This is a genomic window from Noviherbaspirillum sp., from assembly GCF_035627455.1.
GTDB lineage: Bacteria > Pseudomonadota > Gammaproteobacteria > Burkholderiales > Burkholderiaceae_D > Noviherbaspirillum.
Window position 1 is genome coordinate 1 of the sequence record NZ_DASPLS010000060.1, and the last position, 57,671, is coordinate 57,671.

Annotated in this window: 40 protein-coding genes (1 of these 40 running past the window's edge); 14 read left to right on the forward strand and 26 right to left on the reverse strand. The window is 63.7% G+C overall.

From position 1 onward, the window contains the following. The 3 genes from VEC01_RS11065 to VEC01_RS11075 form a co-directional block, all read left to right on the forward strand. The coding region (locus VEC01_RS11065; protein WP_324900877.1) for a YkvA family protein at window positions 1-349 on the forward strand (349 nt) is incomplete at its 5' end. 341 nt (window positions 350-690) lie between these two features. Then, window positions 691-972 carry a DUF427 domain-containing protein gene (locus VEC01_RS11070; RefSeq protein WP_324900878.1) on the forward strand — a complete coding sequence of 94 codons (282 nt, stop codon included), beginning with the start codon at window positions 691-693 and terminating at the stop codon, window positions 970-972. 397 nt (window positions 973-1,369) lie between these two features. Beyond that, window positions 1,370-1,822 carry a GNAT family N-acetyltransferase gene (locus tag VEC01_RS11075; protein ID WP_324900879.1) on the forward strand — a complete coding sequence of 151 codons (453 nt, stop codon included), beginning with the start codon at window positions 1,370-1,372 and terminating at the stop codon, window positions 1,820-1,822. 45 nt (window positions 1,823-1,867) lie between these two features. Here the strand turns inward: VEC01_RS11075 and VEC01_RS11080 are convergent, their stop codons facing one another. Beyond that, window positions 1,868-3,397 carry a CHAD domain-containing protein gene (locus VEC01_RS11080; RefSeq protein WP_324900880.1) on the reverse strand — a complete coding sequence of 510 codons (1,530 nt, stop codon included), beginning with the start codon at window positions 3,395-3,397 and terminating at the stop codon, window positions 1,868-1,870. Window positions 3,398-3,828: 431 nt separating this feature from the next. Between VEC01_RS11080 and VEC01_RS11085 the strand changes: the two genes are divergently transcribed. Then, on the forward strand, window positions 3,829-4,038 hold the full coding sequence (locus VEC01_RS11085) for a cold-shock protein (RefSeq protein WP_324900881.1): 210 nt from the start codon (window positions 3,829-3,831) through the stop codon (window positions 4,036-4,038). Window positions 4,039-4,623: 585 nt separating this feature from the next. Here the strand turns inward: VEC01_RS11085 and VEC01_RS11090 are convergent. From VEC01_RS11090 to VEC01_RS11105, 4 genes are all read right to left on the reverse strand, one after another. Further along, entirely contained in the window at window positions 4,624-5,595 is a 972-nt protein-coding gene (locus VEC01_RS11090; protein ID WP_324900882.1) for a sensor domain-containing diguanylate cyclase, read from the reverse strand. Between the two features lie 64 nt (window positions 5,596-5,659). Continuing rightward, window positions 5,660-6,808: an ABC transporter substrate-binding protein gene (locus tag VEC01_RS11095; RefSeq protein WP_324900883.1), complete on the reverse strand. Its 1,149-nt coding sequence runs from the start codon at window positions 6,806-6,808 to the stop codon at window positions 5,660-5,662. A 50-nt stretch (window positions 6,809-6,858) separates the two neighbouring features. Further along, the gene (locus VEC01_RS11100) at window positions 6,859-8,337 is read right to left on the reverse strand and encodes a methyl-accepting chemotaxis protein (protein WP_324900884.1); all 1,479 of its coding nucleotides are present in this window, start codon (window positions 8,335-8,337) and stop codon (window positions 6,859-6,861) included. Window positions 8,338-9,115: 778 nt separating this feature from the next. Then, a complete protein-coding gene (locus tag VEC01_RS11105; protein WP_324900885.1) occupies window positions 9,116-11,314 on the reverse strand; it encodes an OsmC domain/YcaO domain-containing protein in 2,199 nt (732 codons plus the stop codon). A gap of 431 nt (window positions 11,315-11,745) precedes the next feature. Here VEC01_RS11105 and VEC01_RS11110 point away from each other — a divergent pair, with 431 nt between their 5' ends. Together VEC01_RS11110 and VEC01_RS11115 are read left to right on the forward strand one after the other, a co-directional pair. Continuing rightward, a complete protein-coding gene (locus VEC01_RS11110; protein ID WP_324900886.1) occupies window positions 11,746-13,611 on the forward strand; it encodes a DUF4214 domain-containing protein in 1,866 nt (621 codons plus the stop codon). A gap of 279 nt (window positions 13,612-13,890) precedes the next feature. Beyond that, the gene (locus tag VEC01_RS11115) at window positions 13,891-14,142 is read left to right on the forward strand and encodes a GlsB/YeaQ/YmgE family stress response membrane protein (RefSeq protein ID WP_324900887.1); all 252 of its coding nucleotides are present in this window, start codon (window positions 13,891-13,893) and stop codon (window positions 14,140-14,142) included. Between the two features lie 245 nt (window positions 14,143-14,387). Here VEC01_RS11115 and VEC01_RS11120 read toward each other — a convergent pair whose 3' ends face one another. Next, a complete protein-coding gene (locus VEC01_RS11120) occupies window positions 14,388-14,633 on the reverse strand; it encodes a hypothetical protein (RefSeq protein ID WP_324900888.1) in 246 nt (81 codons plus the stop codon). Window positions 14,634-15,099: 466 nt separating this feature from the next. After that, window positions 15,100-16,227, reverse strand: coding sequence for a hypothetical protein (locus VEC01_RS11125; RefSeq protein ID WP_324900889.1), 1,128 nt, complete (start codon window positions 16,225-16,227; stop codon window positions 15,100-15,102). A 295-nt stretch (window positions 16,228-16,522) separates the two neighbouring features. Here VEC01_RS11125 and VEC01_RS11130 point away from each other — a divergent pair, with 295 nt between their 5' ends. The 5 genes from VEC01_RS11130 (at window position 16,523) to VEC01_RS11150 (ending at window position 23,892) form a co-directional block, all read left to right on the forward strand. Next, window positions 16,523-17,821, forward strand: coding sequence for a dicarboxylate/amino acid:cation symporter (locus tag VEC01_RS11130; RefSeq protein ID WP_324900890.1), 1,299 nt, complete (start codon window positions 16,523-16,525; stop codon window positions 17,819-17,821). A 294-nt stretch (window positions 17,822-18,115) separates the two neighbouring features. Beyond that, window positions 18,116-19,969, forward strand: coding sequence for a sensor histidine kinase (locus VEC01_RS11135; RefSeq protein WP_414691442.1), 1,854 nt, complete (start codon window positions 18,116-18,118; stop codon window positions 19,967-19,969). Next, window positions 19,962-21,296: a sigma-54 dependent transcriptional regulator gene (locus VEC01_RS11140; protein ID WP_324900892.1), complete on the forward strand. Its 1,335-nt coding sequence runs from the start codon at window positions 19,962-19,964 to the stop codon at window positions 21,294-21,296. Before VEC01_RS11135 ends, VEC01_RS11140 begins: the two co-directional genes overlap by 8 nt. 315 nt (window positions 21,297-21,611) lie before the next feature. Further along, window positions 21,612-23,681, forward strand: a complete 2,070-nt coding sequence (locus VEC01_RS11145) for a carbon starvation CstA family protein (RefSeq protein WP_324900893.1) — start codon at window positions 21,612-21,614, stop codon at window positions 23,679-23,681. Window positions 23,682-23,691: 10 nt separating this feature from the next. Beyond that, complete coding sequence (locus tag VEC01_RS11150; protein ID WP_324900894.1) at window positions 23,692-23,892, forward strand: YbdD/YjiX family protein; 201 nt, start codon at window positions 23,692-23,694, stop codon at window positions 23,890-23,892. A 68-nt stretch (window positions 23,893-23,960) separates the two neighbouring features. Here the strand turns inward: VEC01_RS11150 and VEC01_RS11155 are convergent, their stop codons facing one another. Together VEC01_RS11155 and VEC01_RS11160 are read right to left on the reverse strand one after the other, a co-directional pair. Further along, the gene (locus VEC01_RS11155; protein ID WP_324900895.1) at window positions 23,961-24,752 is read right to left on the reverse strand and encodes an SDR family oxidoreductase; all 792 of its coding nucleotides are present in this window, start codon (window positions 24,750-24,752) and stop codon (window positions 23,961-23,963) included. Further along, window positions 24,749-27,226, reverse strand: coding sequence for an alpha/beta hydrolase fold domain-containing protein (locus VEC01_RS11160; RefSeq protein WP_324900896.1), 2,478 nt, complete (start codon window positions 27,224-27,226; stop codon window positions 24,749-24,751). Before VEC01_RS11160 ends, VEC01_RS11155 begins: the two co-directional genes overlap by 4 nt. Before the next feature lie 211 nt (window positions 27,227-27,437). Between VEC01_RS11160 and VEC01_RS11165 the strand changes: the two genes are divergently transcribed. The 3 genes from VEC01_RS11165 to VEC01_RS11175 all read left to right on the forward strand — a co-directional run bounded on the left by VEC01_RS11165 (window position 27,438) and on the right by VEC01_RS11175 (window position 30,565). Further along, complete coding sequence (locus VEC01_RS11165; protein WP_324900897.1) at window positions 27,438-28,499, forward strand: AraC family transcriptional regulator; 1,062 nt, start codon at window positions 27,438-27,440, stop codon at window positions 28,497-28,499. Between the two features lie 96 nt (window positions 28,500-28,595). Further along, on the forward strand, window positions 28,596-29,435 hold the full coding sequence (locus VEC01_RS11170; protein WP_324900898.1) for an SDR family oxidoreductase: 840 nt from the start codon (window positions 28,596-28,598) through the stop codon (window positions 29,433-29,435). Between the two features lie 77 nt (window positions 29,436-29,512). Next, the gene (locus VEC01_RS11175) at window positions 29,513-30,565 is read left to right on the forward strand and encodes a saccharopine dehydrogenase family protein (RefSeq protein WP_324900899.1); all 1,053 of its coding nucleotides are present in this window, start codon (window positions 29,513-29,515) and stop codon (window positions 30,563-30,565) included. 50 nt (window positions 30,566-30,615) lie between these two features. Here the strand turns inward: VEC01_RS11175 and tatA are convergent, their stop codons facing one another. The 17 genes from tatA to VEC01_RS11260 form a co-directional block, all read right to left on the reverse strand. Then, the gene (tatA, locus tag VEC01_RS11180) at window positions 30,616-30,780 is read right to left on the reverse strand and encodes a Sec-independent protein translocase subunit TatA (protein WP_324900967.1); all 165 of its coding nucleotides are present in this window, start codon (window positions 30,778-30,780) and stop codon (window positions 30,616-30,618) included. 60 nt (window positions 30,781-30,840) lie between these two features. After that, the gene (locus tag VEC01_RS11185; protein WP_324900900.1) at window positions 30,841-31,866 is read right to left on the reverse strand and encodes an FAD:protein FMN transferase; all 1,026 of its coding nucleotides are present in this window, start codon (window positions 31,864-31,866) and stop codon (window positions 30,841-30,843) included. 14 nt (window positions 31,867-31,880) lie between these two features. Further along, on the reverse strand, window positions 31,881-32,534 hold the full coding sequence (locus VEC01_RS11190; protein ID WP_324900901.1) for a hypothetical protein: 654 nt from the start codon (window positions 32,532-32,534) through the stop codon (window positions 31,881-31,883). Window positions 32,535-32,536: 2 nt separating this feature from the next. Beyond that, a complete protein-coding gene (locus VEC01_RS11195) occupies window positions 32,537-33,037 on the reverse strand; it encodes a nitrous oxide reductase accessory protein NosL (protein WP_324900902.1) in 501 nt (166 codons plus the stop codon). Beyond that, window positions 33,034-33,858 carry an ABC transporter permease gene (locus VEC01_RS11200; RefSeq protein ID WP_324900903.1) on the reverse strand — a complete coding sequence of 275 codons (825 nt, stop codon included), beginning with the start codon at window positions 33,856-33,858 and terminating at the stop codon, window positions 33,034-33,036. The genes VEC01_RS11195 and VEC01_RS11200 overlap by 4 nt, the downstream gene beginning before the upstream one ends. Continuing rightward, window positions 33,851-34,768 (reverse strand): ABC transporter ATP-binding protein, encoded by a 918-nt coding sequence (locus VEC01_RS11205; protein WP_324900904.1) that lies wholly within the window; start codon window positions 34,766-34,768, stop codon window positions 33,851-33,853. Before VEC01_RS11205 ends, VEC01_RS11200 begins: the two co-directional genes overlap by 8 nt. Continuing rightward, on the reverse strand, window positions 34,740-36,005 hold the full coding sequence (locus VEC01_RS11210; protein WP_324900905.1) for a nitrous oxide reductase family maturation protein NosD: 1,266 nt from the start codon (window positions 36,003-36,005) through the stop codon (window positions 34,740-34,742). Before VEC01_RS11210 ends, VEC01_RS11205 begins: the two co-directional genes overlap by 29 nt. Before the next feature lie 32 nt (window positions 36,006-36,037). Then, window positions 36,038-38,263, reverse strand: coding sequence for a 4Fe-4S binding protein (locus VEC01_RS11215; protein WP_324900906.1), 2,226 nt, complete (start codon window positions 38,261-38,263; stop codon window positions 36,038-36,040). A 190-nt stretch (window positions 38,264-38,453) separates the two neighbouring features. Continuing rightward, window positions 38,454-40,391 (reverse strand): TAT-dependent nitrous-oxide reductase, encoded by a 1,938-nt coding sequence (gene nosZ / locus VEC01_RS11220; RefSeq protein WP_324900907.1) that lies wholly within the window; start codon window positions 40,389-40,391, stop codon window positions 38,454-38,456. Window positions 40,392-41,025: 634 nt separating this feature from the next. Beyond that, window positions 41,026-41,256: a hypothetical protein gene (locus VEC01_RS11225; RefSeq protein ID WP_324900908.1), complete on the reverse strand. Its 231-nt coding sequence runs from the start codon at window positions 41,254-41,256 to the stop codon at window positions 41,026-41,028. 552 nt (window positions 41,257-41,808) lie between these two features. Next, the gene (gene treY, locus VEC01_RS11230) at window positions 41,809-44,622 is read right to left on the reverse strand and encodes a malto-oligosyltrehalose synthase (RefSeq protein WP_324900909.1); all 2,814 of its coding nucleotides are present in this window, start codon (window positions 44,620-44,622) and stop codon (window positions 41,809-41,811) included. Then, window positions 44,622-46,733, reverse strand: coding sequence for a 4-alpha-glucanotransferase (gene malQ, locus VEC01_RS11235; RefSeq protein ID WP_324900910.1), 2,112 nt, complete (start codon window positions 46,731-46,733; stop codon window positions 44,622-44,624). Before malQ ends, treY begins: the two co-directional genes overlap by 1 nt. After that, on the reverse strand, window positions 46,730-48,514 hold the full coding sequence (treZ, locus tag VEC01_RS11240) for a malto-oligosyltrehalose trehalohydrolase (protein ID WP_324900911.1): 1,785 nt from the start codon (window positions 48,512-48,514) through the stop codon (window positions 46,730-46,732). Before treZ ends, malQ begins: the two co-directional genes overlap by 4 nt. After that, window positions 48,501-50,612: a glycogen debranching protein GlgX gene (gene glgX / locus VEC01_RS11245; RefSeq protein WP_414691443.1), complete on the reverse strand. Its 2,112-nt coding sequence runs from the start codon at window positions 50,610-50,612 to the stop codon at window positions 48,501-48,503. Before glgX ends, treZ begins: the two co-directional genes overlap by 14 nt. A gap of 347 nt (window positions 50,613-50,959) precedes the next feature. Further along, entirely contained in the window at window positions 50,960-53,209 is a 2,250-nt protein-coding gene (glgB, locus tag VEC01_RS11250) for a 1,4-alpha-glucan branching protein GlgB (RefSeq protein ID WP_324900913.1), read from the reverse strand. Continuing rightward, window positions 53,202-56,597, reverse strand: a complete 3,396-nt coding sequence (treS, locus tag VEC01_RS11255; RefSeq protein WP_324900914.1) for a maltose alpha-D-glucosyltransferase — start codon at window positions 56,595-56,597, stop codon at window positions 53,202-53,204. Before treS ends, glgB begins: the two co-directional genes overlap by 8 nt. Before the next feature lie 9 nt (window positions 56,598-56,606). Beyond that, window positions 56,607-57,671, reverse strand: the 3' portion of a protein-coding gene (locus VEC01_RS11260) for a maltotransferase domain-containing protein (protein ID WP_324900915.1). Its footprint extends 2,169 nt past the window's final position; the window shows 1,065 of its 3,234 coding nt (coding positions 2,170-3,234); its start codon lies off the right edge, out of view — the gene reads right to left on this strand; its stop codon occupies window positions 56,607-56,609.

A 57,671-nucleotide genomic window follows, 5' to 3' on the forward strand; every position in this document is an offset into this window, starting at 1 on the left:
CGACGGCGTCACCCTCTGGTTCGCGTACAAGCACCCCAGAACCCCCTTGGCCGCCAAACTGCTTTGTGTGCTCGTCGTTGCATACGCGCTTAGCCCCATCGACCTTATTCCGGACTTCATTCCCGTCCTTGGCTATCTGGACGACGTGATCTTGCTGCCAGGTCTGATCTGGATTGCAGTAAGGCTGATTCCCGGCAGCGTACTTGCCGAATGCAGGACCGCGGCTACCGAGTGGATGGCGAAGGAAGGCCGTAAGCCGCGCAGCAATTGGGGCATCCTTTTTGTCGTAATCGTCTGGTTGCTTGTGACCTGGGCACTCTGGAAATACCTGGCGTCAGCCTATTTTTGACCCTCGCCTGTTGCCCGCATCCCCATCGGCGACTGGCGGCGGCCACAGCGCGACGCCTGCGCGTTCCCGGCCATGCGGCCATGCGTTACGCCGAGCAGCCCGCCGAGCATCGCCGCCACGGCCAGCCGAACCAAGAACCCGCTTGCAGGTTCGGAGGCGGGAACACCCGATACCGCGTCCAACGGCACTCCTTGTCTGTCGCAAGTCGATACACGTGCATGCCCGCTGTTACTGTGCAATGACACCCGGGTCCGGGTGGGTTTCGTGCGCGTGTCATCATTCCGTCACACCGGCAGGCCACAATGCGTGTTGCAATCCTTGTCATGCCGGTGGAGGTTCACATGAAAGCGATCTGGAATGGAATGGTTATCGCCGAGTCGGACGATATCGTGCTTGTTGAAACGGACTATTTTTTCCCGCTCGCCTCCGTGAAGCCCGAATACCTGCGCCTCAGCCGGACCACGGCTGCCGCCGCTGCAAGCCATTCTGTCATTACCTTCAACCTGCAGGCCGGCAGGCTGAAGTGTTCCGACGCCGTCTGGTACTACGACCATCCCCGGTACGCGCCTGCCGGCGTCTTCGGTCGCGTTGCCTTTCGGAAGGAAGTCCGCTTCGAGGGTTGAACCGTGCTCGACCTCCCGCCACGACGACCGTCTCGCCGAGTCTTCCTCGTCACGGATGTCAGGAGGCCGCATCATCCCGCCTCGACGCTGTCCCGGACCTCTGCCGGCCTGACGCCATGAGGGCCCCGGCTGCCGTTTAGCCGCCGCGCCGGACGGCGGCCACGTCAATTTGCTTGCCTTCAGCGGCTTCCACGGACATCTCGAACCGCCCGCGGCGGAACCTGATTGTCCAGGGCGAGTCCCATGTCACGGTCGATGCTGAGGAAGTGGACGCCGATGCCCTCGCCGCCCATCTCCAGTCCGACGCGGCGCAGACCCCAGTCGCTTGGGCGCATCGCGCGCCTCAAGTGAACCGATGTGAGGAGGTGCGCAGACCGTGCAGAACCGGCAACATCCCGTGAATCTCGCTATCCGCCGCGCGCAGCCCGATGAGCTGGACGCGGTACTGGCGCTTTACCGGGACTGCGGCTATGGCGGCGGCGTTGATCCTGCAGACATCACCCTCCTGGCAAAGGCCGGCGCAGGCATCGTAGGCGCGGCGCGCGTCTGCCTCGAACAAGGCACGCTCGTCCTGCGCGGCGTGCAGGTGCGGGCCGAATACCACCGGCAGGGCATCGGGAAGCGCTTGCTTGCGGCCGCCATCCCGCACCTCGATCGCGCCGTCTGTTACTGCCTGCCATACTCCCACCTGGTCGACTTCTATGCATCCAAGGGATTCCGGGTGGTCGACGCCGGATCCTTGCCGGAATTCCTGCGGGACCGGCTGGACGGCTATATCGCCCAGGGGCAGGACCTGCTTGGTATGCGACGTGATCCGCCGGGAGACGCTGGGCAGGGAAGCACGATTTGACACCAGCACGGATTGCGATACGTATGGACCGTTGCCGCCTGCGGCTCATCGCAGCTGCGGCAGGTCGGCCTCGCGGAAGCGCTTCCAGGTCTTGCGCAGCTTGCGCTCGTTGCCGGACACATGCGCCGCAAGAAAACCGCGCGCATAGGCAGCGCTCGCCGCGGCCTCCGGCTTTTCCGTTTCCAGATGTCGCAGCAGGCGGCCGCCCACCGCAACGTCGTTGCGCCAGCCAAGTTCATCCTGCATGGCCGACAGCGCACCAAGATACTTGCGCAGGCGCTTCGACCGGTACAGGGGCGCGAAAAATTCAACGGCGTAACGGTTTCTCTTTCCCGCAATGCGCAGCCTGTGCAGTTCCTCGGGCGGCGCGTGGCGGATGTTCCTGCCGCGCTTGAGGATGCGCTTGTGTCCCTGCTTGACCGCTTTCCCCGCAAACGCCTTCAGCGGCGCCTCCAGTTGCTTGACATGGTCCGGCGCCGCTGTGCCGCGCCACTGCTTCCCCAGCGTCCAGGCAAACATTCCTATCATGAGCCGTGTGTAACGCGGCGAGCGAAGCGCGGCGCCGGCCTGGTTCCGCTTGCCGCGCATGACCTCGTCCATGGCGGTATGCAGCGCGGGGAACGATGCGTCGCCCACGCCGCCCACGCGGGCCAGCGTCGACGATGACAGCACGTCCCAGTCCCTCGCCTCGCCCAGCGCTTCGCCCAGCCAGCGCAGTTCTTCCTGCAGATCGGCCGGGCACGGCGCGGCTGCCTCGAATAGCTTGAGCGCCGAACGCAAGCGGCGCAGGCCGACCCGCATCTGGTGCAGACTCTCGGAATTGCCGCTTTCCATTACAGCCGCCTCGTTGGCCTGCATCTGCGCCAGGCAGTTCAGCGCGGTCGCCTGCAGGCCGTCTTCGAGGGTCGGCGAAGGCGGCAACACAACGGGCGCGGCTTTCACGGGCGCACGCTCTTCCTGCCTGCAAAGGGCGTAGCCGCGCTGCGCCTTGCTGACATTGCTGAGACGGAGGGGAACGCCATCGAGCAGCCTGAGCGCGATGGCGTACAGCCGGCCCGGCTCTCCCTCCTTCAACTCGAGTTCGATCTCGCTGACCGGCAACTTCCGCTCTTCGCGCTGGACGCTTCCTTCGTCGAGCACGAGCTCGACCAAGCTGTCGCCGTCGCGCAGGTGCCATGTCGTCCGTCGCACCTTCACCCGGAAGACCGGTTGCAGCGTGTCGGCGAGTGATGCCTGCTTGAGAAGCGCCGACAGCGGTGAACCGGCGTCAACCATCGATGCAAGCTGATCCAACGCCGGTACTGCGCCGTCGACCGGCGTTTCCCACTCATCGCGCTGGTGGAGGCCGCCCTTGACGCTGCCGCCAGCCTTCAAGGTCTGGATCCAGCGGCCCCGCGTCTTGCGCACGCGCAGCCCCGCGCCGTGCTCGCGCAGAATGAATTCCGGCGTGTCGAAGTAAATCGCGGTCAGCTCGTCCTCTTCAGGATTTCCATCACCCAGCTCCTCGATGACCGGATGACGGCGCAGCTTGCCGCGGGATGCGGCGTCGATTTCCAGTTTCAGTTCAATCTCCACAATTGCTCCTTGCAGGAAACGGTATAAATCATTCAGATCATGTTTCCTCGACCCGGTTGCAAAATTGCGCAGTCACACCATTTTTCGCACGCAACAGCGCCGCCCCCCTTACGACAAGCCGGGCCTCACGACTCCTTTCACGACGACAGCCAGATGCCATTTTCGAGATGGTTATTGGTTTGCAAGCGCCGTGTTCAAGGGCCGGCATGCAACCCTAAGAAGCCTCGCATACCCGACAAAAATACTTGGCTTTTCCCCTGGTTCTCAGGTATAGTCCGTTCTGCACTTGCATCAAGTCGTAGTTATTGTTGGTCTCTTCCTGTCCTGCTCTGGTTTTCAGAGTCATGTCTGTTTGAATCCCTACGGTTACATTTTCTTGGTCATAGGTGCGCCCTGGGCGTCAAGCCTTATATTTTTCACAAGGAAGTAACATGCAGACTCAAACCGGCACGGTCAAATGGTTCAACGATTCGAAAGGCTTCGGCTTTATTACGCCGGACAACGGCGGTAGCGACTTGTTTGCCCATTTCAGCGACATCCAATCCAATGGCTTCAAGAGCCTTGCGGAGAACCAGCGCGTTTCGTTTGAGCGCGCCGCGGGTCCGAAAGGCGACAAGGCCAGCAATATTCGCCCCCTGTAATCAGGACGGCGGCCGGCGTAGCCGGCCCGCAAACCAATTCACCTCGCCGCGTATCCACGTCCGTGGATATTCGCTGGCAAACAGTGCTACGGGTCGCTTCAGGACGCACCATGCAGATAGCATGGGCTGTTCTTAGCGCCCGGCCATGACCACACCGACCTTCCCACGTCGGCCGACAGGATCTGGGCACCGTGCAAATAGCACGGGTTCGCGTTCCTTGTACAGCGCAGGTATTTCCCTATGCGTTGCGTACGGCCAGCCAACGTGTTCTGGCGGCGGTACCCTGCAGATAGCAGGGGTCGCCGCAAGGTCGGGGAATTTGGTCAAGGACCAACACGGATGGAAGCGACTTCTGCCGTACGCCGACCTGCAGATAGCAGGGCCAGGACTTTCTGCCTGGCGAAGGCTGGCCAGGAAAGTCGCTTTCCTGACCTGTTCCGTCCTTGCATTGTTTGGTGAATGAAAGCTCGCTTTGGCGAGCTTTTTTCGTTTTGAACACAGAAGAACGTTCCTGTTGCGTCACCTGGCCCTTAAGCCGGCGCGCCGCTTTTCTCCTGTTCGGCTGGTGCAAAATGCCACGGCCGTCTAGCCATCCACGATAACCTGATTCCGTCCCTGGAGCTTGGCTTTGTAAAGGGCCCGGTCAGCACGGCGGAAGGTGGCGTCAGCCGTCTCCTCGGTACGGAATTCTGCAACACCTGCCGATGTAGTCAGGCTCATGCCTGGCAGGTACTGCGCCCAGGGATAGGCAGACACGGCCTGCCTGATACGTGAAACCAGTGTGACCGCCGCCTCTGCCGTCGTGTTCGCCAGCAGGAGTACGAACTCGTCGCCGCCGTACCGTGCCACATAGTCCACGTCGCGTATTTCGTGTCGGATGATATTTGCGAAGCGCCGGATGACGTCATCCCCCGCAGCATGTCCGTGCCGGTCGTTGATGGTCTTGAAGTGATCGATGTCGAATACCACTACGCTAACCGGGGTTCCGAAACGTTTGAAGGAGCGGTATTCCTGCTCAAAGCGCCAGTTCAAATCGCGCCGGTTCCCTACCCCTGTCAATTCGTCGTGCGAAGCCAGTTCGCTCAACTTCTGCATGGCCTGCTCCAGCTGTACCGTGCGTTGTGCAACCTGCTCCTCTAGCTTTGTCCGGTATTGCTCTAGCTCTTGTTCCTGCCGCTTTCGGGCAGTGATGTCACGGACAACTGCAACCAACAGCTCTTCCCCTCCCATTCTGAAGACTGCAAGCGAGCAATCGACATCGAGGATATCGCCATGACGGGTACGGAACTGGGTTTCCATGGAAAACGCATCAACAGTCTGTAGTTTCTCCACCACCAGTGCTCGATGCTCGGGATGCACCCACAGGCCAATGCTCGCCGAACTTCTTCCGACGACCTCTTCTTGTCGGTACCCCGTCATTTTCTCGAACCCGGGATTCACGTCGTGAAATACCCCGGTACGCAGGTTAGAGAAGGTCGAGTAGTCCGGCATCGCATGGAAAACGCGGCGGTATTTTTCAAGCTCAACGCTGTTTTTTTCTTCCTGCACCTTGCTCACTTTCCATCTCGCTTTCTGGCGTGTCTACCTAATCGAGAAGCTCCTACCTTCGGTAGATCATTTCTCAACGCACCAACTGCCCATAGCGGTTGATTATTGTCAGCTCCACGAACTTGCCGCCTACTCGATTGCTGGCCGAGTATCGCAACGGCAAGCCGCCCGGATTGTAGTAATCCATTGAGGCGAGCGCTGCGAGCACCTTCTGCGGCGTCGGGTTCTTCCCTGCGCGCCGAATGCCCTCGACAAGCACTTTGGCCGCGATGAATTCTTCAAGGGAGGTGTAGGTGAATTCCGCCTCGGGCGGCGCGTATTTTTTCATCGCCGCCTGGTACTCCTTGACGACTGGAACGCCTATGGAGTGAGGGCTCGGCATGACTTGAGCGATGCCGATACCTCTTGCATACTCCGGGCCGATCAACCTGACGATTTCCCGCGGGTTTACGACTGAGATGCTGAATAGCTGCGCGACATTGGAAATCTGGCGCACTTCCTTGCTGAAGCTGGCGACTGCCTTGTTCACTCCGATCATGATGACCGCTTCCGGATTGACGGCGCCAATCTTTCTGGCAGCATCGGACGTATCGGCGGAGTTCTTCTCATAGGTTGCCATCACTACCGGTTCGAGCTTGTGCCTTTTCAGGGCCGTAATGACACCGTCACGCGCGGATTCACCGAACGGATCGTTCTGGTACATGATCCCGATCCGCTTTATTGACAGCGTGACCAACTGATCGACCATGGCTTCGGCCTCATCCCAGTAACTGGCCCGAATATGGAAGATGTTGCGGTTATCGGACCCGCGCAGACCTGGCGCGCCCGTATACGGCCCGATCAGGGCGATGCCGGCTTCTTCGAGCACCTTTTGCTTCATCAGCTCGCCGATATTGCCGGTACCGGCAAAGCCGATCAGCGCAACAGGTCGGTCGTTCTCGATCATTTCCCGGGTTTGCCTGACAGTCTCGGCAACCGTGTACCCATCGTCCCTGACTACATGGCGGATCTTCGCTCCGTTGATACCGCCTTCTGCATTCACGGAGGCGAAGTAAACTTTCGCCCCAAGCACCATTTCGTTGCCGGTACTGGCCAGGACTCCAGACAGCGGCGCCACCTGGCCAATGACAATTTCTTGCGCATGGGACCGACCGCCGACGTTGAGGCCAATGAACACGACGAGGAAGGCAACACATCGGCACCACAAGCTAATGCAGTTCATTTTGTCTCCTCCAGTTCTTTTTCGTGGAATAACTGTCTGCTCTGCCGTCGTTACTTGTAAAAGCCGCAAGCCAACACCAGGTCCCCGGCCTTCTCGAAGTAGGCGGACTTGAGCAGCATTTCTTTCGTAACCGGGTGTGCCCACTTGTAGTCAACCCAGCCAGAACCTTTTGCGTTGGCCTGGTCGACGATTTGTTTCACGAACAGTTTGCCGTCCGCATCCTTGAAATTGGCGCCGTCCACGCCGACCAGCCTTGGATTTGCGCCATGCGCGAGCACCTTGGCGTTATCCGCATAAACGCTGAGGTACAAGTCCCGATCAATGAAGCAGCTTCGGCCTAGCTTGTTTACCTCTGCAACGAGGTTGTTACGGCCGTGCGACTTCACGTAATCGACCGCGCGCCGCACCATTCCGACCGCTTCGTCCGCGTTGCCGAATTCCCTGGCCCCGAGGTTGAAACCGGCAACCGCGTGCGTCAATGCGACGGCCTGTTCGTGCAGATGTGCCGTGGCCCGCGCTGCGTCTTCCACGAGCGCGGCGTTCTGCTGGGTCGTCGCGTCGACCTGCGTAATCGAACGATTGATCTCCTCGATGCCTGTGCTTTGTTCCTGGCTTGCCAACGCAATGTCATTCATGATCGCGGTAGCCCGTTCAACGGCGCTGATGATCTCGGCCATCGTTGCGCCGGCGTGGTCCACCAGGCCGCTGCCCGTCTCGACGCGTTCAACCGAATCGCTTATGAGTTGTTTGATTTCCTTCGCCGCGGCTGCGGACCGCTGCGCAAGGGTGCGCACCTCGGACGCGACGACGGCAAAGCCGCGCCCCTGCTCGCCTGCGCGAGCCGCTTCCACAGCTGCATTCAGAGCGAGAATGTTAGTCTGGAACGCTATGCCGTCGATCACGCCAATGATGTCGACGATCTTGCGGGAGCTTTCGCGTATCGCCCCCATCGTGCGCACCACGTCTTTCACCACCTGCCCACCTCTAATGGCGGTTTGCGACGCTGACGCTACCAGCCTGTTCGCTTCTTCGGCATTGGACGCGTTTTGCTTGACTGTCGACGTCAGCTCTTCCATCGTCGATGCGGTCTCTTCGAGCGAGCTGGCCTGGCTTTCGGTACGGGACGACAGCGCCGCATTGTCGTTGGTGAGCGTCGCCGACATGGTTGCTACGACTGTCGTGCCCGTGCGTACACCGGTAACGACAGAAAACATGCGCTCGCCGATCAGGTGCAAGGCGTCGTGAAGCAAGCCGAACTCGCCTGCGACTTCAACAGCTACCGGCTGCGCCAGGTCTCCGCCGGCAAGACGTCGTGCAAGCGCGACTGCTTGATTCATCCTTTGTGAGATGTGGCGAACAGTCCAGATGCTGGCAGAAAAGCCGAGAACCAGGCCGGCGAGTCCGATCGTTGTGACCCAGCTCGGCGGTGCCGCCGCCCAGTCAAGTATGAGAACTGATGCCAGTGCCAGCAGCAAGATACCAAAAGAAATGTAAAGCCTGGCTCGAACTGTAATGTGATGGATGTGCATATGACCTTCTTCATGTAAGGTTCTTTTAAATGCGCACACTTGTTCTTGTTTTGAGGCGCCTCCTCGTCACTCTCCGGATCTACCTGCCGTAATTTGCAGGCAGGCGGATCAATAATTTATTGCACGTGAGAAATTTTTGCCAGTAGTGGTCTTGAGGGGGAGCCGGATGCTGGCCCCCTAAACAGGCTGCGCTAGAGCGGCAAGAGGTACCGCAAATCCTTATGGAATGGGGCTCGCGGCCTACGGAAGGAGTAGAAGTTGGAACTGCCTGTCAAAAACTGAATACAACCTCTAATAACGAGATATCCCATGGATATGGGATAAGCGTTCATCGGTTAAACGGCGCAAATGTATGCTGGCGAACGAGGCCGGCCGCCTTGCACCTGACTCCTGCCCCCCGTTTCGAACAGTGAATCAACGAGAACGACCCGAAGCCGTCAAATCGGATTTTCTGAAGCGGACGTTCTCAGCGCACCAGATGACCCGTGTGTGGCCCGCCAGCGCCGGTCGCAATGTTAAAAATTATGCTTTTCATTATCCGGCTCCCGGCAGCACTAAACACGCAGCCCTTCATGTGCAGGGATGAAGGCATAGGCCGAACACCCCCGGACGGCCTGCCTCACGCACACTTGCCTGAAACGGATATAGCGATCAAGCCTTAGGAGCAGAAGCTGCTTACGGCCGTTCTAACGCTTACTCCATGCATCGTGAAGCGTCGCGGCTGACCCGCATTCTGGCATTCCAGAAAGGCGGGGTATCGTCCGAGGGGTCACACCGGTCAGGCGGCCGCTGCTTTAGCCCGCGCCATATGCACTTTTTCGTAGCTGTCGATCAGGCGGCGGTGCCTGTCGAGCCCCTCCAGTTTCATGCTGGTTGGCGTCAGGCCAAAGAAGCGTACGCTGCCGTCCACCGAGCCCAGCACCGCGTCCATCCTTGGATTTCCAAACATGCGGCGGAAATTGACCACGTAATCGTCCAGTTCAAGGTCGTCGTCGAGCAGCACCTCCAGCACCACGTTCAAGGCCTGATAAAACAGTCCGCGCTCGACGGTGTTGTCGTTGTACTGCAAGAAGACGCCCACCAGCTCGTGCGCCTCCTCCAATTGCTGCAAGGCGAGATGGATGAGCAGCTTCAACTCGAGAACCGTCAGCTGGCCCCAGACGGTATTCTCGTCAAATTCGATCCCGATCAAGGTGGCGATGTCGGAGTATTCATCGAGCTCATTGTTGTTCAAGCGCTCAAGCAGCGCTTCCAGGCTCGCGTCGTCCAGGCGATGCAAGTTCAGGATATCTGCGCGGAACAACAGCGCCTTGTTGGTGTTATCCCAGATCAGATCTTCTACAGGATAAACTTCCGAATAGCCGGGCACCAAAATCCGGCAAGCAACGGCGCCGAGCTGGTCATACACCGCCATGTACACCTCTTTGCCCATGTCTTCAAGAATGCCGAGCAAGGTCGCGGCTTCCTCGGCATTGGACTTCTCGCCGTGGCCGGAAAAATCCCACTCGACAAAATCGAAATTCGCTTTCGCGCTGAAAAAGCGCCACGACACCACGCCGCTGGAATCAATGAAGTGTTCAACAAAGTTGTTCGGCTCGGTGACGGCATTACTGACAAAGGTGGGCTGAGGTAGATCGTTCAGGCCTTCGAAACTGCGACCCTGCAGCAATTCTGTCAGACTCCGTTCCAGCGCCACCTCAAAGCTTGGGTGCGCGCCGAACGAAGCAAAGACACCGCCGGTCCGCGGGTTCATCAAGGTGACGCACATCACCGGGTAGACGCCGCCAAGGGACGCATCTTTCACCAGCACCGGAAAGCCTTGCTCTTCCAACCCCTGAATGCCAGCCAGAATGCGCGGGTATTTCGCCAGCACGTCGTGCGGCACATCAGGCAGTGCCATTTCGCCTTCCAGGATTTCGCGCTTTACCGCGCGCTCGAAAATTTCGGACAGGCATTGCACTTGCGCTTCGGCCAGCGTATTACCGGCACTCATGCCATTGCTGACGTAGAGGTTTTCAACCAGGTTGGACGGGAAATACACCACCTTACCGTCCGACTGCCGCACAAACGGCAGCGAACAGATTCCGCGCTGCACATTTCCCGAGTTGGTGTCGTACAAGTGCGAGCCACGCAACTCACCATCGGGATCGTATATGCTCAAGCAGTATTCATCGAGAATTTCAGCCGGCAGCGTATCTTTCGGGCCAGGCTTGAACCAGCGTTCGTTCGGGTAATGTACAAACGCGGCATTGGCGATGTCTTCGCCCCAGAAAGTGCCGCCATAGAAATGGTTGCAATTCAGGCGCTCGATAAACTCTCCCAATGCCGACGCCAATGCGCTTTCCTTGGTCGCTCCCTTGCCATTGGTAAAACACATCGGCGAGTGCGCGTCGCGGATATGCAGGGACCACACATTGGGAACGATATTGCGCCACGAAGCGATTTCAATCTTCATGCCCAGGCCCGCCAAAACGCCCGACATATTGGCGATGGTCTGCTCCAATGGCAGATCCTTGCCCGGAATATAGGTACTGCCGTCAGGAGCCGGTTTCAGCGTCAGCAACGACTGGGCATCGGCATCCAGGTTCTCTACCTCTTCAATCACGAACTCCGGGCCGGTTTGCACCACTTTTTTCACGGTACAACGCTCGATGGAGCGCAAGATACCTTGACGGTCGTGCGCAGAGATATCCGTCGGCAGCTCGACCTGAATCTTGAAAATCTGCTTGTAACGGTTTTCCGGATCAACAATATTATTCTGCGACAGGCGGATATTCTCGGTCGGAATGTTGCGAGTTACGCAGTACAACTTAACAAAGTAAGCCGCGCACAAGGCCGACGAGGCCAGAAAGTAATCGAAGGGACCGGGCGCCGAGCCGTCGCCCTTGTAGCGGATAGGCTGGTCGGCCACGACCGTGAAATCATCAAACTTGGCTTCAAGACGAAGCTTATCGAGAAAATTGACCTTAATTTCCATGGGAGATTTCCGAATATGGTGCGCAAAATGATGTAGCCGTTATTATCCGCGAAGTGGGCGTTCCGAAGAGAAAAGGCGAGCAAATCATCGACTTTTTACTGTAGGCGCATGGCCGCTGCTGGCCGTTCCGGGCCAACGCATTCACTGTCGCCTTCGGCGGCTTTCGCCGCGTTCGAGCCGTTGGCGGGCAGACCTCACATAGTCTGCCCGACTATTGCTGACGGCCAGTTTTTCCCGAAGCGGGCCGGGATACCAGAAGCCTCCCCATCCCCTCTGCCTTCCTCCTGCTCTTGGTCTCTTCCGCTGCGCACGATTGGAACGCGCAGTCCCACTAACCTCCCCTTCGTTGGCATTCGAGAAAAGTCAATCTCACGCCGTTCTTTTAATATTTAAATAACACTTACCCCTGTGTTCTCTCAAAGAGGAACCGAATGGAAACATGGTTAAGAAATGCGTTGTTTGTTCTTGTCTGTTTCCTGCTGAATGCATGTGGCGGGAGTGATTCGGCGTCGAATTCGTCTGCGGCAACCAGGGTCGCGCCTGTGGCTGTGCTAGGCGACCGCGTCGAGTTCTCCGGCGTTCGTTCCAACTACACTGTCGCCACAAGTGCAACCGGGCATACCGTTGTCGACAGTACGGGAGCAGATGGCACTACCAGCATCCCAACCAATATCCGTTACCTGCAATTTAAAGACGTGACGGTCAACCTTTTCATTGCACCGACGGCACAAGCCGTCCCGGCAAACTCACTGAAACGTCTCATCGAGCTTTACATCGCTTTCTTTAATCGAGTGCCTGAAGCCGATGGACTCGCGTACTGGATAGAGCGGTATCGCGCGGGGGACAGCGTGGAACAGATCGCCGAATCATTCTACAGCGCTGCCATTCTTTACCCGGGCATAACAGGCTATGTTGATGGCATGTCTGCCAATGACTTTGTCAAAGTCATTTATCGCAATGTTCTCGGCAGAACAGGGAGCACGGCGCCGCCGGAGGAAGACGTCCGGTACTGGGCTGAGCAGATCACATCAGGCGCAACGACGCGCGGCAAGCTCGTTCAAACAATGCTGAACTCTGCCCATACCTTTACGGGTCATTCCGTCTGGGGATGGGTGCCCGCCCTGTTAAATAACAAGTACACGGTCGGCCATTACTTTGCAGTTCAGCATGGCTTAAGTTTCAACAGTAATGAGAGCTCGATCCGCCGCACAATGGATATTGCATCAGCCGTAACACCTCAGGGCATAGATGCTGCCATTGCACAAATTCCGATTTCCCCAGGCACGCCTCCCGTCGATCCTGGAACACCCCCGCCGCAGCCGCCCGCGGACCCGCCTCCGCCCTCTCAAGGGACAGACAATCCGCCCAATCCTCCGACGTCGCCATCCGTCTTTTCAGCACGCCTGGTCGCGGCGCCGACTGAGGGGGCGCAGATCACGGCGACGACACACGTTGAAGTCGAGGGCACCGGACTCGAGAACGTCGAACTTGTTCCTGCCAATGGTTACACCCCGATTTACGGCGTGTTTCGCATCAATGAGTCGAAAACCCGGGCATCGCTTGAGCTCGACCCGAATGCCTTGCCCGCAGGCGCACTTACCGTGCGCATCGTTGCGTGGAATGTCAAGGCTCGCAGTAGCGGCGGAACGGAAATCGTTGTCATGCCCAGCAGGGCCTGGATTATCCAACGCAGCCAGCCCGCACCTTCCTTCATTGCAGAGGTGACGCAAGCGCCAGCATCGGGAACGACGCTTTCCGGCATTGTTACGCTTGAGGTGCGGGGAAGCGGCATGCAAAACGTGGAGCTGCTTCCACCAAACAGCTACAGCCCGCGTCTTGGCGTCTTTAGCGTCTTCAGCAACGGAACGATTGCTCGTTTGGACTTCGACACCCGTCTGGTGCCAAACGGCTTGCTCCGCGCGCGTATCAGCGCATTCGATGCACAACCAGGCACTGCGGGAGCACGGGAGGCCGTGGCGATGGCATCTCGTGACTGGATCTTGAGAAATCTCCCCGCTCCTACCGGCAGCGCCGAGGGGCGAGCGTCACGCTGCCTGTCATCCGGTCTGCCCCATACCCGGCTTAGCGATACATGGCCGGTAGTCTGCATCCAAAACTTATCCATGCCATACGAGCAATGCAAGGACGACACAGGAAGAGCAGGTTTTGGAATGTTGTATGGAAACCCCGAAGACGGGCTGCCTGTCCTTCGCAGTGGAAGTGTCGTGTCAAAGCTTTACTGTTCACCCGGTGCACTCGACGGTCGAGTGAATCCGGGTTGTGCCTGCTTTCCATGATTCGCCTATCGCGCAAAACTAAGAAAGCGCCTGCGAAATCGTTTGGTAATGGCTGATTTCTCCCGAAGCGAAAGTCGGCAGTGAGAACCAGCGAGACCGCGCGAAAACGCGTCAGCGGTTCTTATGGGCACGCGTTCTCCCGGAACGTGTGCTGCCGACCAATTGCCGAATATTCATGGCAATTGCTGTTGCTGCATTCTTTGCTTCTGGTCCGGCTTTTGCTTTTTCCACATCCAGCGATTGGGCGCTTTCTTTCAAAATGTTCTGGAGGCGAAATTCATGGGACTCATCTGGACTATTATCATCGGGTTCATTGTCGGTTTGATTGCTCGTGCCCTCACTCCCGGCAAGGATCCGGGCGGGTTCATCGTCACTACTCTGATAGGCATCGCCGGGTCACTGCTCGCGACCTTTCTTGGACGCTCGCTCGGCTGGTATCAGGTTGGGCAGTCCGCCGGTTTCTTTGCAGCGCTTGTCGGCGCCATCATCCTGCTCGTCCTGTTCAGGATAGTCCGGCGAAAAACGTACTGATCATTTGCCCGGGTTTCTTCTTCACCGAAAACCGGCTGCGAGTGCGGTTCGTCCATAGGGCTTAGCGCCCCGGCGACTGCGCCGCGCACTACAACATGAGTGCGAGCGGTGCTTGTCTGCGAGAGGCTCGGAGGCGCCTGAAGCGGCGGCGACTCATGTCGGGCCAAGACCCGGAGCAACCGTCAATGCCCTGGCTGGAACGAAGCGGCACCCGGTTCAGGGATCCGCTTTGCTCTGTCCAGACATCAGGATACGTGGAAGTGGGTTGGATCGAGTTCCAGCAGCACGGCGGTAACGGCGATGTCGCTAACAACGCAGAACGGTAGCGGAGACAGGGACGCCGGCGTTGCCTGGCTTGCTTTCTCGCGCCTGATTCCGGCGGGGTGAGCAGTAGCGTGCGTCGGGTCAAGCTCGTACAGGTAGGAAAAGTGGCCCTCGACAGCGGGCCAGGCAAACAGCATGTCGGAAAAGTCTTCTTCGTAGTACGACATTTCATTCTTTCAGAAAGGTTCACGCATCCACTTGGATGTCATCACGGGTGTCATGCGGCCCTATAACCCAGTCGCACCACCCCTACTCCTTTGAACCTTCTTTCGAGCAACAGTTCCGTTGGGAAAAACCATTGGTAACACTGAGTCGCAGTGTGCAGAAAAACGTTTCGAGGAAATTGGCCGGTAGCAGCCGCTGACCGAACCCCTCTGCGATGCCGGCCAGCAGGCCGAATGGCGGTGATGCAAGGCCGTGTCGACTGGCGAGCCTATTTGCCGATGCCGCGCGTTGAGGCAGCTAAAGCGTCCGTTTTGGTACAGGATGCAAAAACGCCAAGAGCAATGGGTTTTCCGAAGGCGCGGTGTACCGCTGCCAATCAGCGATGAACGCCGCCGGCGTTGACGCCTTATTACTTCATTCATACGAAAAAACCGTCTTTGGCCGAGCTCTTGATTTGCCCTCTCCGATTCAGGCTTTTACCCGCAGCGAGCCATTCAGAAAACTGGCGAGCAATTCATTGGTCTGCTTCACCAGCGACGGCAGCATGTCGAACATCTCATTCAGACCGCGTTGCACTGGCTCGGCTGCATTCCTGTAAGCCGGGTGGTTGGCGGCCAGACCTCGGAAGAGATCGCTGATGGATCCGGCATCGGCCAGTCCAGCCGCTCGGGCGTCGGCATCTTCGGTCAACGCCGCCAGGCGATCAACATTGCCAGCCAATGCCTGGAGCGCCCCCTGATAATAAGCTGGCAGCGCGGTGGGGGCGCTTTGATACAGCCCCGGGCGGCCAAGCTCCCGGACGTCCAGGGCGTTCATAAACATTTTGCTGCCGGAAGATATGCTGCTGGTGAGGTCATAGGCATACCGGTGCACGCCGGCCCCATCCTTCTGCTGATAGCCCTGCTGGAGCTCGGAGCTCAGGCGCTGCGTTTTGGCCGCCAGATCGGTTTCATAACTGAAGGACAGGCTGCTAAACGCATGCTGCGCATCGCCGCCATGAAAATCGCGGTCCTGGCTGACGTTCAAGGCGAAGCTTGCCAGCTCGCCGGCATCGAAAAAGCCCAGATCATCCATGACTACCAGCCGTCCGAAACCGACCGTGTCCTCAAAGAAGGAATCGGCGATATCAATCATCTTGGTAACCAGCTTGTCCAGCGCGGCCCGCTCGGCGTCGGACAGATTGCCCTCCACTTGATAAGCGGCTGTGACGGACTGGCTTTCTTGCGGACCATGGCTGCGGGCCTCGTCGAAATGCAGCGTAACGGTATCGCCGTCACGCGTTCTCACCGCCAATGAAAATGTGCCGGAATAGTCAGGGCGCCCGTTTGCCTGCACGCCATTGCTTTGTTCGGTAGCAAATTTCGCATTTCCGGCGCCGGAGAGGCCGCGCACCCAGCCGCTCAGGCCTTGCATGAGTGGCTGAAACAGGCTCGCCACAGGTGAAGAGGTCTCTTCCACTGCAACCGGCACAAGTGTCTGCACAGGTGCGTGCTGCGCGGGCAATTGCTGTGCTGTCTCTGTGTCGGCGCGCCGCGCAGACGCTGGCCTTGGCTGCCATCCCTGTCCGGCAATTGTCGGCTCGATTTTGATATTCATGCGGTTTTCCCCTGACCTTCCGTCCATATCGGTGAAGATCCGGAAAACTTGACGCCGTCGCAACTGCGTTGGCAGTATTCCAAGCCGTTCCCCGTTCGGTTTTCCGAACACCCATTCGGCGCGATATCCGGATGGACGAACAGCTTGCATTTGCAGCGAATATTTTCTTTCGAGAAAACAAGGAATTAGGAACAAAGTCTATCTGGCATGCCACGTGCGATGTATTGCGCTAGCGATAGCTAATTAGCGCGCCCGGTCCGGGCGCTCCTCCACCCCGCATTCCAAGGAAACGTGCATGAAAATGAATCGCCTGACTAGCTGGATTGGCATCGCCATGGTCCTCGGCATCATCGTCGGCTATGCGTGCAACACAATGGCTCCCAGCCCGGCCGCCGCGAAGGAAATTGCCGGCTATTTCGGCATCTTGACCGACATCTTCCTGCGGATGATCAAAATGATCATTGCCCCGCTTATCTTCGCTACGCTGGTTGCCGGACTGGCGAACATGGGCGACTCGAAGGCGGTCGGCCGCATCGGTGCGAAGGCCATGGGCTGGTTCGTTGCCGCGTCGTTCACCTCACTGCTCATCGGCCTGCTTCTCGCCAATCTGCTGCAACCCGGTACCGCACTCAACGTGCCGCTGCCCGAGTCCGCCGCCGGCCTCAATCTGAAGACCGGTGCATTGAACCTCAAGGACTTCATTACCCACGTCTTCCCCAAGAGCATCGTCGAAGCCATGGCGGCCAACGAGGTTCTGCAGATTCTGGTCTTCGCCGTGTTCTTCGGCCTCGCGCTGGGCCACCTGCATAACCAGGCTGCCCGATCGCTGGTGAACACCATGGACGAGATCGTGCATGTCATGCTCAAGGTGACTGATTATGTGATGCGCTTTGCGCCGGTCGGCGTCTTCGGCGCCGTCGCCGGCGCGATCACGACGCAGGGCCTGGGCATGCTGCTCGTGTTCGGCAAGTTCATGCTCAGCTTCTACATCGCGTTGGCCGTGCTGTGGACCGTGCTGATCGCCGCCGGCTACGCCGTGCTCGGCAAGGACGTTTTCCGCCTGCTCAAGCTGGTGCGTGGCCCGATGCTGGTCGGTTTCTCGACGGCGAGCAGCGAGTCGGTGTATCCCAAGCTGATGGAACAGCTGGAGAAGTTCGGCATCAAGAACCGCGTCACCGGCTTCGTACTGCCGCTCGGCTACTCCTTCAACCTCGACGGGTCGATGATGTACACCACCTTCCTCGCCCTGTTCATCGCACAGGCCTACGACATTCCGATGAGCCTGACCGCCCAGATCACCATGCTGCTGGTGCTGATGGTTTCGTCAAAGGGTATCGCCGGCGTGCCGCGCGCTTCGCTGGTCGTTGTCGCGGCCGTGCTGCCGATGTTTAACCTGCCGGAAGCGGGCCTGCTGCTCATCCTCGGCATCGACCACTTCCTTGACATGGGGCGCACCGTCACCAACGTGCTCGGCAACGCGATTGCCACCGCCGTCGTCGCCAAATGGGAGAATGCCATCGAGCCGGCCGACGCGGCCGCCCCGGGGGAAGCCCTGCCGGCGACCAAGGAAAATCTGCTCGCGCAAGCGGCTTGAGCAGCACCCTCTTTGACGCATCTCCGGGCGACCAACGCGTTGCCTGGCCCTGCCCGGCGCACTGCGCCGGGCATTTTTCCTTCCTGCCATGATCAAGCGCGCCATTCCCGCTCCGCCAGACACGGCCCTGCGCCGTAGCGGACCGGTCCGGTCATGGTGCTAAGCGACCTGATGCTCAGGTCCGGCGCTGTTTTTTTCACAAGACCTTATTCGGCCTGGTGATCGTCCTGATCGCCAAGCAACTTGCCGAGCCGGGCGCAATAATATAGGGTATCCCGGTTTTACCGCCATCCAATGCCGCGACTTCGTTCCCTACAACTGCTCCTCTTCTGCCTGCTGCTGGTCGCACTGAGCGGTCTTTTTGCGTACCGGGTCGCGCAGAGCGTGAGCATAGCCAACTTGCAGACAACCGGCCTGCACCGGCTTGAACTCTACGCTAACAGCCTGGAACGCGAGATCGGCAAGTACGCCTTCCTGCCCGGCACACTGAGCCTGGAGCCGGCAGTCCTCGACCTGCTTGCCGGCACGGGGGGCGACGGCGCCACTGCCCGTGTCAACAACTATCTCGAAAAGCTCAACGAACGGGCGGGCACGCTGGCGATCTACGTCATGGACATCCGCGGCCGGGTGCTTGCCACCAGCAACTGGCGGCGGCCGGACAGCTTCCTCGGCGAAGACCTGTCCTTCCGCCCCTACTTCCGCGACGCGCTGGCAAGCGGCAACGGCCGTTTCTTTGGCATTGGCACCACGCGCAGCGAGCCCGGCTACTATCTCGCCTCGGTGCTGACCGGCGACGAGGGCACGCTCGGCGTCGCCGTCACCAAGGTGAGCCTCGAACAGCTGGAAAAATCGTGGGCGACGGTGGAGGCCCCCGTACTGGTCGCCGACGAGAACGGCGTCGTCATCCTGTCCTCGGTCGCCAGCTGGAAATTCACTACCCTGAGACCGCTCGACCAAAGCACCCACGCCGCCTTCGACTTCACTCAGCAGTACAACCGGCGCGCACTGCAGCCGCTGGGGATCGGTCCGATGGCCGAGATCGACCAGGGCGTGCGCCTGGTGCGCATCGCCGCCGGCGCACCGGAAACCGTGGCGGTGTATCCGGTCGCCGGGCGTTTCCTTGAACAGTCACGCAGCCTGCCTGGAACGGCGTGGACCCTGACCGTACTGTCCCACCTCGAACAGGTCGACGATTTCGCCCAGAGCCGTGCCGCGCTGGCCGCCATCGGCGCCGCTTGCCTGTGCCTGCTCGGCATCACTCTCAACGAGCGGCGCCGCCATCTGCGCGACCGGCTGGCCGCGCGTGAAGCCCTGCAGCGGGCGTACGACGAGCTCGAGCGAAAGGTCGTGGAACGCACCGCCGACCTTTCGGCCGCGAACCGGCAATTGCAGGACGAGATCGGCGAGCGCATCCGCGCCGAACGCACCCTGCATGCTGCCCAGGACGAGCTGGTGCAAGCCGGCAAGCTGGCCGTCATCGGACAGTTGTCGACGGGTATCGCGCATGAACTGAACCAGCCGCTGGCCGCCCTGCGCACTCTCTCGGCCAACGCCGACCGCTTCCTGGAGCGCGGCGATGTCGACACCACGCGCACCAATCTCGCCCGCATCGCCAGCCTGGTCGACCGCATGGGCAGCATCACCGGACAGTTGCGCAACTTCGCCCGAAAATCCAGCGGTCCGTCGGCACCGGTCGCCCTCTGTCATGCCCTCGACAATGCGCTGGCCCTGCTTGAAGCCCGCATCCGCCGTGCCGGTGCGGTCGTGGAACGCAGCTGTCCGGCCGACGAACCGGTCGCCCTGTGCGATGCCAACCGGCTGGAGCAGGTGCTGATCAACCTGATCGGCAATGCCCTCGATGCGATGGCCGGGCAGTCCCGGCCTCAGCTCGAGCTGGCCTGGGAGCGTGACGGCGACGTGGTTCGCCTGCATGTCCGCGATCATGGCCCCGGCCTGAGCGAAGAGGCGCAATCCCGCCTCTTCGAACCTTTCTACACCACCAAGCCTGCCGGCGAAGGATTGGGCCTCGGGCTGGCCATTTCCGCCGGCATCGTCCGTGACTTCGGCGGCAGCCTGCACGGCGCCAATCATCCAGGCGGCGGCGCCGTCTTCACCCTCGAACTCCCGCTCGCTCCACGCCATGAATGAGAACCTGAAGATACTGATCATCGAAGACGACCCCGATGTGGCGCTCGGATGCGAACAGGCATTGCAGCTTGACGGCCTCGCCGCTGAATGCGCGACCAGCGCCGAACAGGGGCGGCGCCGCCTGAGCGCCGACTTTCCCGGCATCGTGATCAGCGACATCCGCCTGCCCGGGCAGGATGGCCTGAGCCTGCAGCGCTCCCTGCATGCGCTTGACCCGGAACTGCCGGTCGTGCTGATCACCGGGCACGGGGATGTGTCGATGGCCGTGCAGGCGATGAAGGACGGCGCCTATGATTTCCTGCAGAAGCCTTTTGCGCCGGAGCAACTGGTCGAGGTCGCCCGCCGGGCGCTGGAGAAGCGGCGGCTGGTCCTCGAAGTGCGCGCCTTGCGCCGTCAGCTCGACCGGCGCGACCTGCTCGAAGCCCGCCTGATCGGCAATTCACTCGGCATGGTGCGCGTGCGCAGCCTGATCGAAGCGCTGGCGAGCAGCGCTGCCGACGTTCTGGTGCAGGGCGAGACCGGCACCGGCAAGGAACTCGTCGCCCGCTGCCTGCACGACGCGAGCCCGCGCCGCAAGGGCAACTTCGTCGCCATCAACTGCGGGGGCCTGCCGGAAAACCTGTTCGACAGCGAAATCTTCGGCCATGAGGCCGGCGCTTACACCGGCGCCGCCAAGAGGCGCATCGGCAAGATAGAGCATGCCAACGGCGGCACGCTCTTCCTCGATGAAATCGAAACCATGCCGGTGTCGATGCAAATCAAGCTGCTGCGCGTGCTGCAGGAAAGAACGCTGGAACGGCTCGGTTCGAATACATCGATTCCTGTCGACTGTCGCGTGATTGCCGCGACCAAGGAGGACTTGCCGGCGCTGTCCGGACAAGGCCGCTTCCGCGCCGACCTCTATTACCGCCTGTCGGTCGCCACCCTGCCGCTGCCGCCGCTGCGCGAGCGGCGCGAGGACATTCCGCTGCTGTTCGAACACTTCCTGCTGCAGGCGGCCGCCCGGCACGCCCGCCCGGTGCCGCCCACCACGCCCGGCCGCATCCAGCAGCTGGTCGGCCATGGGTGGCCGGGCAACGTGCGCGAGCTGCGCAACGTCGCCGACCGTTGCGTGCTTGGCATCGAGGCCGGCTCGCCGCCTTTCGGACAGGTGAATGCCGATACCCCTCGCCCGCTGAATGAGACGGTAGAAGCCTTCGAGCGTGCCCTGATCGCCGACGCTTTGCGCCGGCACGGCTCCCTTGCCCGCACCGCCGAGGCGCTGTCCATTGCCAAGACGACACTGCACGACAAGATCCGCAAGTACGGCCTTGGGGATGGCGTGTAGAACATCTCCTGGCGCTCCGGCCGGATGGCACACTCCCCTTGCATACGCTTATGGCCTGGATCCATGAATGCGGATTGCTGACTCACTCCAGCTTCCAATCCAGTTCTTCGGCGCGGACGTCCCGGCTCCAGCCGTGACACGCTTCCTGATTTCCGGGGAATGTTTCGAATCGTGATGCCTTCGCGTTCCCCCGAGGATTGCCGGGCCGCGGCCCGGCTCTGGCCGCGGCATTTTCCCGCCAAATCTGCAGAAAAGACGGAACGCCGCCTACCTTAAAGAATCAATAATCTTCCCTGCCTGTAGGAGGAAAGCGTCATGAACCGCTTTGCCGGCCATCTGGGATGGCTCGCCGTGTCCATTCTCGGCGCCTTTGCCCTCGGACTTGTCGCATTAAGCCGGGGCGAGCCGATCAGTGCAATCTGGGTCGTCATCGCGGCCGTGTGCGTATACCTGATTGCCTATCGTTACTACAGCCTGTTCATCGCGAAGAACGTCGCGCAGCTGGATCCGACGCGCATGACGCCCGCCTACAAGCACAATGACGGGCTGGATTACGTTCCCACCAACAGATACGTCCTGTTCGGCCATCATTTCGCGGCCATTGCCGGCGCCGGGCCGCTGGTTGGTCCGGTGCTCGCCGCGCAGATGGGATACCTGCCCGGGGTGCTCTGGATTCTTGCCGGCGTGGTATTCGCCGGCGCGGTACAGGATTTCATGATCCTGTTCATCTCGACGCGCCGCGACGGACGCTCCCTGGGCGATCTGATCAAGTCGGAGCTCGGTCAGGTGCCCGGCATCATCGCGCTGTTCGGCGCGTTCCTGATCATGGTGATTATCCTCGCGGTGCTCGCCCTGATCGTGGTGAAGGCGCTGGCCGAATCGCCCTGGGGCACGTTCACCGTTGCGGCAACGATTCCGATTGCGCTGCTGATGGGGGTCTACCTGCGCTACATCCGCCCCGGCCGCATCGGGGAAATCTCCGTGATCGGCTTCGTGCTGCTGATGCTCGCCATCATCCTCGGGCAATACGTGCAGGAGAGCCCGGTGCTGGGGCCGATGTTCACGTTCACCGGCCCGCAGCTGACCTGGATGCTGATCGGCTACGGCTTCGTCGCGTCGGTATTGCCGGTATGGCTGCTGCTTGCGCCGCGGGATTATCTGTCGACCTTCCTGAAAATCGGCACCATCGTCGGCCTGGCGATCGGCATCGTTTTCGTCGCGCCATACCTGAAGATGCCGGCACTGACCCGGTTTGCCGACGGATCCGGTCCGGTCTGGTCCGGCAGCCTGTTCCCCTTCCTTTTCATTACGATCGCCTGCGGCGCGGTTTCCGGTTTTCACTCGCTGATCTCATCCGGCACCACGCCCAAGCTGCTCGAAAACGAAGGCCATGCGCGCTTTATCGGCTACGGCGCGATGCTGATGGAATCTTTTGTCGCCATCATGGCGCTGGTTGCCGCCTCCTGCATCGAACCCGGCGTCTATTTCGCGATGAACAGCCCGGCCGCCCTGATCGGCACCAGCGCGCAGTCGGCCGCCGCCGCCATCTCGCAATGGGGTTTCTATGTGACGCCTGAAATGCTGACGCAAACCGCAAAGGATGTCGGCGAAAACACGATCATCTCGCGCGCCGGCGGTGCGCCCACGCTGGCGGTGGGCATGGCGCAGATTCTGTCCACCGCGCTCGGCGGCCAGGCGATGATGGCGTTCTGGTACCACTTCGCGATCCTGTTCGAAGCGCTGTTCATCCTGACCGCGGTGGATGCCGGCACCCGCGCCGGCCGTTTCATGCTGCAGGATCTGCTCGGCGCGTTCATGCCGTCGATGAAGCGGATCGAATCGGTTCCGGCGAGCCTGATCGCGACCGCCTTGTGCGTGGCGGGCTGGGGATATTTCCTGTACCAGGGGGTGGTCGATCCGCTGGGCGGCATCAATACGCTCTGGCCATTGTTCGGCATCGCGAACCAGATGCTCGCCGGTATCGCGCTGATCCTGGCCACCTGCGTGCTGTTCAAGATGAAACGCGACCGCTACGCGTGGGTCACGATCGTCCCGACCATCTGGCTGCTCATTTGCACCCTGACCGCAGGCTGGCAGAAAGTGTTTCATGACGATCCGAAAATCGGCTTCCTCGCGCACGCCGAGCGGTATAGCGCCGCTCTCGACAAGGGCGAGTTGCTGGCGCCGGCGAAAACGACGGCGCAGATGCAGCAGATCGTGTTCAACGACTACGTGGATGCCGGGCTGGCTGCGATGTTCATGCTGGTCGTGATCAGCGTGCTCGTGTTCGGCATCAGGACGATCCTCGCCGCGCGCGCCGCACCGCGGCCGAGCGCAAACGAAACGCCGTTCCAGGCGCTGCCCGCCAGCGCGTTGCAGACTTAGGAGAATCACCATGCTTGAAGACATTGCCAAAGCAGGCCGCTACCTGGGGCAGACGATGCGCTTGATGGTGGGTTTGCCGGAGTACAGCACTTACCTGGATCACATGGAAAAAACGCACCCGGACAAACCTGCGATGAGCTATGAAGAGTTTTTCCGGGAGCGCATGGAAGCGCGTTATGGCGGGAATGGAAAAATGAACCGCTGTTGCTAAGCGCGCTGGCGCGCGCCGGCCGCCGCTTCTGCCCGGCGCCTGCTCGATCCCTGGCCGCCGCGGCGGTTTCAGCTTGCAATGCGCCACGCGATGTAGCGGCTGAGGCGGTCGGGTCCGAGGCCGCTCAGCCCGTGCAGCAGCTTCGATCGCAATCCGACCGGCCAGTGCACCTTGCCGAATCCGCCTTCATGGATCGCGGCTTTCCAGATCGTCGCGGCGACGTCCTCCGCCGTCAGGCGCACGCCGAGGCGCTTTATGCTCTTCGCATTCATGTCCCTGACCATGTCGGTCCGAACGAACAAGGGCATCACATCCATCACCCGGATGCCGTGCTTCTGCCATTCGACGTTCAGGGCCTCGGTCAGGCCGCGGACCGCGAACTTGGTGGCCGAATACGTCGCCAGCGACGCCTGGCCGTAGATCGCCGACGCCGAGGACAGGTTGATGATGCGCGAGCCGGGCGTGCCCGCGAGGTAAGGCTGCGCGACGTAACAGCCGTTCAGCATGCCCTTGATGTTGACATCCAACAGCGCATGGTGGCCGCTGAGCGGACTGGATTCGAACGGACCGGAAATCAGGATCCCGGCATTGTTGACCAGCACATCCAGCCTGCCTGTCTTACCAAAGAAGGAAGCCAGGGCGGCATCCCATTCCTGCGCATCGGCCACATCCAGGCGGCATGCGAACGCGTTGTCCGGCCCCAGTTCCGCCGCCAGCCGCGCCAGTGCGGGGGCATCGACGTCGCTGATGCCGACCATCCAGCCGCGTTTGACGAACAGGCGCGCAGCCGCCCGGCCGATACCGGTGGCTGCGCCGGTGATGAACGCGCAGCGCCGTCCCGCTTCCGGTGCGCGCCTCATTGCTGCTTCCCGTCCATGAACCGGGTGCCCGGCGCCGCCGCCGTGAACGCCACCCGCGCACGGGCGAATTCCGCCAGGCTGCGCAGCGCCGCCGCCGCCGACTGCAGGTAGAACGACGACAGATGGAACACATGCCAGCGCGCCGAATGCACTTCGATGCGGCAGGAAACGCCGCAGCGCGCCGCATGTTCCGCCAGCCGCGTGGAATCGGCGAGCAGCACTTCCTCGTCACCCACCTGGATCAGGATCGGCGGCAAGCCATGCAGGTCGATTTCCAGCGGCCGGTGCGCATCGACGGAACGGGGGCAGTTGTACCAGCGCAGCCCCTGCTCCAGCCAGCCCTGCCGGATCATCGGGTCCTTGCCGCGCAGGGATTGCATGGTGGCGCCGCTCAGCGTGCCGTCGGTGACGGGCGATATCAGAAGCAGGCCGGCCGGCATGGCGGCGCCCCGCCCGCGCAGCCGCAGCGCCAAGGCCAGCGCCAGCGCGCCGCCGGCTGAATCGCCCGCGACCACGATCTCGTCGGCCCGGTAGCCGGCGGCGGTCATCGCGTCGTAAGCTGCCAGCGCATCGTCCAGCGCGGCCGGATACGGATGTTCCGGCGCCAGCCGGTAGTCCGGAACCCAGACCGGCATGCCTGATTCCACCGCCAGCCTGGTGGTGATGCTGCGGTGGGATGTCGTGCCGCCGAGACAGAAGGCGCCGCCATGCAGATAAAGCATGGCGCCGCGCACGGCGCTGCCGTTTTTCGCGGTCACGACCTCGGCCGGTACGCCGTTCGCATTGCGGGGATGACGGTTGGCGTTGCGCACGCCGGGCATCAAAGGCGACAGGATCGCGGTGATGCCCCGCTGCATCCCGATGCCCCAGGGCGGGCCGATGAAGGGGCGGAAGCTGGTCCTCAGCATGCCGCGCAGCATGCCTGCCTTGAATGCCTCCAGCCCGCCGGGCGGCGCCGCCACCACCACCCCGTCGCTTGCACCCGGCAGGCCGCGTGTGAAGCGGTAGGCGTGCAATCCGGAAAACCGCGTGAGCCAGCGGTAGGTCAGGGTGAATCCCGGCCAGTTGGTGCTGTTGTGCCCGGCCGCATCCACATACCAGCTCTTGCAGCCGTTCCAGACCGACTCCGCCAGACGGCGCTGGATGTTCACATTGAAGCGGCGGTGACGGGCGGCATCGACTTCGAGCGCGGACGCGCCCGCCTCTTTCATCGCGCGCCAGCAGCGCATCACATGCGCGATCTGGCTCTCCAGCATGTACACGATGGAGTTATGGCCGAGATTCGTGTTCGGCCCGTAGAGCATGAAGAAATTCGGGAAGCCGGGCACGGTGATGCCGAGGTAAGCCTGCGCGCCGCCCTGCCACGCGTCGTTCAGGTCCTGCCCGGAACGGCCGCTGATGCGCATCGGCGACAGGAACTCGGTGGCGGCGAAGCCGGTCCCGTACACGATCGCATCCGCCTGGTGGTGCCTGCCGTCCGCGGTCTCGATGCCATCCGGCGTGATGCGGCGGATCCGCTCGGTGACCAGACAGACATGCGGCTTGCTGAAGGTCGCCAGGTAATCGCTCGACAGCAGGATGCGCTTGCAGCCGATCTGGTAGTCGGGAAGCAGTTTCGCGCGCAGGGCGGCATCGGGCACCTGCGTAGACAGCAGGCGCCGGAACGGCATGCCCGCGGCCAGCTTCATCAATCCCTTGAAGCGGGTGAAGGCGATCGCGCGCGATTCGTACACCGCGTAGATCGCCGCCCGGTACAGCTTCATCGTCCATGGCAACCGGCGGAACATCGCCTTTTCCAGCCTGGTGTAACCGCGGTCCGGGCGCGGCAGTATATAAGCCGGCGAGCGCTGGAATACCGTGAGCGCACCGACCGCGTCGGCAATCGCCGGCACGAACTGGGTGGCGGACGCGCCGGTGCCGATCACCGCGACCCTTTTGCCCGCCAGCGGATAGGAATGATCCCAGTTCGCGGAATGGAAAGCGCGGCCCTTGAAGCTTTCCACGCCCTCGATGTTCGGCAGCGCCGGGCGGCTGAGCTGGCCGGTCGCGGTAATGAGCATGCGGGCGGCAAGCGTCGATCCATCCCTCAGGTGCACCCGCCACAGCGCGCGCTGCTCGTCGAACTCGGCATGCGCCACCTCGGCGCCGAAGCGGATGTGCGGGCGCACCCGGTACTTCTCCGCGCAATGGCGCAGGTAGCCGTGGATTTCCGGCTGCGTCGCAAAGACGCGCGACCAGCCGGGATTGGGCTCGAAGGAAAACGAGTACAGATGCGAGGGAACGTCGCAGGCGGCGCCGGGATAGCTGTTGTCCCGCCACACCCCGCCGACCTCCCCCGACTTCTCGAGGATGATGAAATCGTCGACCCCGGCTTTCTTGAAGCTCACGGCCATGCCGATGCCGCCAAAGCCGGCGCCGATGATGATCGCCTCCAGCAGCGTGCCGTCCCCGGCGGCAGAGTCAACCGGGCGCATTGTCGCCCTCCGTTTCGGCCGGGTTGTCGGCGGCGCAGCGCGACCGGCCGGGCATGCAGCTAGCTATCATGGTTTTGTCTCCTGCCATGCGGCAACGCCGCGTTTATTGGAAGTTTTGCAGGAATATTAAGTTGCGTCGAGAGCAACATCAATATGGGCAGGGGACAAAGACTTTATGATTCGGGCCACATCCACGCACTTGGAGACGGATATGACATTTGCGGACTTCACCCGGGGCACGGCAAGTGTCCGCGTGCTGGTTGCCTTCGGCCAGGAACATGGCCTTGCGCCGGCGGCGCTGCTCGCCGGCAGCAGGCTGTCGCTGGCGCAGCTGGTCGACCCGAATGTCGAATTGTCCGCCGCGCAGGAACTCGCGGTGATCGGCAACCTGGTACGCCTGCTGAAGCGGCCGGCGGGGCTCGGCTTCCTGGCCGGCGCGCGCTACCACTTTTCGACCTATGGCATCTGGGGCTATGGCGTGGTCAGCAGCCCGACCGCGGCGGATGCGCTGGCGCTGGCATTGCGTTTCCTGCCCCTTACCTATGCATTTGCCAGGATTGGCTACCATGAGGCCGGCGAGTCCGGCGTCATCCGCTTCGGCGAGCCGGAGGTGGCGCCCGAACTCAGGCGCTTCCTGGTGGAGCGTGACATGGCCGCCGCGGCGGTGCTTCTGCGCGAGGTTGCCGGGACCGGGTTTTCGCTGTCCCGTTTCACGCTCGCCTGCGCGCCCGGGGAACTGCTGAAGCTCGCCCCGGAACTGGAGCGCATCTTCGGCCTGCGCCCGGAGTTCGGCGCCGCGGCGAACAGCCTGGCATTCGAGCGAGCCTTCCTCGGCCGGCCCTTGCCGCAGGCGGATCCGGCCACCTTTTCGATGTGCCGCCAGATGTGCAGCCAGCTGCTCGAGCGCCGCAGGTCGCGCCTGGGCACCGCGGCGCTGGTCGGACAGTACCTCGGCGCCGGAGCGGACGCCGCACCTACGCTGGCCCAGCTGGCGCGGCGCATGAATACCAGCGAGCGCACGCTGAAGCGGCGCTTGAAGGACGAGGGCACGACGTTCCGGGCGATACGCGCAGAATCCCGCCGCGCGCTCGCGACGGAGCTGCTGAGCGACGACAGTCGCAGCCTGACCGACATTGCCGAGACCCTCGGTTTCAGCGACCTCTCCAGCTTTTCGCAGGCCTTCAAGCGCTGGTATGGAATGGCCCCGAGCAAGTTCCGCTCAGCCGGCGGGTATCGCGCCCTGCCCGGCCACGGCGGTCCCTGTCCGGCATAATGCAGGTTACGCTCCGGTCCCGGCCGCATGTTTTCGCCGCGCCCCGGGAACCGCAGCCACTGCAAACCCGTTCCGTTTCACTCGAAGGTGACCATCTTGAAGAAAACCGCCCTTATCACCGGATGCTCCTCGGGAATCGGCCGCGCGCTGGCCGAGGAATTGCACCGGCGCGGCTACCTCGTCTATGCGACCGCGCGACGGGTCGACGCGCTTGCGGAACTGGCCGCGCGTGGAATGCGCGCGGTGCCGCTCGACGTGACCGACATGGACAGCGTGGCCGCGCTGGCCGAACGCCTGCGGCGGGACGACGTGAAGCTCGACATGCTGGTGAACAATGCGGGCTACGGCACGATGGGCGCGCTGCTCGACGTGCCGCTGCCGGAGCTGCGGCGCCAGTTCGAAACCAACGTGTTTTCGGTCATCTCCCTCGTGCAGGCGCTTCTGCCCAATCTGCTCGCAACCGGCAATGCCCTCATCGTCAATATCAGCAGCATTTCCGGGGTGACGGCCACGCCCTTCGCCGGCGCCTACTGCGCGTCGAAAGCCGCGCTCAACCTGCTGTCGGATGCCCTGCGCATGGAGCTCGTGCCGTTCGGGATCAGGGTCATCACGGTCCAGCCGGGCGGGATTGCATCGCAGTTCGGGCACGCCGCCGAAAAACACGCGGCGGAACCTTCCCCCGGCTCCCTGTACCGCCCGCTTCGACGGCAGATTCACGAACGGGCGATGATGTCCCAGATCAACGCGATGCCGGCCGAGGAATTCGCGCGCCGGCTCGCGGACCGGCTGATCACGGCGGACCCGCCGCCGGTGATCCGGATCGGTCCGAAAAGCACCTTGTTGCCCATGCTCAAGCGATGGCTGCCGACCCACATGCTGGACCGCTTCCTGTCCCGCAAATTCGGACTGGATGTCGACGTCCTGCGCCGCCAGTAGAGCGCGCGGATGAATCCAAAGGATCGCAGGGTCGATGGGCGCCTTCCCCATCCATATTACCCAAGGCGTAAAAGACCATGAACGAATGGCTGATCTACGGCGCCAACGGATACACGGGCGAACTGATCGCGCGCGAGGCGGTACGCCGCCAGTGGAAACCGGTGCTGGCGGGCAGGAACCGGGCAGCAATCGGAAAACTGGCTGCGGAACTGGGTCTCGGGTACCGCATTGTCGGCCTCGACGACCATGCGGAACTGGTGCGCGCGCTGGAAGGCGCATCCCTGGTGCTGCACTGTGCGGGGCCTTTCTCGGCCACCAGCGCGCCGATGATCCGGGCCTGCCTCGACGCGAAGGCGCACTATCTCGACATTACCGGCGAGATCGACGTGTTCGAGCATGCGCATGCGCTCGATGGCGAGGCAAGGCGTGCCGGCGTCGTTCTGTGCCCGGGCGCCGGCTTCGATGTCATCCCGACCGACTGTGTCGCCGCGGCGCTGAAAGCGGCGCTGCCCGATGCCGTCACGCTGTCGCTCGGCTTCGATTCCAGTTCGGGCTTTTCCCCCGGCACCGCCAGAACCTCGGTGGAGGGGCTGGCGCTCGGCGGCCGCGTGCGCCGGGACGGCAGGATCGTCACCGTGCCGCTGGCTTACGAGACCCGGCAGATCGATTTCGGCAGGGGAACCAGGACGGCGATGACCATCCCTTGGGGCGATGTGTCGACCGCATTCCACACCACCGGCATCCCGAACATCAAGGTGTTTACCCCGGCATCGCCGCGCTCGGTGAAGGCATTGCGCCGGCTGAATTTCGTGCTGCCGCTGCTGAAGTTGAGGCCGCTGCAAAAGCTGATCCAGCACCGCGTCGGCCGCAGCGTCCAGGGGCCGGACCAGGCGGCGCGCGAACGCACGCTCACCTACGTATGGGGCGAGGCAGAAAACGCCAGAGGGGAACGCAGGACGGCGCGCATCCGCACCGCCAACGGCTATTCGCTGACGGTCACCGGCTCGCTCGCGCTGGCGCAGCACCTGCTGTCGCAGCCGGTGCCGGGCGGCGCTTATACGCCGGCGAAACTGCTGGGACCGGATCTTGTCGAGCGGCTGCCCGGCTCCGGCAAGCTGGAGCTGGATTGACAGCTGGATGGGTGGGGCCGCCGAGGTGGGGCCGCCGAGGTGGAGCCGCCCTATTTCTGCCCGTCCGCCTCTTTGCTTTCGCCCTTCACGCCGTCGTTGAAGCCCTTGATCGCCTTGCCGAGATCCGAACCGATCGTGCTGATCTTTTTCGTGCCGAATACCAGCATCACGATCATCAGCACGATAACCCAGTGCATTACGCTGAACGAACCCATCATTACTCTCCTGTTAAAGCCGGCCGCATGGATAAGCGGCCATATCAAAACCGATCATGCTCACGGCGTCACGAGGCGCCGGCGCATCTCTTCCGTCATGTCGACCCGTCCTTCCGTGTCGACCACCATCACTTCGTGCAATCCCAGGCGTTCTGCCATCGCCCGCCACTGGCCGGGACCGGCCAGGAACAGCGGCTTGGACTTGCCGTCCGAGCGCGTGCCGGGGTCGCTGCCGCCGCTGGTGATGATCGTGACCGAGGCCATCACGTCCACGCTTTCCCCGGAACGGGGATCGATGATATGCGGACGCCTTTTGCCGTCCTGCATGTAATACCGCTGGTAGTCGCCGCTGGTGCCGATCGCTTCATTGTCATGCAGCTCGACCGCCGCCATCGCGCCGTCGCCGCGCGGATCCTTGATCCCGACCCGCCACGGCCGCTCGCCCGGCCGGCCGAGCGCGAGCATGTTGCCGCCGACGTTGATCAAGGCCGCCTTGACGCCGGCGCCGCGCAGGATCTGCGCGGCACGGTCGAGCGCATAGCCTTTCGCGTAGCCGCCGAGGTCCAGCATCACCGCCTTGTTGACGCTCCGGATGCGCGTGCCGTCAAACCGCAGGTCGGACATGCGCGGGTTGGCATCCACCCATTTCCTGATCTCCGCCGGCGCCGGCCGCTGCGCGGTGATGTCGCTCGACTGGAATCCCCAGAGCCGGATCAGGCGCCCGATCGCCGGGTTGAACAGGTTGTCGGAACTCTCCGCAAGCCCGGCCGCCGCCTGCAGGATATCGACCATTTCCTGGTCCGCGGCGTATTCCTCCCCGCGCGCAATGCGCTCGTTCAGTGCGGTCAGGTCGCTCGGCTGCCAGGCGTGGAACTTGTGGTGCAGGCGGTCGAACTCGCGCAGGACCTGCGCCGCCAGCGCCGCCGCCCGTTGCTCCGGCTCGCCGTAGATGCTGACCTCGACCCGGGTGCCGAAGACCTTTCCTTCCGTCCGGTGGATCACCGCCCGCGGCTGGCAGCCGCCCAGCAGTGCAAGCACCAGCATCGCGTACAGCAGCGCGAGCAAAGGAAGAGGCTTGCGTGCCATCGCGCGTTATCGTCTCAGGCGCTGCTGTCGCGTCCCGCCTGCGCTTCGAGCAGCGGGTCCGCCAGCAGGATGTCGAGCAAGGCGGAAAAGCTGGTCCAGCAATCCGGGCCGGCCGGCATCGTCCATTCGACCGTAGTCCCGTCGTCGCGGTGCAGATGCACCGGCGCGCCAGGCAGCCCGGGATGCACGGGCGCGGTATCGATGCAGAAATCCGCCTCGCCCCATGCCCAGCGTATGCAGTATTCGTCGGCGCTGAAGTAACGCACCTCCATCATCACGCCGTTATCGAAAGACAGCAGCAACGCATCCTGCGCCATGCGCACCGGCTCGCTCAGGCGCTCGCCGTACTGTTCCTCCAGTTTGGCCTGAAACGCCAGGTGCACCGACAGCTCGGGCACTTCCGGCTCGGCCGCGCCCCTGCTCTGCGCGAGCAGTTCTTCGCGCAGCTGCATGCGCGCCTGCTCGATGATCTTCGCGCCGAGGTAGTGCTCGTAGGTCGGATGCTCGGCCGCCTCCGCCCGCCGGATCTTGTCGAGCAGTTCTTCTTCGGCGGCGACGCCGTGCTGGCGCAGCAGCGCCTTGCGCGTTTCGCGCAGCGTGTACAGTGTTCTCGCCGCCAGCGCCTCCATCGCGCTCGGATCCATGCTGTTTTCCAGGTCGTTCATCATGGTTAGTGCATCTTGCTGTCGTGCGCCGAACCCGGCTGGTTGTGCATCTCGCGGGTAATTTGTTCGAAGCGCAGCACCTTGCCGCCTTCCTTCTGCGCGAACGCCTCGGCATCCTGCGCGCTCGCGAACGAGCCGTAGGTCGGCCCCATGGAGCCGGGCTTTTTGCTGCCGACCACGTACAGCGCCGCTTTCGCGTCGATCCACTGCCCTTCCGGCTTTTCCCAGCTGGTCTTGCCCATATCCTGCACGAACAGGCCGGCAACCGGTCGCTTTTGCTCGGGATCGAGCAGGGTCGTGAACAGTTCCATCAGGTCGCAGAAGAATTCCGGCGCGCCTTCCTTGTAATGGATCTGCGCCTTCGGGCCGGGATAATCCTTGAGCACCATGCCGTCGAGCGCGCAGGCGGTACCCGCCCCCGGTTCGATCGCGGCAACCTGCGCGATTTCCTTGCCGCAGCCGGCAAGCACGAACAGCAGCACCGCGGCGCCATGTCTTAATTTCATCTGAATCTCCAGCGTGCAATCAAAAAGGGAACGACAATCCAGGCGGCCATCACCGCGCCGAGAACCGCCGGGCTGGTCAGCCGGTCCGGCATCACGGTCGCGAGGCCGTACATGTTCTGTACCTGCTCGGAACTGAAGATGTTCAGCAGCCGGAACACGTCGGCCGGATTGAGCATCAGCAGCGCGCCGAACACGCCGCTGCCCAGGCTGCCGTCGCTGAGCACCAGCGCGCCGGTGAGCAGCAGGTCGAAAATCAGTACGAAAAAGAACCACAGCCCGATCGCCACGCCGGAGGCCCGGATGCGATCGGTCGAAACCACCGACACCAGCATCGACAGGCTGAGGAATGCCATGCCCATCAGCGTGGCCGACAGCACGAAGCCGGCGTAATGGTACAGGTCCTTCGATTCGACGCCGCCAGAGATCGGCAGCAGCCCGGCGCCGAAGCCGAGCGCGGTGGATACCGCGAGCGCCGCCGCCAGCCCGAGGAACTTGCCGAGCAGGATTTCGAAGCGCGTGATCGGCATCGACAGCAGCAGGTCCATCGACCCGCGTTCGCGTTCGCCGACGATGGCGTCGTAGCCGAGGATCAGCGCGATCAGCGGCACCAGGTAAATGACCAGGCTGACCAGGCTCGCGATCGTGACATCGACGCCCTTGAATCCGACCGAACCCTGCTGCGCCGAGCCGAAATAGGCGATGGCCAGCGCGAACAGCGAAAAGATGATCGCCACCGCCAGCACCCAGCGGTTGCGGATGCGGTCGCTGAACTCCTTGCCGGCGATCACGCGCACCTGGCCGAGATCGAGGTAATTACGCATGCGATTCTCCGTATCCAAGAAAGACGTCCTCCAGCGAGGGCTCGCGGATGGCGATGTCCCGCACGCCCTGCTGCATCGACAGCACCTGCAGCACCGGCACTTTCTGCGCCGACGGCACCGCGATCTGGGCGCATGCGCCCTCCATCCTGAAACGCAGGTCATGCATGGACGACAACACGGCCTGCAGCTGCTGCTCCCAGCCGGCCTCCACCTTCACCTCGATGGTGGAAGGCAGGTTCATCTGCGCGCGCAGTTCGGCCAGCGTGCCCTGCGCCGCGACGCGGCCGCCGCTCAGGATCACCAGCCGGTCCACCCGCTCCTGGATCTCGGCAAGGATGTGCGAGGTGATGACGATGGTCGCTCCCTGCGACTGCACCTCGCGCAGGATCCGGTAAAAGTCATGGATGCCTTCGGCGTCCAGCCCGTTGGTCGGCTCGTCCAGAAAGATGAGTTCCGGATTGCCGAGCAGGACCTGGGCGAACCCGAGGCGCTGCCGCATGCCCTTGGAATAGCCGCGCACGCGGCGCTTGGCGGCGTCCTTCAGGCCGACGCGCTCCAGCACCGCCTCGCATTCGCGGCGCGGCACGCGCTTGAGGTCGGCGAACAGCTGCAGCACCTCGATCCCCGACAGGTTGTCATAGGTGACGAAATGCTCCGGCAGGTAGCCGATACGCCGGCGCACGCTGCGGAAGCTGGCGCCGTCGAGCGGCGTGCCGCATACCCGGATCGTGCCGCCGGACGGCGGCAGCAGCCCGAGCATGAGCTTGAAGAGCGTGCTCTTTCCTGCGCCGTTATGGCCGATCAGGCCGAACATTTCGCCTCGTCCGACCGTCAGGTCGACGCCGTCCAGTGCCTGGACGTCGCCGAAACGCTTGGTGACCTTACTCACCTCGATGGGGACGCTTGTCACTCCACTTTCTCCAATCCTGATTCAAGGGGCGCGTGCGCGGATGCTTGTCGACCACGCTCGGGGCGCGCAGCACCGGGAACTGGCGCGCGACGAAGCGCAGGGTCTGGACCGACGGACTGCTCAGCACCAGCTTCAGCAGCGGATACTGCCAGTTGAGGCGGTCGACCACGTCGTTCGCTTCATAGGGCACGTCGCCCTTGCCGTCGCCGTTCTGGTCCCAGCCGCTGTAATTGCTCCAGTAGTTGCCCTGGCTCTTGCCCCATTCGACATCCCGCGCGGCCACGAACTTGACCTGGTTCTGGTTGCCGATGAAGTCGTTGCCGTCGATCTTGTTGTTCGACGATCCGGCCGACAGGTGGACGCCGACCTCGTTGTTCACCACCAGGTTCGCGTGCAGGGTGTTGTACTCGGCGTCATAAATGAAGAAGCCGCGGCCGTTGCCGGCGACGACATTGTTTTCGACAACCGAATCCTGGATCGTGCGCAGCATGATGCCGTGGTCGGTGTTGCCCCATGCGACGTTATTGCGAACCGTCAGCCGCCTGACTTCCATCAGCGCCAGGCCGCCGCGGTTCATGTAGACCTCGTTGTTTTCCCACACGCTGTCGTGCGTGTTCATGTAGTGGGTGCCGTAGCGCAGGTGATGGATGCGGTTGCCGCGAAAGACCGATTTGCGCGACAGGTCAACATAGATGCCGTCGCGGGCATAGCTGATGTGGTTGTCCAGGACCTGCGCGCCGGCGCTGTTGTAAAGCTGGACGCCGTTGCCGCGCAGCGTCGATTGCAGGTCGCGCCGGCCGGTGATGATGTTGCGCTGGACGCGCGCGTCGTCCGCCTTTTCCACCCAGACGCCGAACAGGTTGTAGACGATGTCGCAATCCTGCACGGTCGCCCGGTGCGAGCCAGGCTCGAGGTAGATGCCGGAATTCTGGGCGGTCTGGTCGGTTCCGCTGTCGCGCACGATCAGACCCCGGATCGTCACGTCGGCCGCCCGCACCCGGATCACGTCGCCGCTGAAGCCGCCGCGCACGGTCGGCCGGCCGATGCCCTCCAGCGTGAGCGGCTTGTCGATCACGAGCCGCTCGGCGTAGTCGCCGTGCTCGATGCGCACGGTATCGCCCGGCGCGGCGGCGCGTATCGCGTCGGCGATCGATGCGCCGGGGGCGACGCGGTGCACTGCCGCCCCGGCATTCGCGCAAAGCGCAAGCACCGCCGCCAACGCGGACAGTGCGCGCACCAACCAGCTGTATCCATTACCTGGCAATTGTGTCACTCCGGCCTTGCGGCCACCTCGGCTGCCTTGTCATGCAGATGACGGCGCACGCTCTCCAGCGGCACGAAGTATCCCTTCGCATCGATGCGGGTGAGCGGCAATCCCTGCTTCTCGCGGTTCTTGCGTTCCTTGACCAGCGGCGGACAGGCATGATCATCGTAGTACATCACCATGCAATCCAGGCAAAGCAGGCACTCCTTCTGATCGATGTTGCCCTTGGCGTCGATCGCGTGCGAGCCGCAGCCGGCGGCGCAGGCGTGGCAGGTCTGGCACTCGCTCTTGCGCTTCAAGCCGAACAGCCGGAACTTGCCGGGAATCGCCAGCCCGGCCCCAAGCGGGCACAGGTACTTGCAGTACGGGCGCTCGCTCAGGATGGAAATGCCAAGTATCGCGGTCACGAACAGGACGAAAGGCCAGGACCGGTTCCAGATGCCGACCAGGAAGGTGGTCTTGAACGGTTCGATTTCGGCAAGCGTCTCCGCAGCTTCCATCGAGTAGAACGACACGCCCACCAGCACCGCGAAGACGACGTACTTGATCCATTTCAGCTTGTCGTGCAGCGCTTTCGGCAACAGGCGCTGGAAGCGCTTGAGCCCGAGCCAGCCGCCCAGCTTGTAGGCGAGGTGCTGCAGCGACCCGAAGGGGCACAGCCAGCCGCAAAAAAGTCCTCTTCCCCATAGCGCAACCGTCACGATCATGAACCACCAGAATATGAATATGAACGGGTCCGAAAGAAACAGTTCCCACTTCCATTGATGGATCAGCGAATGGAACCAGGTCATCACCTGCGTGATGCTCGGTTGCGCCTTCAGGTAGAAGCCGATGAAGCCGACGCTGGCGATCCACAGCACGGTGCGCGGCACCGAGATCAGCGGCTTGTGCTTGCGGTTCGATGCGCGCACCAGGCGGTCGCGTTGCGAATACAGCAGCGCGGTGGCGGCCAGGATCAGCGTGAACAATCCGATATCGAGCAGGCGGGCGTTCCAGATCGCCTTCCATGCCGGCTGCGGGCGTTCCACATGCGGCCGGCCGCCTTCCAGGTAGCGCGCCGGGAGCCAGTATTCGCGGTCGAAGTGGGTGAAGGTCTTGGTGCCCTTCTGCGCATCCGCCTTGTTGGCGAGGAAGCTCAAGTCCCACGGCCAGGCCGGGTTGAAGCTGGCGGAGCGGATGATGAAGATGCCGGATTCCTTGAACTGCGGCGCGCCCGCCGGCAGCAGCTGGTACAGGTTCAGGTAGTCGGTGTCGCGGAAGGTGAACGACATCGGATCCTGGCGCACCTGGATGCGGTCGTAGATGCCGCCGCGTACGAAGCCGGAGCCCTTGAACGAGGACTGGCCGTTGGCGACGATGAAGATCGCGTGTTCATGCGCTTGCAGGTCTTGCATCAGGCGCTTGTAGCCATGCTCGCCGAGGATGCTCTTGCCCACGGCCGGCGCATTCAGGTAGCCGTAGTACAGGTCGATGTAGGGCTGGCCGTCCTCGGGCGCGCCCACGTCCTTCGCCTCCACGCGCAGGTGCTCGATGCTTCCCTCCTTGAGCAGCGCGTTCCAGTCGAGCCTTTCGTCGACCGCGGTGAAACGGGCGGCCGGACGCGGCACCGCCTTGATGATGCCGACCTGGCGCGCGATGTCGTAGGCGCTGCGGGAAATGACCTGGTTTTCTGCGATGGCGGTGACCGTCGCGCCGCTGATGCCGTCCAGGCCGGTGACACCGTCGCGGCCGTCGCCGATTTCCAGTTTGGCATCGGCGCTCTTGCCAAGGTACTGGCGGATGAAGGTGACCAGCACCGATTCCGGAAGGCCGGCCAGCAGAATGGGTTCGGAATGCTTCAGGATGCGCACGCCCGTGATGATGCCGCGCGTGTCCATGCCGATCAGCGTGATGATCGGCTTGCCGGAATAGGCCGGGATGTCAACGATGTCGGTCGAAAGGAATACATAACCGACAACACGCTTTTCGCCGCCCTCCTGCGCGTATGCCTCGACATAGGAAGGCATGCCCTTGCGCTTGGAGAATTCCTGTGCGCCCGGCAGCACATCGGCGCAAGGCGCATGCGCGCACAGGTCCGGGCCTTGCATCAGTTCCTGCGAAAGCACCGCGTCGTACATGAGGGTGGAGGCGCTCACCGGCGATGCGGGGATCAGGAACCCGATCAGGACGGTCGCGCACAACAGGAATCGGGCCAGCCAGCCCGCTTCGGTCCGGTCAATTCTCTTGTTCATATAGGGACGATTGGGGATGGCGCTCGCGCGGAACCGGCGAAGCGGGACCGCGCCGGGGGGATCGCCCCGGCTGACCGGCACCATCGATGGTGATCAGGTTGCAAGACGCCGGCTGTATGCGGCGCCCTGCAAGCAGGAAGCCCTTCTCCGGCGGAGAAGGGCTCCAATGCGGGCCGAAGCCCGCGCGGCATCACGCCTCGACCAGGAAGCGGCTGCGCATTTCAAGGTGCAGCGCGTGGCAGAAGTGTGTGCAGTACAGCCAGAACGCGCCCGGCTTGTCCGCCTTGAACGTCACCGACTTCGTCTCTTGCGGATTGACGATGAAGTTGATGTTGTAGTTCGGGATCGCACAACCGTGGGCCAGATCCTCGATCTTGTCATGGTTGGTCAGGGTCAGCGTCACTTCGTCGCCCTTCTTCACCTTGATGACCGGGAGGCTGAACGACGGTGCCTGCGAGATCATGCGCACGTGAACCTTGTTGCCCTTGCGCTCGATGCCCGTGGTTTCATGCGTGACCTTGTTCGGGAAGTCGTCCAGGTTGTAGATCTGGCGCGTCTTGACCACGTCGCGGCGCACGATGATGCCGTCGTGCGGTTCCGGGTAGGCGGTGTGATCGGAAATCAGCACCATCTTTTCGCCGCTGATGTTGATCAGCTGCTCGGTTTCCGGATGCAGCGGGCCCACCGGCAGGAAGCGGTCCTTCGAGAACTTGTTGCCGGAGTTGAAGTACTTGCCGTCGGCTTCCTTGGTCTCGCCCATGGACGCAAAACCGTGGCCCGGCTGGTAATGCACGTCGAGGCGGTCGACCACGTACTTCACCGACTTGTCGCCCTTGAAGAAAGCGATCGCCTTTTCCACGTTCCACTTCACGACCTGGCTGTCGAGGAACAGCGAGGTGTAGGCATTGCCCTTGCCGTCAAAGCCGGTATGCAACGGGCCGAGGCCGAGTTCCACTTCGGCGACAACAGCATCGCGCTCCTTGGCCAGTTCGCCGGCAAACCACTTCTGCACCAGTGCCAGTTCGATCACCGTACCCGTCGGCGACAGCTTGCCTGCGCAGACGAAGTACTTGCCGTCCGGGCTGGCGTTCACGCCGTGCGGGTTCTTGCCGACCGGGACGTAGCAGGTGACCGCGGTCTTCGGATCGCTGTTGGCTGCCTTGCGGCCGTCGACGACCGGGACCTTCGACTTGCCGATGGTGGTGAACTTGCCTTCCTTGACCAGCTTCTCGATGCGCTCGACGTTCAGGAACACGCAGGCGTCATGCTCGGACGACATCATGCCGCCGAGTTCGGCCGAGTTTTCGACGTTGTACTGATTGGACGCGACCAGCTTGCCGTCGTACGACGTCGCGGTCAGGTCCATGTTGCCGTCCACGCGAACCTGCCAGCGCACTTCCATGCTTTCGGCGTCGACGCAGGTAAACAGCGCGCCCCACTTGCTCGGATCGTCGAGGTCGCGGCCGTCGTTGGGCAGCGGGCAGTGGAATTCGGCGCCGCAGAACACGCGGGTGGTGTAGTTGATCTTTTCATCGACCGGATCGCGCTTGTCCGGGAAGATGCCGTGGAAGCCCATCACATTGGGCAGCTCGGTGATCTTGTCGACTTCCATCGTGTCCATGCGGATGCGGGCCACGCGGGAGTGGATCTTGTCGTTGACGAACAGCCAGCGCCCGTCGTAGGTGCCATCCTTGTAGCTGCCGTGCACGTGGTGGGTGTCGCCGGTGGTGTACTTCAGGCTGCCATCCGGGTTGGTGCCGATGATGGCCTTCGATTCGTTCGTGATGCCCCAGCCGACCATCGGGTCGATGTTGAAGACCGGGATGCGGCGCAGTTCGCGGCCGGACGGCAGGCCGATCACGCGCACTTCGCCCGAGTGACCGCCGCTCGAAAAGTGGTAGTACTCGTCCAGCTGACCCGGCAGCACTTCGCCGCCGTGCGACTGGGCCGGTGCCGGAGCCGCCGCTGCGACACCTGCCGCAGGCTTCGCTTCGTCCTTGCAGCCGCTCAGGCCCAGCGATACGCCCGCGCCGGCAAGACCCAGCAATGCGCTACGACCGAGAAAGCCGCGGCGGTTGACCGATTTCGGCTCGACCTGGTTGGTCAGGTCCTTCTTATCCTTACCCATGTAGTAATACTCCGACTTGAGATGCAGTGAGATAGGCCGTGAAAAGCGTTCTTTCCCCAGCGATTTGAAACGCCCGCGTATTCTCGTGCGGGTATCCCGAAAAAAACATGATGTAAGTTAAGTTTTCCGGACGGAAGTTCAAAAATTTTCTTCGAAAGAAAAAATCCGCTGTCTGGACATGGCTGCGGCGGCCATTGCGAACAGGCGGGTTTGACAATTGTTTATGTCATGGCCATCGTTGCGTAACGTGCGATGCCTGCCAATGCGGGAAGGAGAGTCGCGGGAGCGACGGTGTGGCGGGTGCAGGAATGAAGCCCGAGCGGCGAAGGTGTACGAGGATGTCACGCCTGCATGCGGGCGCCGCCGCCGGGAACGACAACATTTCCCCCGTCGTTCCCGCGCAGGCGGGAACCCATAACCCGGACCTCAACGCCGCCGGCCTGCATTCGCAACCCAAGGCTCCACTACACCATGAGCTCCCGCCCGCGCGGGAGCGACGGGGAGGCGGATTCAGAATTGGAGCCCGAGTGGTGCGATTCGTACGAGGATGCCACGGGGGCGGCGTGCAAGAGTGTCCGAACACGTACGCCGACAGGGCGGCACCGGCACCGGCACCTGGCCGCCGCCGGCAGGTTCATTCCGCGGAAAATTCCGCCGCCGCCTTCGCGGTCCACAGGGCCTTGTCGTAACTGTCGAAGGCGGTGTCATAGCTGTCGGTGTGGCCGTCGGGGCCGACGAAGCGGGTCCACCAGCCATGCTTGTCCTGCACGAGGACGATATCGCCATCGCTGCAATGTTCTGAAACCGTCTCGTCACCGGACAGTGTGACGATACGGATGCCGCGGTGAAGAATTACAGTACACATGGAAGGCTCCGGGCAATCGTTACAGGCAAAGGCATTCTTGCCGGTGGCGCGCGCAGCTGTGCTGTCGTACCTCAACGGCGGGTGCAAAAGCGGTAATCAACCGTATGCAGGCCCCCCATCCTACGCGTTCCGGCGCGCCTGAACAGCCCCCTATACAGAAATGCATGCTTGCCCTGGGCCGGTCAGGCAATGCGTTCAGACCATCGCGAGAAGCGAATGATCCTTCACCCGTCCGCAAAAGAACGATCATTCCCTTTTGCCGGATTTTCATTCCGATGCGGCCGGGTGCAAGCGCGACCGCGCGGAAATGAATGTTTGCTCACCTCGGGCGGCAGGAGCGATCTGTCGGCGCGCACCCCGCCGATGCAAAACTTTTACTTTAAATAGATCACGCAATCTATTGTTTCTATTGAAGAAGATGACCCACCTCAACTCCTGACAAAGCACATTAAGCATTTCTCTTTTTCTACTTTAAATACATAACGCAGCCCCTTGTTTTTTAGCGCATTCGACATGCCGCGCTTCTTCTTGGTCTTCGGGCGCCCGCTCCTTTCAGGCCATCACCAGAAGGGCAACCGGAAGCTGGTCCAGCACCTCGCTCAGTGTCAGCCTGCCCTCCTGCGCGCGCACGGTACGGCCGGAATACACTTCCTTCCACGTCGAACTTCCCGTGTCGGCAATCCTGACCGTGGTATCCAGCCAGCGGGCCGCGGGAACCACGGGAGTGCCATCCTGCGCGAGGATATGCGCCGGCAGATGGACGGCAAGTACGATCGCGGCGCGGTCCGCCAGGCGGCGGCTGAAAGCGACGACATGGGCGGCGAGCGCGCCTTCCGTCTCCAGCGGCAGATACTCCCCGCGCCCGAACAGGTCGGGATCCTGCGCGCGCAGTTGCAGGCTGTGCCGGATCACCTGCTGCTTGATCCGGCCGCTGCGCCACTCCTCGATGCCGCCGGTAGCGCCTGACGCGGGCCGCTTCTCATCCAGCGCCGCCATCCGCAGCGCATAATCGACGGGCCGCCGGTTGTCCGGATCGACCAGGCTGAAATCCCAGAAATCCGTGCCCTGGTACAGATCCGGCACGCCGGGCGAGGTCAGGCGCAGCACCGTCTGCGCCAGGCTGTTGGCGGCGCCGACCGGCGCCAACCGGTCGACGAAGGCAGCCAGCTGCGCCAGGAAGCGGTTGTCGGTACGGGGCGCGAGGATGCCGGTCAGGAAGCGGCGGCAGGCGGCTTCGTAGTCTTCGTTCGGCAGCACCCAGTCGCTGACCTGCTTGGCTTCGCGCAGCGCCTTGGTCTGCCAGCGTTCCAGCCGTTCGGCGAAGGCCTCGATTCCGTCGCGGTCGCCCGGATCCAGCCCGAGCGGCCAGGCGCCGGCCAGCATCTGGTACAGCATCAGCTCGTCGGCCGGCTGCGGCGCAACCGACGGCGCGGCGCCGCCCTCGCCCGGCACGTCGCTGCGCAAGGGCGCGTTCAATTCCATCCACTGCCGCACCGCCCGCTCCCATTCCTCCGGGATTTCGCTCAATGCGGCCAGGCGCGCGCGCACATCCTCGCCCCGCTTGTGGTCGTGGGTGGCGGTGGCCAGCATCGAATGCGGGAAAAGCCGCGCGCGGATCGCGTTCGCCTCATGGAATTCGGCGACGCTGCAGGCGAACTGGCTGGGATCGGAGCCGACCTCGTTGCGCGACAACAGCCGGCCGTAGCGGTAGAACGCGGTGTCTTCCACGGATTTCGCCGCCAGCGGCGGGGTCAGCTGCTGGAAGCGGGTGATCGCGCGCTGGTGCAGGAAGCGCACCCGCGGATTGGCGGCATCGCGCGGCGCGTGGCCGCCGAGCCAGTGCGCCAGCACGTCGAGCAACGGGATTTCGGTACGGTCGACGCTCAGGCGCGCCTGTTCCAGCGCGCGTGCCAGCACCTCGTCATCCACCTCGTCGCGGCCATTGCTGTCGGCGTAGGTCCGGTACACCGGGAAATGCACCAGCAGCTCGGCAAACACCCGGCGGATGGCGCCGAGCGAGAAGTCGCGGGTGCGCAGGTCGGTGCGCGCGACCGCGTGCAGCGCGCGCGCCGCCGCTTCGAATTCCCCGGCCAGGTTATTGGCCAGCAGCTGGCGCCGCGCCTGCCGGACCTCGTCCTGGAAGCCGAGCGCATGGCCGGAGAGCGCCGTCCACAGCGCGGTCAGCGGCGCTTCGCCTGCCGCATCATGCAGCAGCGCGCCGACCCGGTCCATGAAATCGTAGCCGCTGGTGCCGTCGATTTCCCAGTTGGTGCGCAGCTGCTCGCGGTGCGCGAGGATTTTTTCGACCACCAGGTAAGCCGGCCCCGGCGGCAGCTCCGGCGGCCGTTGCGAAGCCAGAGCCTGCAGCCGGCGGCGCAGCTTGCGGCAATAGGCGCCCGGATCGGCCAGGCCGTCCACATGGTCGATGCGCACGCCGTCGATCAGCCCCTCCGTATACAAGCGGAAGATCGTCGCGTGGGTGGCTTCGAACACATCGTCCTGTTCGACGCGCACGCCGGCCAGGTCGGTTACTTCGAAAAAGCGCCGCCAGTTGATGCCGTCGGCCGCGCAGCGCCACCACGCCAACCGGTAATGCTGGCGCTCCAGCAGGGCGTGCAGCGCCTCCAGCCCTTGCGGCGCGGCCGGCGAAAACGCCGCCAGCACGGCATCGATGTCGGCCTGCCCCTCGGGCGTCATGCCAAGGTCGCGCAACAGGCCGAAGCCGATATCGGCATTGTGCTGCGTGATCGCGCCCTGCGCGTCGCGCCCTTCCTCGAAGGTGGCGATCGCGGGAATCAGCCGGTCGGACGGCGCCGCGCGCAGGATCGTCGCGTAGTCGCCCGGCGCGACCGGAAACCGGTGCGCGTAGTAGCCGACGAAGAAACGGCCGCGCGCGGCATCGTACTGCAGCCGGATCTCGCCGGACTGCAGCACGTCGCCGTAGGGCTGGCCGAGGAAAGGCGCCATCACCTTGCCGTGCAGGGTATCGTCGGCCGGCTGCCAGTCGATGTCGAACCAGCGCGCATACGGGCTGCCCTGCCCCCATTCGAGCACATGCTGCCACCAGGGGTTTTCCGGGCCCACGCCCATGTGGTTGGGCACGATGTCCAGGATCAGGCCCATTCCCGCTTGCCTGATGCGCGCCACGAAGCGCCGCAATCCCTCCTCGCCGCCGAGCTCGGGATTGATGCGGGTCGGGTCGACGATGTCGTAGCCGTGGGTCGAGCCGCTGCGGGCGGTCAGGATCGGCGAGCAATAGATATGGCTGGCGCCGAGCGCCGCGTAATACGGCACCACCTCGGCTGCCTGGTCGAAATTGAAATCTTTGTGCAGCTGCAGGCGGGCAGTCGCGCGCGGGATGGACATCAGGGTTTCTCCGTATACGAGCGGTTCCGGTTGAGCGCGGCGACCCGGCCGGCGACGGCGGGCTCATCCAGCAAGCCGTCGACCGCCAGCGGCAGCCGCCGCCTCCAGTTGGGATGGGTATCGATGGTGCCGGGCAGGTTCGGCTGTTCCGGCAGCCCCAGCGCATCCTCGACCGGCAGCATCGCCAGCGGCGCCGGGGTGGCGGCGATGAAGCCGGCGGCAGCGTCGAGCACCGGCGTGCCGTCCTCTTTCGCCGGCACCGGGCCCTGCGCGCAGCCGGCGTCGCACAGCGCGCGCCACAGCACCGCCCGGTCATGGGCGCGCCCGGCGCGGGCGTCGCTTTCCTGTTCGCCCGGCGCCAGCAGGTCGAGCCCCGTGCGCCAGTCGATGTCGCGCTCCTGCCACCAGCCGGCGATGGTCGGCAGATCATGCGTGGTGGTGGTCGCGATCGCATGCGCCGGCCATTCGTCGGGACGGAAGAAACGGCCGCCGTCGCGCTGGAACATCAGCACCCGGATGCCGAGCAGGCCGGCCTGGGCGAGCTGCACGTCGAAGCCCGGCGGGACGGTGCCGAGGTCTTCGCCAATGACGACCGCGCGGTGGCGCCAGGATTCCAGCGCGATCAGGCGCAGCAGGTCCTGCATCGGGTATTGCAGGTAGGCGCCTTCCTGCGGTGAGGCGCCGTCCGGCACCAGCCACAGCCGGCCGAGGCCGAGCACGTGGTCGATGCGGGCGCCGCCGGCATAGGCAAAGATCGCGCGCAGCATCTCGATGTAGGCGCCGAAGCCCCCGGCCTTCATCGCATGCGGCGAAAACGCGCCCAGTCCCCATGCCTGTCCGCGGGTATTGAGCACGTCGGGCGGCGCGCCCACCGACAGGCCGTTGATGATTTCGCCCTGCCGGCTCCAGGCCTGGCTGCCGCCGTTGTCGGCGCCCACCGCCAGGTCGGTGATCAGGCCGACCGGCATGCCGGCCGAGCAGGCCGCCTTCTGCGCATTGCCCAGCCCGCGCGCCGCCTGCCACTGCAGGAATTCATGGAAGCCGACTTCATCCGCATGCTCGCGCGCGAACTGCTCCACCTGCGGCCCGCGCGGGTCGCGCAGCCCGTCCGGCCAGTCGCGCCAGTAGCCGCTCTCGCCCTGCGCGAGGCGCCACGCATGCAGCGCTTCGAAGCGCGCATGGTCGGCCAGCGCGCCGCCGCCACGCGCGCGGAATGCGTCGAAGTCGGCATTGCCGCCGGTATCGCGCAGGCGGGCATAAAGCCGGCGCAGGATGTCCAGCCGCAGCGACGCCGCGGCCGGCCAGTCGACCAGCGTTTCCTGTTCCAGCGCGCGGTAGCGGGCGGCGGCGTCGCCGAGCGATGCCAGCACCGCGGCCAGCGCGTCCGCGCCAAGCACCGCCGCCGGATCGATGTGCAAGGCGTTCAGGAACAAGCGGCTGGACGGTCCGTACGGGCTGAAGCGGTTGACGTCGGCGCTGAACATCGCATGCACCGGGCTGATCGCCACCGCCGCCGCGCCGCGCGCCGCCGCCTGCCGCGCCAGCGCCTCGAGCGCGCTGTAGTCGCCGATCCCGCCGTCGCCCGGCCGCCGCAGCGAATACAGCTGCACGCCCAGCCCCCACAGCCGGGCCGCCTGCGGCGCGGTCCTGCCGGTGGTCGCGAGCGCATCCGGCACGCCGTAGCACGCCGGCGGCGCGACGGCGAGCGTGACGTTGTCGTCGCCGATCTGCAGACGGTGATAGCCCCAGGCGTCGAGCGCCGGCAATTCCCATCCGGCGCCGTCGCCCGCCGGCGCGCGGCCGTCCAGCTGGCGTCCGTCTTCCAGTTCGATGCGCCAGGCCTTTCCGGCCAGCGCGGCCGGCAGGCGCAGCCGGAGCGGCTGCCCGACGGTGCCCGTCAGCAGCGGCGGCAGGCCGGCGCCGCCCTGCAGTCCGGCCAGGCGCGCGATGCTGTCGCTGCACTGGTCGTCGCTGGCGCAGGGATAGCCGAGCGCATCGAGTATGCGCGCCAGCGCCTCCGGCGCCACGCGCTGCGGCTGGCCGAACGCATCCGTCCACTCCTGCGCGAGGCCGGCAGCCTGCGCGACTTTCAATACCTGTTGGTCGTTCATGCTCCGGGCTCCAGCACGGCGATGCAGGCATGCGGCGGCAGCTCGTTGCGCGCCACCGCATCCTCCACGCCTTCCGTTGAGAAAAGCAGCGTCCCGCCCTGCCCGTCGGCCAGGCTGTCGTACGGGACCGGCACCGCGGCGTCGCCGAGATTGGCAGCCAGCATCAGCACCTTGCCGTCGGCCATCTTCCAGCGCGCCTTCACCGCGGCCTTGCCGAGGACCTGGGAACCGATCGCCGCCGCATTTGCCAGCCGCGGCACGACATGGGTGTGGCGGATCGCGAGCAAGGCCTTGATCCAGTCGCGCCAGGGCTGCGCGAGGTCGGGATCGGGTCGCGGGATGGAATCCTGGAAAGTCTGTTCCGCGTTCGGGTCGGGAATCTGCTCGCGCCGCGCGGGATCGGAAAACGCGGAAAAACGCGCGAATTCCTGGCGCCGGCCCTGGCGCACCGCATCCGCCAGTTCCTGCGTCAGATGGCTCGTGAAATACAGGAAAGGCTCGCGCGCGCCAAACTCCTCGCCCATGAACAGCAGCGGGATCTGCGGCGACAGCAGCTGCAGCGCGATCGCCGCGCGCAGCGCATCCGGTTGCGCCAGCGTCGCCAGCCGCTCGCCGAATGCGCGGTTGCCGATCTGGTCATGGTTCTGCAGGAAAAGAACGAAGGCGGTCGGCGGCAGGTGCGCGCTCGGCTCGCCGCGCGGAGTCTTGCCGGGGTACAGCGGCGCGTCGCCCTGGTAGATGAAGCCCTCGGCCATGCCGCGCGCGAGTTTTTCGGCCGTCTGGCCGGTGTAGCCGGCGTAATAGCCTTCGCTCTCGCCGGTCAGCATCACATGCAGCGCATGGTGCATGTCGTCGTTCCATTGCGCGTCGAACAGGCGGCGCGGCGCCAGCAGGGTCGCCGCATTGTCGTCGTTCTCCAGCACCAAATGCACATGCCGCCCTGGCGCCATCGCCGCCCGCACCCGCTGCGCCATTTCCGCCAGCCAGTCCTTCTCGCTGATCGCATGGACCGCATCGAAGCGCAGGCCGTCGAAGCGGAATTCGGACAGCCAGTAGATCGCGTTTTCGGTGAAGAAATCGCGCACCTGGGGCCGCCGGAAGTCGATCGCCTGGCCCCAGGGCGTCTGGATGTCGTTCCGGAAAAAGGACGACGCATACGCGCCGAGGTAATTGCCGTCCGGCCCGAAGTGGTTGTAGACGACATCGAGGAAGACCATCATGTCGAGCTCATGCGCGGCGTCGACCAGCGCCTTGAGCTCGTCCGGGCTGCCGTAGGCGGCGTCCGGCGCAAACGGCAGCACGCCGTCGTAGCCCCAGTTGCGCGCGCCGGGAAAATCGGCGACCGGCATCAGTTCGATCGCGGTGATCCCGAGTTCGGCCAGCGCCGGAAGTTGCGCGGCGACGCCGGAAAAACCGCCGAGCGTCCCCACATGCAGCTCGTACAGCACGGTTTCCTCCCACGGCCGGCCGGTCCAGTCGCGCCGGCGCCACTGGTAGAAGTCGTGGTTCCAGACGATGCTGGCGTCATGCACGTCGCCCGCCTGCGCCCGTGAAGCCGGATCGGGCACGGCAAGGTCGCCGCGGATCCGGTAGCGGTAGCGCGCGCCGGCGCCGCACGCCGCCTCCGCCTCGAACCAGCCGTCGGCCAGCCGTTGCATCGGCACCGGCGCCAGCCCCTCGATCTCGACATTCACTGTTTCCAGGTCCGGCGCCCACAGCCGGAAACGGGTACGGTCGGGCGCGACAAGCTGCGCCCCAAAGGATGGCTTAAAGGATGACATTTTCGGTTACCAGTAAGACTGCGCTGTGCGCAGCGACGATGATCCTGTTGTTTTCCGGCGCGCGCTGCGACCCGGCTTCCGCCGCGTCGATCACCACCCGCCAGGCCATGTCCGGGGGCGGCAGCACGAACTCCCGGTCCTCGGAAAATGCATTCAGCAGCAGCAAGGACGCGGAAATCGCGCCGGCCCGCAGTTCCTGCCCCACCCGCCGCAGCGCCAGCAGCCGCCCTTCCGCGAAGTGCCAGCGGTCCGACGTCATTTCGGTACCGGTCTCGTCGAACCAGCTGATTTCCGGGATGCGGTGCACGGTTCGCATGTTTGTTGCCAGGAAACGGGTACTGCGCATGCGCGGCAGAATGCGGCGGGCGGCGATGCAGCGCCGGCTGAAGTCGAGCAGGGCCTTGCCGGCTTCCGTCTCGATGAGACTCCAGTCGAACCAGGAAATTTCCGTGTCCTGGCAATACGGATTGTTGTTGCCCTGCTGCGTGCGGCCGAATTCGTCGCCGCCCAGCAGCATTGGCGTGCCATGGGAAAAGAGCAGCGTCATCAGCATCGCGCGCTTGACCTTTTCCCGGGTGGCGGCGATCTTCGGGTCGTCGGTCGGTCCTTCCACACCCCAGTTGCTGCTGCGGTTTTCATTGCTGCCGTCGCGGTTGTCCTCGCGGTTGGCTTCGTTGTGCTTCTGGTTGTAGCTGACCAGGTCGTGCAGCGTGAAGCCGTCGTGCGCGGTGACGAAGTTGATTGACGACCAGGAACGCCGCCGGCGGTGGTTGAACAGGTCGGCCGATCCCATCAGCCGGCTGGCGACGGCGCCGCGCATGCCGGAATCGCCGCGCCAGAAACGGCGCACGTCGTCGCGGAAGCGGTCGTTCCATTCGGCGAGGCCGGGCGGATGGTTGCCCACCTGGTAGCCGCCCGGGCCGATATCCCAGGGTTCGGAAATCAGCTTCACCCGCGCCAGCACCGGATCCTGCAGCAGCGCGTCGAAAAAACCGGAACCGGGGTCGAAGCCGTAGTATTCGCGGCCGAGGGTGGCGCCGAGGTCGAAGCGGAAGCCGTCCACATGGAATTCCTGCACCCAGTAGCGCAGCGAATCCATCACCAGCTGGATCACGCGCGGATGCGACATGTTGACGGTGTTGCCGCAGCCGGTGTCGTTGATGTGGTGGCGCGGGTAATCGCGGTTGAGGCGGTAGTAGCTGGCGTTGTCGAGGCCTCGGAAACACAGGGTCGGGCCGAGCTCGCTTTCCTCGCAGGTATGGTTGTAGACGACATCCAGGATCACTTCGATGCCGGCCGCATGCAGTTGCCGGATCGCGCGGCGCATCTCGTCCGGCGAGCCGTCGGACAGGTAGCGCGGCTCCGGCACGAAGAAGGACAGCGTGTTGTAGCCCCAGTAATTGACCAGCCCGTTCTGCACGAGGCGCCGGTCCTGCAGGATCGCATGCACCGGCAGCAACTCCACGGCGGTGATACCGAGCGACACCAGGTAGTCGATCACCGAGGGATGCGCGAGGCCGGCGAAGGTGCCGCGCTCCTCCGGCGGCACCTGTTGCGCGCGCATCGTCATGCCGCGTACATGGGTTTCGTAAATCACGGTCTTTTCCCATGGCACGTTCGGCGGTTTGTCGCCATGCCAGTTGAACGCGCTGTCGACCACCACCGATTTCGGCACCGCGGCGGCGCTGTCGCGGCTGTCGTAGGACAGGTCGGCGCGCGGCGAATGCACGCGGTAACCATAGAGGCTGTCGGTCCAGCGCAGCTGGCCGTGCAGCCGGCGCGCATACGGGTCTATCAGCAGCTTGTTGGGATTGAAGCGATGGCCCTGCTCCGGGTGGTAGGGGCCGTATGCGCGGTAGCCGTACAGCGCGCCGGCCTGCACGCCGGGAATATAGCCGTGCCAGATTTCATTGGTACATTGCGGCAAGGCACAGCGCGCAAGCTCGTGCCGCCCGCTGGGATCGAAAAAGCAGATTTCCAGCTTGGTGGCATTGGCGGAAAACACCGCGAAGTTGGTGCCGGCGCCATCGCAGGTGGCGCCGAGCGGGTAAGGCAGGCCCGTTTGGATAGGCGGCAGGGGCAGATGGACGGTCGCCACGTCGGTCATCCTTTGAAGCGGAAGACCGTGTCCGCATGCGGGCGACGGAGGCGGCGCAAGTGGCGTACCTTCGCGCCGTCAGCCGTACGAAAGCGGGAAGCCCGAGTGCGGGCGTTGATTGACCGGTATTGCGATACCTCTCCCCGTCGTTCCCGCGAAAGCGGGAACCGATAAGCTGGCTGAACGGGCTGACTCACTATGGGTTCCCGCTTTCGCGGGAACGACGGGGAAAGCACATGGCCGGAGGGAGCGTGCGCGCCCGCGCCCGGTCGATCCGGCATGCCGCATGAAGATATGGTTTCTACACTGTCGGCAGGAATGATCCAATCCATCCTCACGGCGCCCACCTACCGCACCGGCTTCAGCACGATCGCCGCCAGCGGCGGCAGCTTCAGCTCCAGCGACTGCGCCATGCCGTGCGCGTGTTCCTCCGCGGCCTCGACGCGCTCGCCATTGCCCATGCCGCTGCCGCCGTACGCAAGCGCGTCGGTGTTGAGCACTTCGCGCCAAGCGGCAGCCCCTGCCGGCACCCCGATCCGGTAGGCTTCGCGCGGCACCGGCGTCATGTTCAGCACCACCAGCAGCGGCGCGTCGCCGTCCTCGCCCCGGCGCAGGAAGGCGAACACGCTGTTGTTGCTGTCGTCGCCGATCACCCAGGAAAATCCCTCCGGCTGGTCATCCTTGCGGTACAGCGCCGGCTCGGCGGCATACAGCCGGTTCAGGTCGCGCAGCAGGCGCTGCACGCCACGGTGGCCCGGGTGGTCGAGCAGGTTCCAGTCGGGCGAGCCGTCATGGTCCCACTCCGGCGGCTGCGCGATCTCGCAGCCCATGAACAGCAGCTTCTTGCCGGGATGGGTCCACATGAAGCCGAGGTAGGCGCGCAGGTTGGCCAGTTTCTGCGCATGGTCGCCGGGCATCTTGTTGAGCAGCGAGCCCTTGCCATGCACCACCTCGTCATGCGAAATCGGCAGGATGAAGCGCTCCGAGAATGCGTAGATCAGGCCGAAGGTCATGTCGTGGTGGTGATGCCGCCGGTACAGCGGGTCGGTCTGCATGTAGCGCAGCGTGTCGTGCATCCAGCCCATGTTCCACTTGTGGGTAAAACCGAGCCCGCCCTCTTCCACCGGCTTCGACACGCCGGGCCACGCGGTCGACTCTTCGGCGATCATCAGCGCGCCCGGGCAGCGTTGCGCGATCACCTGGTTCAGGCTGCGCAGGAAAGCGACCGCTTCCAGGTTTTCCCGGCCGCCATGGATGTTCGGCACCCATTCGCCCTCCTTGCGGCTGTAGTCGCGGTAGAGCATGGATGCGACCGCATCCACCCGCAGGCCGTCGACATGGTAATGCTCCAGCCATTCCAGTGCGCTGGCGATCAGGAAGGCGCAGACTTCGCTGCGGCCGAGGTTGTAGATCAGCGTGTTCCAGTCCTGGTGGAAGCCCTCGCGCGGGTCCTGGTGTTCGTACAGCGCGGTGCCGTCGAAATGCACCAGGCCGTGCGGGTCGGACGGAAAATGCGCCGGCACCCAGTCGAGGATCACGCCGATACCGGCCGCATGGCAACGGTCGACGAAGGACGCGAACGCGGCCGGCGTGCCGAAGCGCGCGCTCGGCGCGAACAGCCCGAGCGGCTGGTAGCCCCAGGAGCCGCCGAACGGATGCTCCATGACCGGCAGGAACTCCACATGCGTGAAACCCATGCCCTGCAGATACGGAATCAGGCGGTCGCCGAGCTCATGCCAGTTCAGGCTGCGGCCGTCTTCCTCCAGGATTCGCAGCCAGGACCCCGCATGCACTTCATAGATCGCCATCGGCTCGCCCTGCCGCTGGCGCCGCGCGCGGTCCCCCATCCACGCCTGGTCGGTCCAGCGGAAAGGCGTGTCGGACGGGACCACCGACACCGTCGACGGCGGCTGCGCGGTCGCGCGCGCCACCGGATCGGCCTTCAGCGGCAGCACATTGCCGTCGGCGCCGGCGATTTCGTACTGGTAGCGCTCGCCGCTGCGCAGCCTGGGGATGAAGATTTCCCACACCCCGGCCTCGACGCGCAGGCGCATCGGGTGGCGCCGTCCGTCCCACCCGTTGAAGTCGCCGACCACCGACACCCGGCGCGCATTCGGCGCCCATACCGCGAAGCGGGTGCCGGCGACGCCGTCGATCGCCATCGGATTGGCGCCGAGGCAGCGGCCGAGTTCGCGATGCGTGCCCTCGCGCAGCAGGTACAGGTCCATCTCGCCCAGCAGCAGGCCGAAGCGGTACGGGTCTTCCGTGTATTGCACATGCTCGCCGCCGGAAGGCGTCGGCCAGGTGATGCGCAGCAGGTAATCCCGGCCGGCGGCGACGCTGGGCGCGCTGCTGACGAACAGTCCGGTCTGGTTCACGTTGTACAGCGATTCCAGCAACGCGCCGCCGGCGTCGTTGCCGGGTTCGCGCGCGACCACGTCGACCGCCAGCGCGCCCGGCTGGAAACTGCGGATCACAACGTTGTCGCCTTCCCGGTGCGGCCCGAAGAACGCGAACGGGTCGCCCAGCCTTCCCTGCAGCACCGCATCAATCGTCTTCTGGTCGAGGCCGGTCAACTCGTCGGTCTGTTCACGCATTCGACGGTTCTCCTTCCCGCAACAATTCATCCACGATCTTCGCCAGCCCGTTCACCGGCACCGGAATCTGCGCCGGCCGGTTCGCCGCTTCGTAGCAGACTTCGTAACCGGCCTTTTCCAGCACGAACAGCTGCAGCAGCTTGCGCTCGGCCTCTTCCTCAACCTGGAACGCTCCCGCATGGGCGGTCTGCCGATAGGCGTCGAGGAAGGCGGCCTGGCAGGCCGGCGCGAAGGTGCGGATGATTTCCTGCTTGCGCAGTTCCGCCGTTTCGTCGAGATCGGAAAGCCCGGTCTTGGTCGCGAACGCGGTCGCGTAGTCGAAGGAGCGCAGCAGGCCGGCCACGTCGCGCAAGGGGCTGGCCTTGTCGCGCCGCTCTTCCAGCGGCTTGGCCGGTTCACCCTCGAAATCGACGATGTACACGTCGCCATGCGCGACCAGCACCTGGCCAAGATGGAAGTCGCCATGGATGCGGGTGCGCAGCGTGCCGAGTCCCGCCGCGGCGAGGCCGTCGAGCTTTTCCAGCAGCAGATCCTGCTGTTCGATCAGGCGCGCCACGCGCCGTCCTTCGGCTTCATTGCTCCATTCGGTCTTTGCGCGCACGATGGCAAAGGCCGCTTCCAGCTGGCGCCGCGCGCGCAATGCCCATTGCTCCACATCGTCCGGTCCGGCCGGCTCCGGCGCGAAATCCGGGTTGCCGGTCGGCGCCGCCAGCGCGGAGTGCATTTCGCCCAGCCGCCTGCCGAGCGTGGCCGCAAGCGTCAGCAGTTCTGTCTGCGGATCGGACAGTTCAGTGCTGGTTTCCGTGGTCGCCGCCGTTTCCGGCACCGCGACCTGCTGGATCCAGCGCGCCAGCGTGTCAAGCACCCATTGCCAGGCATCGCCCTGGTTGTGGATGTATTCCTGCATCAGGATCATCGTGTGCCGCATCCCGTCCTTGCCGATCCGAACCACCTCGCCCAGCATGCGCGGCGCATTCGCATAGCCGGCGGTGGTCAGGTAGCGCCCCATCTCGGCCTCCGGATGCATGCCGGGCAGCAGGCGGCGGATGATCTTGAGCACCATGCGGTCTTCCAGCACCAGCGAGCTGTTGGATTGTTCTGCCGCCAGGCGCCGGATCGCCGGCTGCTCGCCGACGTCGAACGCCGCCAGCGCCTCGGTCGGAACGAACCGCAGCTCCCCGTCGTTCGACGGCAGCACGGCGTCCGCGCGCAGCAGATCCAGGATCACATAGGAAAAGGAATCGAGCACGAAAGCGTCGGTCAGGAGGCCGACATGGCGCCCGCGCCGCACCCGCGCCAGCGCCAGCTGCTGCGGCATCGCGGTGACGATGTCTTCCTCGCGGATGAAGCCGAGCGGCATCAGGTAGCAGTCGGGGCCGGCGCTGGTGACGACCTCGATTTCCGCCAGCATGGCCGGCATCACGTTCGGTTTGGCCTGGGACGCCGGCAGCAGGGTCGCCGCCCCGATGCGGGCCGCCTTCAGTTTCTCCTGCTTGGCGGCATACCAGCGCCGCTTCGGCAGGTAGGCCGGCAGCGCCTCCCCTTCCAGGATCGCGCGGCGCGGCGCATCCAGCACTTCGGCGATGTGCTGGCGCAGCACCAGCGTCGCCATCTCCGGCAACGGTTCCGGCGCCGGCGTATGCCAGGCCGGCATGCTTGCCTCCTGCGTCAGCAGGAACCAGTAGAAACCGTAAGGCGGCAGCGTCAGCAGGTAAGGCAGCTTGCCGATCGGCGGGAAGGCGGATCCGCCCAGCATTTCCAGCGGCACCCGGCCGGCGTAGGATGACAGGTCGAGTTCGACCGCCTGCGCCGAGCGCGACACGTTGGCCACGCACAGGATGGTTTCCGTCGGGTCGTCCTGTCCGCCTTCGCCGAATTCGCGCAGGTAGGCGAGGATGCGGCGGTTGGCCGGGTACAGCAGCGTGAAGGTGCCGCGGCTGAACGCGCAGTGCTGCTTGCGGATCGCCAGCATGCGGCGCGTCCAGTTCAGCAGCGAATACGGGTCGGCCAGCTGCGACTCGACGTTGACGGTCTGGTAGCCGTACAGCGGGTCCATGATCGGCGGCAGCACCAGCCTGGCCGGGTCGGCACGCGAAAAGCCGCCGTTGCGGTCCGGCGTCCACTGCATCGGCGTGCGCACGCCGTCGCGGTCGCCCAGGTGGATGTTGTCGCCCATGCCGATCTCGTCGCCGTAGTACAGCACCGGCGTGCCGGGCATGGACAGCAGGAAGCTGTTGAGCAGCTCGGTGCGGCGGCGGTCGCGCTCCAGCAGCGGCGCCAGCCGGCGCCGTATGCCGAGGTTGATGCGCGCCCGCTTTTCCGCCGCATAGAAATTCCACAGGTAGTCGCGCTCCTTGTCGGTGACCATCTCCAGCGTCAGCTCGTCATGGTTGCGCAGGAAGATCGCCCACTGGCAGTTGGACGGGATTTCCGGCGTCTGCCGCAGGATGTCGGCAATCGGGAAGCGGTCTTCCTGCGCCAGCGCCATGTACATGCGCGGCATCAGCGGGAAGTGGAAGGCCATGTGGCATTCGTCGCTGCTGCCGAAATACGGCAGCACGTCTTCCGGCCACATGTTGGCCTCCGCCAGCAGCATGCGGCCCGGATAGCTGCGGTCGAGTTCGGCACGGATCCGCTTCAGGATGTCGTGGGTTTCCGGCAGGTTCTCGTTGCTGGTGCCTTCCCGTTCGATCAGGTAGGGCACCGCGTCCAGGCGCAGCCCGTCCACGCCCACGTCCAGCCAGTATTTCATGACGCCGATCACCGCCTTGAGCACCTGCGGATTGTCGAAATTCAGGTCCGGCTGATGCGAATAGAAGCGGTGCCAGAAGAACGCGTTGGCCACCGGGTCCCAGGTCCAGTTCGATTTTTCCGTGTCGCAGAAGATGATGCGCGTGCCGCTGTACGCCTGGTCGTTGTCCGACCATACATAGAATTCGCGCGCCTTGGAACCGGGCCTGGCCTTGCGCGCGCGCTGGAACCAGGGATGCTGGTCGGAGGTATGGTTGACCACCAGTTCGGTGATCACCCGCAGCCCCCGCCGGTGCGCTTCGGCGATGAAGCGTTTCGCGTCGGCCATGGTGCCGTAGTCGGGATGCACCCGGCGGTACTCGGCGATGTCGTAGCCGTCGTCGCGCCGCGGCGACGAATAGAACGGCAGCAGCCAGATAGTGTTCACGCCGAGGTCGGCGATGTAGTCCAGCTTGTCGATCAGGCCGGCAAAGTCGCCGATGCCGTCGTTGTTGGCATCGTAGAACGACTTGACGTGCACCTGGTAGATGATCGCATCCTTGTACCACAGCGGGTCGTCGCTGAAGGGCCTGGTTTTCGCCGCGGTGGGACCGGCAGCCCGGCGGGCTGTCCTGCGGCGGTCCGTACTCATATCCATGTTAAAAACTCACTTGTGTCGAACGCGCCATACTGCATAAGGGGAAACAAAGGGGTCGAGCCGCAGATGCCGCTGCCGCCCCTGCCAGGACTGGTGCGCACCGCTCAGCAGATCCGCCACTTCCAGCACGCCGTCGTCGGGCAGACCGAATTCCCACAAAGGAATGTCGAGGATCGCCTCGTGCGCCGCGAACGGATCGAGGTTGATCGCCCCCAGAATCACGTTGTCGCCGAAGCCGGCGTCGCCTTCCGCCGGCGGCGTCGCCTTCAGGAAGAACAGGATGTGGTCGCCGGATGCCGGCAGGAAGCGCACGTTGAGGTGCGTCTGCAGCGCCGGGTTGTCGCGCCGGATCCGGTTGAGCTGGCTGATCTCGTGGATGATGTTGCCGGGCCGGTTCCAGTCCCACGCGCGGATCTCGTACTTCTCCGAGTCGAGGTACTCTTCCTTGCCGGGAACCGGCGTTCCCTCGCACAGCTCGAAGCCGCTGTACATCCCCCACAGCCCCGACAGCAGCGTCGCCAGCGCGGCGCGGATCAGGAAGCCGGGCCGGCCGGAACGCTGCAGGAAGTACGGGTTGATGTCCGGCGTGTTGACGAAGAAATGCGGCCGGAAATATTCGCGTACCGGCGTGGTGGTCAGCTCGGTCAGGTAGTCGATGAATTCCTGTTTCGTATGGCGCCAGGTGAAATAGGTATACGACTGCGAATAGCCGACCTTTGCCAGCCGGTACATCATCTTGGGCCGGGTGAAGGCTTCCGACAGGAAGATGGTGTCCGGATAGCGGCCGCGGATATCGGCGATCAGCCACTCCCAGAACGGCAGCGGCTTGGTGTGCGGATTGTCGACCCGGAACACGCGCACACCTTCCTTGACCCAGAACAGCACCACGTCGCGCAGCGCGATCCACAGGTCGGGTAACGCGCCGTCCGCATAGAAATCGACGTTGACGATGTCCTGGTATTTCTTCGGCGGGTTTTCGGCGTAGCGGATGGTGCCGTCCGGGCGCCACGCGAACCATTCCGGATGCTGTTCCAGCCAGGGATGGTCGGGCGAGCACTGGATCGCGAAGTCGAG

What these genes read in the sequence shown, in the direction of transcription:
- VEC01_RS11070 (WP_324900878.1), top strand. Translation starts at nt 691, where the DNA reads ATGAAAGCGATCTGGAATGGAATGGTTATCGCCGAGTCGGACGATATC.
- VEC01_RS11085 (WP_324900881.1), top strand. Translation starts at nt 3,829, where the DNA reads ATGCAGACTCAAACCGGCACGGTCAAATGGTTCAACGATTCGAAAGGC.
- VEC01_RS11095 (WP_324900883.1), bottom strand. Translation starts at nt 6,808, where the DNA reads ATGAACTGCATTAGCTTGTGGTGCCGATGTGTTGCCTTCCTCGTCGTG.
- VEC01_RS11100 (WP_324900884.1), bottom strand. Translation starts at nt 8,337, where the DNA reads ATGCACATCCATCACATTACAGTTCGAGCCAGGCTTTACATTTCTTTT.
- VEC01_RS11105 (WP_324900885.1), bottom strand. Translation starts at nt 11,314, where the DNA reads ATGGAAATTAAGGTCAATTTTCTCGATAAGCTTCGTCTTGAAGCCAAG.
- VEC01_RS11110 (WP_324900886.1), top strand. Translation starts at nt 11,746, where the DNA reads ATGGAAACATGGTTAAGAAATGCGTTGTTTGTTCTTGTCTGTTTCCTG.
- VEC01_RS11115 (WP_324900887.1), top strand. Translation starts at nt 13,891, where the DNA reads ATGGGACTCATCTGGACTATTATCATCGGGTTCATTGTCGGTTTGATT.
- VEC01_RS11120 (WP_324900888.1), bottom strand. Translation starts at nt 14,633, where the DNA reads ATGTCGTACTACGAAGAAGACTTTTCCGACATGCTGTTTGCCTGGCCC.
- VEC01_RS11125 (WP_324900889.1), bottom strand. Translation starts at nt 16,227, where the DNA reads ATGAATATCAAAATCGAGCCGACAATTGCCGGACAGGGATGGCAGCCA.
- VEC01_RS11130 (WP_324900890.1), top strand. Translation starts at nt 16,523, where the DNA reads ATGAAAATGAATCGCCTGACTAGCTGGATTGGCATCGCCATGGTCCTC.
- VEC01_RS11135 (WP_414691442.1), top strand. Translation starts at nt 18,116, where the DNA reads ATGCCGCGACTTCGTTCCCTACAACTGCTCCTCTTCTGCCTGCTGCTG.
- VEC01_RS11140 (WP_324900892.1), top strand. Translation starts at nt 19,962, where the DNA reads ATGAATGAGAACCTGAAGATACTGATCATCGAAGACGACCCCGATGTG.
- VEC01_RS11145 (WP_324900893.1), top strand. Translation starts at nt 21,612, where the DNA reads ATGAACCGCTTTGCCGGCCATCTGGGATGGCTCGCCGTGTCCATTCTC.
- VEC01_RS11150 (WP_324900894.1), top strand. Translation starts at nt 23,692, where the DNA reads ATGCTTGAAGACATTGCCAAAGCAGGCCGCTACCTGGGGCAGACGATG.
- VEC01_RS11155 (WP_324900895.1), bottom strand. Translation starts at nt 24,752, where the DNA reads ATGAGGCGCGCACCGGAAGCGGGACGGCGCTGCGCGTTCATCACCGGC.
- VEC01_RS11160 (WP_324900896.1), bottom strand. Translation starts at nt 27,226, where the DNA reads ATGCGCCCGGTTGACTCTGCCGCCGGGGACGGCACGCTGCTGGAGGCG.
- VEC01_RS11165 (WP_324900897.1), top strand. Translation starts at nt 27,438, where the DNA reads ATGACATTTGCGGACTTCACCCGGGGCACGGCAAGTGTCCGCGTGCTG.
- VEC01_RS11175 (WP_324900899.1), top strand. Translation starts at nt 29,513, where the DNA reads ATGAACGAATGGCTGATCTACGGCGCCAACGGATACACGGGCGAACTG.
- tatA (WP_324900967.1), bottom strand. Translation starts at nt 30,780, where the DNA reads ATGGGTTCGTTCAGCGTAATGCACTGGGTTATCGTGCTGATGATCGTG.
- VEC01_RS11185 (WP_324900900.1), bottom strand. Translation starts at nt 31,866, where the DNA reads ATGGCACGCAAGCCTCTTCCTTTGCTCGCGCTGCTGTACGCGATGCTG.
- VEC01_RS11190 (WP_324900901.1), bottom strand. Translation starts at nt 32,534, where the DNA reads ATGATGAACGACCTGGAAAACAGCATGGATCCGAGCGCGATGGAGGCG.
- VEC01_RS11195 (WP_324900902.1), bottom strand. Translation starts at nt 33,037, where the DNA reads ATGAAATTAAGACATGGCGCCGCGGTGCTGCTGTTCGTGCTTGCCGGC.
- VEC01_RS11200 (WP_324900903.1), bottom strand. Translation starts at nt 33,858, where the DNA reads ATGCGTAATTACCTCGATCTCGGCCAGGTGCGCGTGATCGCCGGCAAG.
- VEC01_RS11215 (WP_324900906.1), bottom strand. Translation starts at nt 38,263, where the DNA reads ATGAACAAGAGAATTGACCGGACCGAAGCGGGCTGGCTGGCCCGATTC.
- nosZ (WP_324900907.1), bottom strand. Translation starts at nt 40,391, where the DNA reads ATGGGTAAGGATAAGAAGGACCTGACCAACCAGGTCGAGCCGAAATCG.
- VEC01_RS11225 (WP_324900908.1), bottom strand. Translation starts at nt 41,256, where the DNA reads ATGTGTACTGTAATTCTTCACCGCGGCATCCGTATCGTCACACTGTCC.
- treY (WP_324900909.1), bottom strand. Translation starts at nt 44,622, where the DNA reads ATGTCCATCCCGCGCGCGACTGCCCGCCTGCAGCTGCACAAAGATTTC.
- malQ (WP_324900910.1), bottom strand. Translation starts at nt 46,733, where the DNA reads ATGAACGACCAACAGGTATTGAAAGTCGCGCAGGCTGCCGGCCTCGCG.
- treZ (WP_324900911.1), bottom strand. Translation starts at nt 48,514, where the DNA reads ATGTCATCCTTTAAGCCATCCTTTGGGGCGCAGCTTGTCGCGCCCGAC.
- glgB (WP_324900913.1), bottom strand. Translation starts at nt 53,209, where the DNA reads ATGCGTGAACAGACCGACGAGTTGACCGGCCTCGACCAGAAGACGATT.
- treS (WP_324900914.1), bottom strand. Translation starts at nt 56,597, where the DNA reads ATGGATATGAGTACGGACCGCCGCAGGACAGCCCGCCGGGCTGCCGGT.